Raw genomic sequence first — 57671 nt, forward strand, 5'->3', positions numbered from 1 at the left:
ATTTAAGCTTAAACCCCTTTAAAATTCCATTTCTAGCCTCTGGCGATTGATCGCAGTTACGCAGATTTTCATTAAAATGTTGCTTTATGACAAAATAAACACGATGTTATACGTAAAAATATACGTTTTTTTAGTCCATTTGTATTTCTTGTGACGAATGATGTTTCTGCCTTAAAAATTAGATATAAAATTATACGCCGCTTTATACGTGTTTGTGTTGTGTAAATGTATTTCTTACGACGGATGACTAAGCATATTCTTCTATAGTTAAATCCCTGATAGAGTAAGTTAAGATAAATTAAGAAAATGAACTAATGAGTTAAAATTTTTTAATTCAAGCCTAGCCAAGCCCGGTAAATTCATTTATGTTGATAATCAAACGACTCTACAGTGGTATTTGGTCAAAGTCCTTTCCCTCGGAAAGGCTAAGGAACAAAAATTTTTCTCATTTAACCGTTTACCAGTCGAAACCCAGTAACTTTCGGTTGGTGAACCATTCCTTAGCTATGGTGCAGGCTACATCTCTTTACTTGTTAAAGGTACACAAATTTCCGCAGTCCTGTACTAGTACAGTTTGGCTCAAATTAGCCACCCATTTTAAATGTCTAAAATCCTTAATTAACGGGAATTGCGAATTACGAAAAGTAGTATTAGTATATATTTAAAACATTTTTTCTACTTATAGATTGAGAATTTTCAACTCTTAGCTAATAAGGTATATTGACTAATCTAGATTTGATTTGTCTATCTTTTGCATTCCTCAAAATTTGTTTAAGTCAATAATAAATTTTAAATTAAATATTGAATTTTTTCAGGAAAAATTGGTTAAATTATTCCCTTTTTATTGGTATGATAAGTTTTGTTAAGTCCGTTAGTAATATTTTTAATTTACTAACTAATTTTATTTTTTAACTGCCTAACACTGCACCAGAGTTTTTAGTTAGTTATGACTATCAACTCACTAATGGCTATGGTGCTAATTAATTACCAGGAGCAAGTAGGGATATGAATTCTGGCGATTATAGATTAGCTAAATCAAACACTCAATGGCCACTACAGCCAGAAATAGAAATGAAGTTTGCTCACTTTCTAATAAATCAAGCTGTAGATGCTGCCTTTTGTTTAGGAGAAAACGCCCAATTTCTCTACGTCAACGATGCTACTTGCCAGATGACTGAGTATTCCCGTGAGGAATTACTTTCCATGAGGTTGCAAGATATAGACGTAGATTTTTCTCTACACAACTGGTCAAATATTTACTCAGAAGGTTCTCTTACCTTTAAATCTCGCTACCGCACAAAAGGAGGACGAATCTTTCTGGTAGAAATATCCATTAGCTATGTAAAACAACAAGATATAGAATTTGGCTGTGCTTTCGCTCGGGAAATAAGTGATGAAATAGTAGAATTGAGCGTGCAAAAGTGGACTGATGAATTAAGGGATGCCAAAGACAATTTGCAGCAGGAATTTTCTCAACTCAAATCAAAAGAAATAGAACTAGAAGCATCTCTTTCTTTGCTCCGTTCTACTCTCGAATCTACTGCCATTGGTATTGTTGCAGTTAACTTTGAGGGAGATATTCTGAGCTTGAATCAGAAATTTGCGGATATGTGGCAGATTCCGGAGTCCCTAATATTATCTAAGAAATGTCCTCGATGCAAAGCCTTTTTTGAGAATCAACTTAAAGATCCACAAGCCTTTAATCGACTAATTTGGGAAGTGTCTAGCCAATCTGATTTCGAGAGCTACGATATTTTGGAATTGAAAGATGGGAGAGTTTTTGCACACTACTCTAAGCCTCACTTGTTGGATGGCAAAATTATTGGTAGAGTCTGGAGTATTTGGGACATTACTGAATCGAAACAGACTGAAGAAGCATTGCGGCTAAATGCAGTTAGATTTCGGACTTTAGCCGAAACAACAGATACCAGCACTTTTCTGATTCAAGGCACACGGCTTTGCTACATAAATCCAGCAGTAGAGCAACTCACTGGTTACACAAAAGAGGAACTGTTAACGGGTTTTGATCTTCGGCGACTGATTAAGAGCAAAAGACGCAGGCAGGTACGTAAACAGAGTGAAGCAACTAACTTTGAATACCAGGAGATGAATATTCTGACAAAAAGCGGTACGGAGCGCTGGCTAGCTTGTGCGGTTGTAATGCTGGATGGAGTGCTAGATTTTGGTGGGAAACCAGTAGAAATGATTGCAGGTATTGATATTACCGATTACAAATATGCAGAATTAGGTCTTAACCAAGCTTTAGAACAAGCAAAACAACTTAGCGAACTTAGAGCGCGTTTTCTTTCTATGGTTTGCCATCAATTCCGTACACCGTTGAATATTGTTTCATTCTCTAATAGTTTATTAAAGGAAGAAGTAGACAAACGTACACAGAAGAAAATCCAACCACTGCTGGATCATATTCAAAAAGCTACAGAACAACTTGGTCAGATGTTAGATGATATTTTATTCTTCTCTAAGGCAGAAGCAGCAAAAATAAACTATGAGCCAAAGCCACTTGAGTTAGTTGATTTCTGTAATGACTTAGTTGCAGAAATGCAGATGAGCATTAGCAAAATTCCGATTAATTTTGTCACTCAAGAAAATTATCTAATAGCCTGCATAGACAAAAAACTGTTAGAGCCGATTTTAAAAAATTTGCTCGATAATGCAATAAAATATTCTCCCTCTGGTATGACAGTTGATTTGAGACTTTTTTGCGAAAATGAGCAATTAATTTTCCAGGTCGAAGATAGAGGTATTGGTATTTCAGCGCTAGATCAACAACGAATATTTGAACCATTTTACCGTGGAACTAATATCGATCACATACCTGGTACTGGACTAGGACTGTCAATTCTTAAAACCCTAGTAGACTTACATCATGGTCAAGTATCTGTGGAAAGTCAACTTGGTGTGGGCACTACGTTTACTGTAACGTTGGCATTAATCAAGTCAGAGTTTAGTAGTTCCGAGTTATGAATGTTGAAATCAAGATTAGTTATTAATTAACAACTTAACAATCACAACTCTCGGAACGAAGTAATTAAGCTTATGCCTATTTCCCTACTCCCAAAAAAGTTGAGTACAGCACGGCGTAAATCCAACTAAACTAGGCAAAATTCCGCCACGGTTTAATATTAACCAGCTTCTGCTAAAAGTTATGGTAATAAAAAATTATGTACGAATCATCAAATAAAATTCTCGTAATTGAAGATGATCATGTTACCCGCGATCTTTATTTAAAAGGTCTTAAGGCTAAAGGTTTTGATACAATCAGTGCTAACAACGGTCTTGCTGGTATCCAACAAGCACAAGAGTGTATACCCGACTTAGTGATTTGCGATATCACGATGCCCGATATGGATGGTTATAGCGTTTTAAATACGCTACGCCAAGATCCTCTTACGGCAATTATTCCTTTTATTTTTCTGACTGGGAGTAGTAACAAAGCAGATGTTCGCAAAGCTATGGAATTGGGAGCAGATGATTATCTTACCAAACCCTCGACACTAGACGAATTGCTCAGAGCGATCGCTATTCGACTCCAAAAGCAAGCTACCATGCAATACTGGTGTGCTATGAAATCTGAGAAAGCTCCAAAAGCAGTATTTGTAGATAATACTCTAGATGCGATCGCACCTGAAGAACCCACGATCCCTTCTAAGTCAATCTTTCCCTGTATTCCTCAATTAAAAGAAGTTTTCGACTTTATCGAAGCCCATTATCATCAAGGAATTACTTTGTGTGATGTGGCTGTTGCTGTTGGTTACTCACCTGCTTACTTAACTAACCGAGTCGCAAGGCAAACGGGAGAAACTGTAAACTGCTGGATTGTCAAACGCCGAATGGCAGGCGCTCGTTTTTTACTCCAAAATAATAATCAGACTATCGAGAAAATCGCCAAAGCATTAGGTTATCAAGATGTGTCTCATTTTTCTCGTCAGTTTCGCCAACATCATGGTTTACCTCCCCAAGCTTGGCGCAAACAGCATCAACTTGTATCTCAAAAACAGGTGAAACTTTGGTGAAACTAGAAATACAGCAATTTTCATTTAGACTACAACTGAGATGGGGAGTAAACAATAGTAGTCTGTCAATAAATAATTGATGGATAAATTAAGAGTAGAGACGACGATTTATCGCGTCTCTCTAACCGTCAAAATGAATTTGACAGACTAGTAGTACAGTTCAACCAGAAAAGCAGTATTTCTCCCGCCTCCTTTAAATAAATAGTTGCGTAAACTCATATATTAAATCCACCCTGCCCTTACGTAACATGGCTGGATCTAATCTTTCAGTAGTGTTACAAGTCATCAAGACAACTAATCGTTGTTGCATCTGGATACCAGACTCATCAATGACACTTTGATACAAAGTGCCATCCAGCAAACTGAGAATGTGTTCGGTTTTGTTATTGTATTGCGCTACCTCAGAAGCGCGGTTTTGCGCTAGATTATCAGCTTCGTTAATAACGATACAAATACGTTCTATGTAAGTTGGGGGGACAAAATTAGCGATCGCATCATGATCTAAAATAAAAATTACATACCCTAAAGGTACAAGAATTTCTTTTGCTACAGCTTGTGTCCAGACTGTTTTACCCGTACCTGGTTTACCATGTATAACAACCGCTAACTGGTTTTGATTCAGAATCGCTTGCTGTACAGCATCAGTAAACTGTTGGATATCTGCCGGAAATGTGCGAATGGGAAATTGGCTGTGAACTTTACCTACACGACTTTGGTATCCACTCAGCATAACTGCCAAGTCGTAAGTCGCCTTGTTAATTAATGGGGCAAGATTTCTCGCCATTAAACTATATTGTCGCCGCCCGCGATCGTAGGGATCAATTTGCAACCAAACGTCATGCTTTGCCCAGTAAGCATAAACAGTATTAATCACATCTAAGCGTTCCCAGCTAACAAATCTATCTATAGGAAAATAAAAATCTCTTTCTGAATAATACTGAGTAATAATGTCAGGATTACCCAACACACCCAAAACTCGCAGTACAGTAATTTCTTGCAGTCGGTTAAGAACATAATCAATGGGAATGCTACTACGACTGACAAATTGAACGATAGGCGTTTCCGTACTCAAAACATCTTTGTAGCGATGATCTGGTGATTGAGGATCTGGTGTAATGTAATTCCAAAATTTTTCAACTTCGTAGCGGGTATTATCAGATACAATATTTAATAAATTAGCCCACCAAGCATAATTATTTCGCCCCAAAATATCAGCAACATTACTCGCTAAATTCAAACTTTTTTGAGTTAATTCGCGGGAGTCACTATACAACAGTTGCCATAAAAAACCCCAATCTAACTCTCGGTTAAAGGGTCGCCACCCACTAGCAAGCAAGCTTTGACGGGTATTATTTGTAGGAGTGCCTTCATTGCTTCTAAAATAGTCAAAATCCATATTTGTTTAGTTATGCAGCGTTAATAGAGCTATTTGTGTTAAATATGAGATTTTAAAATTTTTCTTGTAATATCAACTACTTGTATACAAATGGTAATTTTATTTTCACCGTCATGTACTGGCTAGGAATTTTTTTTAATCTAACTCATTACTTGTGTAACATACTATATTACGCAGTAACTACCTGCGTCAACTTTTTTGACAAAGCAATTACCTCTTAATGTCCCTCCGCCATTTATCCATCTCTACGCTTCTGACTGATATCATGTCCGAAAGCACATAATCCCACTTTTGTCTGATGCCAAAGTTTCTCTCCCTGATGGCAAGGTGAGGTTCCGAATATTACCGATGAAGAAGGCAGCTATGCTGTGTTGCTGAGGCTTCAACCCCAGCTATTGCAAATTTGTGTAGTATCTATCAAAGCTATAGGACTCATATTTGATTTTTGAAAAAACTCCCTACAACTCAAAAAGCCTTCTTTCCTCTTTTTTATCCACGCGAACAAAAATAAAATCGAATTCCTATATGTAGAGACGCGTTAACGCAACAAGACATTAACGTAGCGGTTTGAAGCCCAGTGCAATTTCGCATCTCTTCTTGTTAATCAAGTTGAGTATTTGCCATTAATTTCTATATAACCCTCTGAAAGATCGCAACCCCATACAGTTGCAGAAGCTTCGCCAATATTGAGGCTAACATGAATATCTACTTTGTCTTTGGACATAATTTGCCGCAATTGTTCCAGATTTTCATTAGTTAAACTACTAGGATAAACTTTCACGTCATCAAAACTAATAACAACTCGTTCTGGATTGATCTGCTGTTCATTTTCACATTTACCTATAGCCATCGCAACTCGTCCCCAATTCGGATCTGCCCCATAGACGGCGGTTTTTACTAATGGTGAATTGACAATTGCTTTAGCTACTTTTTTCGCTTGTACATAGTTAATAGCTGAATCTACAGTCACCTCAATAATTTTGGTGGCACCTTCTGCATCTCTGGCAATTTTCAGCACCAATTCTTGTGCAACTTCTTGCAATGCACTGGCAAAATCTGCTTCTGAAACTTCACCGGCTATTCCATTAGCTAAAATCACAGCAGAGTCACTAGTAGAAGTGTCAGTGTCTACACTCAAGCAGTTAAAGGTTTTATCTATAGTAGAGCGAAAAATAGAACGAAGGCTATTTGCAGAAATTGCCGCATCAGTAAAAAAGAAAGTTAAGAGAGTAGCCATATTAGGCTCAATCATGCCAACACCTTTGGCAATTCCTACCAGCTTGGCATTTCCTATTTGTCGTGTAGCTAGTTTTGATACTGTATCGGTGGTCATAATACCACGGGCTGCGGCATTAAAATCAGCAGGAGTCAATTTTTTCCCCAATCCTAATAAACCTGCTCGAATTTTTTCAATTGGGTAACGCCTGCCAATTACGCCTGTAGAAGCTATCACCATATTATGTGCAGCAATTCCAGTTTCCGTTGCAACCAATTCTAAAACTTCTTGGGCATCAGCAATGCCAACAGCGCCATTAGCGACATTTGCATTTTTAGATATAACCACAATTCCTTGTACTTGTGAATCTTTTAAGTTGTCGCGGCTAATAGTAACGCTTGGCCCGGCGAAAAGACTTTGAGTGAAGACTCCGTCAGCAACACAAGGAATTTCTGATTTAATAAATACAAAATCATCAGTTGTATCGCGTATTCCTAAATTAGTAATAAATGCACTAAAACCTTGGGGTACAGAAGATATAGTTAATGCCATTTTTCTAGATTTAATAATTTTCTTTAATTATCTCATACCATTTGCAAAAATATTTATAACATCAGTTATTAGAGACGTATATCTATCCATACACCTCTAATAATTGATGTGTAGGATAAAAATTAGGAAATTTTAAGAGAACCTAAAGACCTATAAGAAATCAGTTAATGTAAGGGTAAATGTTGTCCATCCGTTACCGCTTTCTACTTGAATGTTTCCTTGCAATTGTTCGACTAATTTTTTTACTATAGCTAAACCTAATCCAGAACCACCTTGATTCCAGATATCTGCATTGGGGATGCGATAAAATTTTTCAAAGATTCGTGGTAACTCTGTTGCTGAAATTTCTGCGGAATTACTGGTAGTAATAATAGTTTTTGCAGGCGTTTCCAAGGAATTGTGACTTACACTTAGGATAATTTCACCACCCGCAGGTGTGTATTTACAGGCATTATTAAGCAATTCTATTAAGATTCGTTCTAAGCTTATACCATCTGAGAGCAGGGGCGGGAGATTTGAAGGCAGATTCAACTTTAGAGTTTGCTGGTGTTGTTGAACACGGATTTGAAATGGCTCAATTATCCAAGTTAAGAACTGCTGTAAGAGCAACGCATCTGGTGTGATAACTGGATAAGATGAGCTTTCTAGCCGTTGTAAGTCAAGTAGATCGTTAATTAATCCTAACTCGCGATCGCACTCGCCTTCCATCAGTTCTAGATAACGTTGAGCTTCATCTGTATCAGTAGATAATTGTATCATTTGTATCATTAGCTTCATATTACTCAGAGGCGATCGCAGTTCGTGAGAAACTAAATTTAGAAAGTCATTTTTGAGTTGATTTATCTCTTCCCATTGCAACACAAGTTTCTCTTGCTCAATTTGCCTTTGACGCGCCTCAATCGCTCGTTTGCGCTCAGTAATATCTCGAAAAACTAATACAGCACCCATAATATTATCTTGATCATCGTGAATTGGTGCAGCGCTGTCATCAATTGGTATTTCTCCACCCTCTCTAGTAATCAGAATAGTTTCTGCTGGGAGGCTGACAATAATGCCATCTTGAAGGACTTTTACGATCGGACTTTCAATAGAGTTATGAGTATCTGCATTAGCAATATTGAATACTTCTGATAAATTTCTGCCATAAGCTTCTTCCTGTTTCCATCCAGTCAGATTTTCAGCAACCGGATTCATGAAAGTTACCAATTCTTGCAAATCGCTAGCAATAACACCATCGCCTATACTTTTTAAAAGTGTATCCAGCCATTTTTTACTTACTTTTAATTGCCTTTCTAAACCATGTTTAGTGAGAGTTATTTCAATATTTGTTTGTAGTTCTCTTTCTTTAAAAGGTTTGAGTAGGTAGCCAAAGGGCTCAGTTATCTTGGCTCTTGCTAATGTTTTATCATCCACATAAGCCGTTAAGTAAATTACTGGAATATCCAAATGCTTATGGATTTCTTGGGCAGCTTCTATCCCATCCATTGACCCTTTTAATTTAATATCCATTAACACTAAATCTGGGGATATTTCTACTGCTTTGTTAATTGCTTCTTGTCCTGAAGAAGCAATTACAGGAACTGTATAACCAAATTTTATAAGTCGATATTGTAAATCTTTCGCAACAATAGCTTCATCTTCCACAACTAAGATTTTTGCAGATGTCATATTTTAGTTTGTTATATTAATGTAAATTTCACCTGACACTTCACACCCATATCACCTTGGATATTCATATTTCCTGAAAGTTGATTGGTTAAAGCATCTACTAACTGCCAGCCTAAAGAAGCTATTTTTTGGAAATTAAAATTTGGTGGTAAACCAATTCCGTCATCACTGACCACAAGTGTAACTTGCCGATCTTGATTTTGGTTAATTTCTATACAAATCGTACCATTCCTACCTACGGGAAATGCATATTTCAAGGAATTAGATACAAGCTCATGGATAATTAAGCTACAAGGAATTGCCGTATCCAATCCGAGAAGAACGTGTTTGTCTATAATTTAGTACCAGAGTGATCGCATCTTCATTGACTTCGTATGCAGTAAATAAACTTGCTACTAAATCTCGAATATATTCACCAAAATTAATCTTTGCTAAGTCTTGAGACTCATACAATTTTTCGTGAACTAGAGCCATTGATGCAATCCGTTGTTGGCTTTGTTGGAATATTACCAAATCGTGTTTGTCTTTAATATAAGCCGATTGCAAACTTAGCAGACTGGAAATAACCTGTAAATTATTTTTGACTCGATGATAAATTTCTTTTAATAACACCTCTTTTTCTAAGAGTGATGCTTGCATTTGCTCCTCCCACTGCTTGCGATCGCGTAGGGCAGCTTGCCGTTCGCTAATATCTTCCACTACAGAAATAAAATATCTTGGCTCCCCACTAGGTTCGCGCATTAAAGAGACGGTGAGATTAACCCAAACTAGGGAGCTATCTTTACAAAAATAGCGCTTTTCTATTGAGTAAGTTTGAATATCATCTGCTAAAATCTGGTAAAAATATTTTAGGTCGGCATTAATATCATCTGGGTGAGTAATATCTTGAAAAGTTAGCAACTGTAGTTCTTCGGGTGTGTAACCAAGAATATTGCAAAGCCTCTGATTAACTAACAACCACCTTCCATCTATTGCTACATGGGCGATGCCAACAGCAGCTTGGTGAAATGTAGCACGGAATCGTTCTTCACTTTCTCGTAATGCTTCTTCTATTCGCTGGCGCTCAGTAATTTCTGTCTGTAGTGATTGATTAATTCTTGTTAACTGTACTGTTCGTTCCTCCACCATATTTTCTAATTGATTAAGTAGACTACTTACTGCCTCCTCTGCTTGCTTACGCTCAGTAATATCGGTATGTGACCCTGCCATCCGCACTACATTACCATCTTCGTCCCACAGTGCTTGACCTCGATCCAAAATCCATTTGTAAGTGCCGTCTTTACATAAAACTCGATGCTCAGTAGTGTAAAACGGTGTTTTCTGAGAAAAGTGATCTTGGACTGCTTGTGTTACCCAATCCAGATCATCTGGATGTACTCGTTTCATCCTTTCATCTAAATGGTTAGAAATTTCGTGGTCTTCATAACCAAGCATTTCCTTCCAACGGGCCGAGAAGAATATTTCATTGGTTTTAACATTCCAGTCCCAAATTCCATCATTATTGCCGCGCAAAGCTAATTGCCAGCGTTGTTTACTTTCCCTCAACACCTCTTCAGTTAGTATGCGTTCAGCAATTTCCTTCTCTAGTTGAGCAGGACTTGGTAGGGCCAGTGCTTTGGGTATTAATGGCACAAGCTCTATAGCCGTCAATACAGAGACAAAAGCAGTAATAGCTTTGAGTAACCCTGATAGCCAATAGGTAGGATACCAAAGCGTCCACACATCCATCAAATGGGTTGTGCCACAAGCAACAATGAATGTGCCAAACATCAGAAATATCCAGCCGAAAGGCACATCTCGCCGTTTACGGACAAAATAAACCAACATTACTGGGATTGAATAATAAGCAAGTCCAGTTAGTACATCTGAAACCAGATGCAACCACACCAATTCTGGTTTCCAGAGGTAGCAATGTCCGTGGGGAATAAACTGGCTAGTAGAGAAAAAATTATTTAAAAATTCCATCATAATTTAGGGGTGCTATCGAAATTGATGACACTCCTAAGATTTTAGCTAAATAATAGTAATTCACCGAACTCAATACATCCTTATTGTATTACTTTGCCCAGAGAATAATCTATCCTATTTGCAGCATAGTAATTTTCACACAAACCTTTATTTAAACTATTTTTTTAGAAAATAAACGTTCAAATTCTCGCTCTAAAATGTTTCTTATTTTTATTTTTTCAAAGTAATTAAAAATGGATGGACTTATATAAGCATGGATTATATTTACCAGTTCTAGGCAGTTCCAATATTGATCTGATACCAATGAAACATTATCACAAATTTCCTTTGAGTAATTTGCTAATGATAGGCCCAGAGACTCCACTTTTTTTAAAGCTACTAAGGCTTTAGTTATGCTAGGCAAGTGCCGCCACTGAAAATACCAGCTAAAATTGCAAAACAGAACAGAAGAGAAGAAGTACGCAATAGAAGACGGATTAGGTTCATAATATATCTTTTGAGGATATATATTAAGAGTGTTTTTCACACTGATTAATAATCTCACCTAGTTGTGATTTATAAATATATTATGACAGTGAGATACTCAATCGCAACTCAAATGCAACTCATAGGCAACTTCATAAATACTTGAGTATTTTTTTTTACAAAACAATAATTCATCTGTATAAAAATGCTATAAATAACGCTTTAACATTTTTACACAGATGACCTAAGCTTATACCGATTATCTATGATGATGTTAGCTTTAATCAAATTTCGCTGTTTTTGGTTTATGCTATTTTTGTGTGAGTACAAAGTCTATATAAAGTAGGTTTTTGCCCCAAATATATTCCACAAATTTTGTATAAGTTTTTACTACCTAAAAAGGCATAGTCCATCACTATAAAAGGGCTGCTATATAGCAATCATATTTGATTTATGAAAATCTCAAGGCTCAAATCCCCGACTTCTCTAGGAAATAGGGGATCTTATTTATCACAAATAATTTAGGATTGCTATAGTAATTAGCACTGTTAAGTAGTGCTAATTAGAAGTCTATTTCACAATTTTAGATTCTGCATTCTTCTAGCTTCGACTTCAGAGAAGCAAAATGTTTTCCACCTAATTCAATTTGCCCATCTGCACACCCAGTTTTTAATCTTTCGACTAAATAATCCAAATCATGAGCTATAAAATTTGTACCATGATCTGGTTCTACTAAACTAACTAAAGATATGTTTCTTGCTTGTTGTTCAGCCAAACTAGAAATACCTAAAAAGTTGAATACACCAGATTCATAGGTTCCACAAGGTACTGAAGGATTATTTACTCCAACACAGTATTCATTTGGTTTAAACCAATCAAATGCTGGGTAGCCGTGGAAATGAACAATTGGCGCACCATCTTTAATTAATTCTGGCGTATACAAAGCCGCAGAAAGACTAATTGCAAGCATGACATAAATATCATAAGAAGGTTTCATATCTGCTAACTCCGAATGAATCACTTTAGGGAGTTGGAGATATAGCTTTTCTTTCAAACCAATTCTGATAATATCGTCAGCGATATTCAAGTCTGTTTTATTTGACCCTGAACGAGAACTGACAAGCCAAATATCAGGTATTTGCCTAAATACATATTTGTCTAGGAGTTTGATTTTGGCATAGCGTCTACCTTTTTCATTTTGACGAATTTCGTTACTACTAAATCCTCTAACAGGTAATAGACTTTCCCACTCATTTTTACTTACCTCTATATCTCCAAAATATTGTGGAGGTTCAGCATAAGCAACAAAGCCATAAGAGACACCTGTTCTACCATTTATGATGACGCTGACAATATCTCTATGTGATTTTCTTTTAATCACTTCATTCAATTTAAAACCAGGAGGGAATAAACCTGTTGATGCCAATTCCTGACCCAATTTCACTAATTTTGCAGCATAGATAGATTCTTGAGGATTATACTGTCCTAGCTCAAATCGGCTCAGTAAAAGCGGAGCGATTGGCACAAAAACTTTAGGAATTAGTGATTTTAAAACAAACCGTTCTATCTCATTTTTGGAGAAAATAGAGTCTGAAAGATTCATATTTAATATAGAAATTTTATCAGATGATACTCCAATAACAATTTCTGAAAACGTTCTGATTAAAGTGTTTAAGCCAATATTGATTTTTTGTTTATACGGAATCAGAGGGTTGATGAAATCATGGTCTATTTCAGTAAGTACAATTACTTGAGTTTTACTAGGATTGTCAACGTACTTAGCTGCATGATCCTCAGCCCAACTGCTCAATCGAGCCATTTTTATAACAGGTATTTTTCGACCATTTAAAACAAATTTAGAATAAAGTTGATAGAGAATCTCTGCTGTAAAAATACCAAGTTTTCTTAGAATAGAAGGAGGTATTTCTACATCAATAATTGCATTAACTTCTGATTTAACTCCTTTAAACTTGAATTTTTTATTTTTATTAATTATTGGAATTGTTAGGTCATAGTTAAATTCTGCGATCGCTTCCTCCCAAGATAAAACTTTGACCCCATAATCTCTCAACTTAACTTCCAATTCTTGGCGAAATTTCCGAATCTCTTGATTTTTGTAACTATTAGGCAAAGGTTTAAATGTAACTATCAGCTTTTGAGCCATAACTTTAGGATCGATAATTGGCGGCTTATACTCTACAGATGATTGCTCTGAAAATCCCCCAATTAGACGACCAATAGTCTGTAAATTGAGTCCTTGACTTAAAGGGACAGAATCTAAATCAGTAGCGACATCCATCTCGTGTAGAAATGCCACAATCTCCGCTTTGCAAGCAACTATTTCTGCTTGCATTTCTAATGTGATTATGCCCTTGGGTGAGCGAATCTTTAATTTGTCGTTATCAACCCACAAATGAACACCCTGTTGAGTAAGGTTTGCTATAATCTCTGATGCGTTCATAGTTTCAGAATCTCCTAATTGTTTCAAAGTCTTGATTTTTGAAAATATCAAATGAACGATAAATATGCCTATTTGTACGTTAAAGAAGAATCTAAATCCAAATTGCAAATCTCATGAATATAAGACATAACATTGTTCACAAGAAGTTTCATAGTGCTTTGGCTAATTGAGGGTTGAGAAAAAACAAAATTGAACAGCATTTTTCCTTGAAAAGTTGAGGCGTGGATAACAAAAACACCTGCATACAAAGCGTGGGAAGCAGCGAAACTGATTTCTTCTATTTCAAATTCACCGTAATATTTGGGTATATTTACTTTGCCAACATTAGAAACAGACACTGTGGCAGCTACTTGCTTGGGATAGATAAAACAAAAATCTATGAGATGCTTGGCAATCAAAATCATTTTAAAGAGATCACCGGATTTTTTACTAACTTCAAGTTTTTTTTTCACCTCACGGGCTAATTCCCAAAAGGACGTGTTTCTCCCTATAGTATGAAATCCCATAATAGAGGAGGCTAATACAGCCATCTGATCATCAGTGATTGCTGGTTCGAGATGTCTCCTCAAATCAAAATATGATAGGCAGTTTACTCGTGTATTTTTGCTATTTACTTTAATTATTTTTCTCCCTATTGTAAACATCAGTAAAGCACACAAAGCACTATGTACTGTTGTATTTTCTTGCCGACAATGATTTACAAATTTTTGGGTTAAGTCTTCGTCAAGTTGTCTGTGGATAATATTGCAACTACGCTTTGCAATAGATACGTACTTTTCAAAACCTAATGTTTGTGGTCGATTACAGATTTTTTGTAAGCCAAGCTGCAACAAGAAGATAATGCTATTCATCCTACCTCTAAATCCCTTAGTCCATTTGGGCATTAGTTCTTCGATAGGTGGAAGTGGAGTTAAGCTAATAACTGGATTAATTGGTTCGCCGGACACAATTTTTTGACAACAAGTCAATATTTCTGAGTGAAGTTGGATGGATGATAAACCATCTGCGATCGCATGGTGTATTGTTGTAATTAGGTAACTTACATGCTCATCACCTAAAAGATGAATAAGAACAACTCGTAGCAAACCTTTACTACTATCAATTCCGTTGTTCATCTCTTCATCAACTACTTCTTGCCACTGGTCGTTGTCTAACTTTTTTACAACGCGTAAAGCAATATTTGCTGTTTCTTGACTTTGAAAGATGAGACTATTTTTATCTCCAACAATTTTAGAATTTAGACGAGGGTGGCGACATTGAATCATGTCTAAAGCCTGTGTCAGAGTTTCTTCATAGATATAGCCCTTGATGCGACTAATAGTTACTATGTTCCAGGTTTTAGCACGGCTATTTAAGATTTCCATAGCTTGCTCAAGGTGTCCCAGCTTTCTGTTGTAAATCATATTTACTTTTGGTTCCCTCTAACTACTAAATTATTTGCAAGCTTATTTCTCGATTTAGGTTGTAATTATTGTTCGATAACCTGAACAACCTTTTGCTTAAGCTGTGCTAAAAACCTGGATATATTCATAGTTTCAAACTATCAAAATCTTTTTCTGTAAGCTGTTCAAATCTCAAAAATCTCTGACTGAGAAGCTTTAGATTCTTCGGCTAAACGCTGAGATAGCGTTTCAATAGTGGGGTAATGCCACAATAAAATTGGAGATAGCTCAAAACCAAACAGCTTCTCGGCTTTGCTAACAAGAAACATCGCCTGGGCTGACTCTAAACCGTAGCTGTCTAAAGGTTGACTGACATCTATATCCTTAGATTCAACTCCTAGCTGCTCTGCAATATGAGATACTAACCAAGCTTGAATTTCTTCTGCGGTATAAGACTGCTTTTTAGTTGTCTCAGGAATAGACTGACTCATTTACACACCTCTTAAGTAAAAAGAATTGGATATATAGCATTCTTAAATAGGATATGAACAAGCTATCTTTTTTGTTCATAGCCTAAATAGGATTGCTGTAGTGGCTAAAATTTTTGAAATGTCTAAGGTAGGAGATATTAGAAAAATTTTTAACTTTTGCGGCTGCTTAATATCCCCTAAATGTATATCGAGCTACGTGAAATTTGTCAATTAATTAGCGACTCGAATGCTAATATCACCCTGTACTACGCATTGACAGGCTAGGCGAACATTGGGATTATCTGGAGCCAACACATCAAGTAAAATCTGCTCCTCATCCATCACAGGAGTTAGATTTTCTATCCCACTCACAACTTCTATAAGACAGGTTCCGCAAGCAACACAACGACAACCAAATAAAATTGAACTAGGATATTCATCACAAATCTTAGTTAAGCGTTGGTTTGCTTCGACTTGAAGTGTTTTTTGATCATCTTCAAAATGAATAGATACTATCATTTCTAAACTCACTAGTGTCAAGAAAGAGGGTTAGCAGATTTAACAACCCTTAGGCTACTTCAACAACTTTTTGAATTTCCTTAATTGCCAAAGCATCCTTGTAACGCTCATAGCGATTACCTAGCTTACTTGTATTTAACTCCAATTCCAGTGCCTTTATCAGACGCTCTAGCTGCTGAGATTTGTATTGCCAACTCTTTTGTTCCATGTAACCAATTATATTGCGCCACTTTGAACTTACCTGTCTCCAAGAATTAACTAATTGATTTATATCTACTTGCTTATCAGCTAATTCAGGATGGTGCAGAGACATACTTAGTGAGTTCAGCCCAACTCTAATATCAGTTAGCATGATTCCTTGCACAGTGAGGTCTAACTTCTCCAAATAAGTAGTGTAACTGGCACTAATATAGTCTTCCACAATTAGCTGTATGAAATATCGAACGAAATCTTGAGCCTCTGGAGGAGCTACCCTATACAGTTCTACTCCTAAATCAAAAGATGTTGTGTAATGACGTGCTTCATCTGTTAAGTGGCCTTGATTCAATTCAAAAGCTAATGGTTCATAATCAAACTTTTCAGGGGAATCAAATAAATAGGCTTCGCTTTTTTTTAACTCCACGTTAGCCATGTACCGATACAGCAGAGTTAAGCTACCCAAGCCACTTTCTTGAACTTTTTCGGCCGGTAGCATCCTCATGGCATCCCCAATCATGAACCTTAAATTTCGGTATGTAAAATTTTGGCCTCGTTGCTGTGTCTGTTCTACAATCTTGTTAAGAAAGCTTTTCCCCTTTTGAAGATTCAACAGAGTTTCATTTAAATCTTCATCAAAAGTAAAACGGGTATCGAAACTGTCAAAATCTGATTGAGGTATTGCACCAACAGAACCATAGAAAAAACCAGGCTCATCAAAGGAGCTTTGAATTCCTATTTCTCGGCAGACCATACTATATACGGTTCTAAAAGACCAAATATGATCCATTTCTTCATTAGTTTCCTGGTGAAGAATCATAAATTCGTCCGAGTAGGAAGCAAAAACTTTTTCAGCAATACCCATATTGGACATGAGAGACTGATATTCGCTATTGGCAACATACTTGTAGAAGTTAGCAAAAAATGTCGCAGATAAAATTGACATTTGACGAGCATTAAAGGAAAGTAAATACTCACAAATCGGTACCGGTAAGGGAAGCATTCCCGGATGAGAGTAGAGTTTTTCTCCTTTAATTCCCTGCTTGCTCATGGCGATAGCAACAGGCTTTAATTCTAAAGAATGAGTATGTGCCTGCTCGAAAAGCTTATTTTGAATTTTGGGAATTCGGTTATCAATTTTAACAGTATTCATGTGATTTTCCTCCTTTAATTAAGATGTAGTTGGGCGATATTCGCTGTAATAAGCGGGCATTTGTAAGCCTTGAATTTTCAAACTTTGTATCCGGTATAAAAACGCCGCTCCGGTCATAATATGGTTAGCAACATCAACAACCTGACGATTATTTGAGTCAGATAAGTAAGAACCTCTAACCCAGTCATTGAAACTGCCCATAGCAGGGCCACACCAGATTTGATAATCCATTTCTCTGCCTTTTTCCCCAAAGTTAGACCAACGGGATGATAAACCCAGATACCAGCGAAAAATTAAAGCCATCTTCAGTTTGGGATTATTAACAGTCTTGGCCAATTTATCAGGATTGCGTTGAGATAAATAAGTAACTGTCTCTTGCCACACTGCATCCAAGCTCTTTTTCAAAACTTGTTTTTCTAATTTATCTCTTTCCACCAAGGGAATATCTTCAATTGAGTCATAGTTTTTATATAGTTCAAACATTTTTTGGGCTCGTAAAGGAAAGAGAGTTCCTCTTTTTAGCACTTGGAGTTTTACCCCCATTTCAAACATATCTGCTGCCGGAGCCATCATCACATCAGCCATCTCGGCTTGAGCCAATAATTGTTTAGTATGTTGAGAAGTTCCGGCTTCAATGCAAGACTGGTTAATCGAGCCTGTTACAACATAAGCAGCCCCCATCATAAAGGCAGCTAATGCTGATTGTGGCGTAGCAATTCCTCCTGCTACTCCAACTCGGACAGGTTTTTCATAAGAAAATTTTCTTTGAATTTCATCTCTCAATTCTAAGATGGAAGGTAAGAGACAAACCAGAGGACGATTATCTGTATGACCACCAGAATCTGCTTCGGCAGTAATATCGTCAGCTAAAGGAATTTTTTCAGCTAGGGTTGCTTGTAATTCACTGATAAGGCCTTGCTCAACTAATTGCTTCAAAATTTTTGTTGGAGCAGGTTGCAGAAATTTGATTGCAACTTCTCTCCGAGAAACTTTGGCAATAATTTTATTTTTGATTTCGATTTTATTGTCTACATTTAAACCAAGTCCAGCAGCGCGGTAGTAAACAATGTTGTCAGTCAAATCGAGAAATGCGGAAGCTTCTATTGTTCTCACCTGATATTTAAGATACAAATCAACAACACCGCGTTCAATAGCAGGTTCACTGGGACTGTGGAGTAAGTTAAATGCGTAAGGCCCTTCGGGTAAAGCTTGCTGAATACGCTTAATGGCTGCTTCGACGCGAGCAGGAGATAAGCCACCAGCACCAAATGAACTTAAGATTTTCTCTTTACCAAGGGCAATTACCAGTTCTTCAGAAGCAATCCCTTGAGCCATTGCGCCCGTGGCATAAGCGTATTTTACACCATGAAAGTTTATAAAATTTGGATCGCCTAATTGCCCAGTTGACAGAGGTGGAGTAGATACTAATATTTCTGCCTGTCCTGTTTTTTCTTGGTTGCAAGGATATAGATAACCTTCGTTAGTTGCGCCAACTTTTCCTTCAACTCTAATAATATAACAAGGTTTTTCTAAATTTAGAAGCTTAGATTTTATGCCTTTTTCGTTAAAAGATACAAAATCTAAAATACCTTGCCAAACTTGATTTTGGTGAGAAATATAGTCTGAAATTTTTAGGTAGTTACCATTGTTATTTAGTATATTATCTGCACCAATCATCTTTTTTAACCTCCAGTTACAGAAAATTGTTTACCAGATAATGTTTGAAGAATTTACAGCAGATTTTATACTGATTACCTGTGAGGTTGCTCTAGAACAAGGGGCTTAAGCCCCTTGTCTTACTAAACTTGATTTTGTACCAATTATTTATTCAAATAATCTGGGTACTTTGCTGCTTTAAATGATTATGATTCAAATAACTTTTGATAACAAGCTATTTGCAACTGAATAATGGTACTAATTTGCTTTAGTGACTCCTGTCGCGCTTGTAAAAAGACAGCATGAGCTTTGGTCATCCTGGAAGCATTCTCACTCAGTTTTTGATAGTAAGGACTGTGTGAATTGAGCAAATGGGGTTCGTCAACAACGATGGAAGTTTTCAAACTAGGGGTCAGAGCGAATTGATTCTTTTCCTGTTCTGTTACCAAATTTTCGTTAATTTGTAATTTTTCTACAGTTTCATTGCGTTCTTGTAGCAATAACTGAGTAGGTTCGCTGCCATTTTGAAAGTTAACTTGCTCTTGAAGAGTTTCTAGATTTTTAGAGGTGTTTTCAAGACTTTTGGTAGGATTGGGGAGCAAAGAAGAATTCATTTGTGCAAATTCCTTTAATTCTGATAGTTGATATTGCTGCTGATTAACAGTTTTGATGGGATCTCTAAAAGAGATATCTTGAAGGATTTCGTGATTTTTTTTATTCAAAGATGTGTAACTAATCTTGCTATTTTGCAAGGTTATAGTTCTCACGTTAGACTGGCTTTCATTAGAAACTTCTGGTTGTTGAGAATATAATGGTGATAAATCTAGTTCAACTCTATGGCTAAGGAGTTTTGCTAAGGCTTTGATAATAGAAGCATGATCGTCTACACCTCTTTTATTAAGAGATACTGTGATCTGTTCTTTTGCCTTGAGGGTTTTATCAATCCATCTGGAACAGTTACTACCAGCACCTACTTCGAGGAATATTTTGAAGCCATCTTCATAGACACGGTTAATTAGCTGAGGAAAATTGAGCTGTTGACAGATGTTTTGAGCAATATTGCGAGCTATTGAATGACTGTCGAGGTCAATTGGTTTATACTCGGCTGTGGAATAAAAAATAGTTTCTGATTTATTTTGGCTAGGGAATGTATTTAATCTCACAAGTTCATGGTATTCAGAGCGCATTGCCTCGCAATGGATGACATGGGTGAAGGGAGCAAGAAAAGCATCACAATTTAGATTGGCAATTACCCGCTTACAAGCTTCTATCTCACCAGCAATCACGACTTCTTCTGGAGTATTAATTAAAAGTAAATAGACGCGATCTTCATCTTGGATGGCTTCCTGAACACGAGATACTGGACACATAAGAATATAGTTGCGCCAAAAATCTCCGCTTTTATCATCCTCTCCTTGAGGTAATCCCCAATACTCGCGCACAGCATTTTTGGAACCAGATAGCCTTGTCTTAAACAGAGGAGATGAGTTAAAGCTCTTACTATTGTCTAGAAACTCAGTCCAGACACCTTGAGCCAACATCATGCTAATCTCGCCCAAGCTATAACCAAAAGCACATTGGGGCTTGATCTGAAAATAATTGCTCAGAGTAGCCGTCAAAAGTGTGGCAAAGAGCATTTCTAATTCAAGTATTGCTACTGAATCGTTAATCAATTCCTTTTCAAGGGCTTCCAGTTGTCTATTTGAAAATTTTTCTAAACTTCGAGGGTAGACAAGTTTTTCTACATTCGCGAGACGGTTGTAACCACTTTTGATGAGCAGCTGATCGTAAAGTTGAGGAAATAAACGAAATAGATTCCGACCTATTCCGAGATAAGCACTAAAGGCTGCTGGATAAACGAAAGCGATTTTACCTTTTTGCCCAAGTGGTTTTGCTGTAAAATAGCTACCTAGAGGAGTTTGCCAGTCTTTACCTGTCTTGAAGGCATCGGGAATACCTTTGAGGGAGTACTGAATTTCGCGCTGCAATTCATCTTGATTGTGTCCGAGAATTGCTACTGCATAAGTTGCCTGTTGATGCTGTTGAAAAGCCTTAAAAGTCAGCCTAGCAGCAGTAGATAGGGAAGAACAATCTTTAATGGTTTGTTGAAGATTGCAGATTTCTTCTAATAGAGTTGATTGCTCGTCAGATGCGATCGCAAACACATAGTAAGGCATTTGCTCTAAATACCTGCTGTTGTGATGTTGCTGATATACTTCCTCTGACAAAATTAAATGTGCATAACTTCCATCTATCTCCATCCCGTTAATCGCAGCTATTCTTCTAGTAGCTCCTTTTTCTAAAAACCAGGGTTTTGATTCAGAAGCGACATAAAAGGGACTATCTCGCCAAATCTCTGGCATTTTGGGGCCAGACCACTGGGGAACTGCGGGGATGTAACGGTGATATAGGCAAAGTGCTGTTTTAATCAGGCTAACTATCCCCGATGCAGCATAGGTATGACCTATATTTGCTTTAATACTCCCGATCGCACAAGTTAAATTTGGCTCAAATGTGCGATAAGCTGTGAGCAACCCTTGAATTTCTGACTCATCTTGCTGGGGAATTCCACTACCAACAACTTCCAAATAGTTGATATCTCTTGGCTTGATATCTGCAAGATGAAAAGCCTGTTGACAAGCCTGGGCTATCATTTCAGAATTTGGAACCGTGAGAGAGTGAATTTTAGATTTTGAATTTTCCACAAGACTAAGAGCGTCAATCGTTGCATATATGCGATTGTTCTCTCGTTTTGCTGTTTCGTGGAGCTTCAATACTACAGCCGCCGCACCCTCACCGACTATCCAGCCATTGGCTTTCTGGTCGTAACTGAGAGTATTCACACCTGTGTTAACTTTTGTTATTTCATTTCGTTGTAAAACACTAGCGCCATCCCCAGCAAGGTCAATCGCACCGACTAAAACAGCGTCTACTTCTCTGATTGCGAGTAGCTTTTGGGCAAGCTCCAAGGCTTTAAAAACAGAATTTTGTTTGGCAATTAATGTGAATGTCGGTCCAGCAAAATTCCACAGTTTGGAAATATAATTAGCTAGGCTGTTTTCAATGTAGTTGGTATATTCATTATCTTCAAGTTGCTCTTTTTGTTGATGCAGAATTAGGTCTTTAGTACTAGCAATTATTATTGCTATTCTCGTACTTTTACGAAGTGCCGCATCTTTTAGAGCATTATCGGCAACCTGAAGCATCAACAGTTCTTGAGGATTAAAATTGTCTACTTCTTCTGGTGGTATTTCTAAACTGAAAGCATCAATTTCAAAATCTTTAATGTATGCACCTAATGGTGCTACACCGTCGGGAAAACTGTAGTTTTTCAACAACTGTTGTTGTGCTTCTATTGCTTGCCATCGCTGAGGAGGTCTGGAAATAAAATGCTGAGTTCCCTCATAAATACTGCGTTCAAAGGTATCTAATCCCTTGCAGCCGCCACCTAAATAGCAATCCATCCCTACAATCGCTATTTTATGAATTTTATTTTGTGCAAATTCTTCCATCACCTACCTCCTCAAGCTGATGTATATATTTTGTAAGAATTCAGGAGTCAGGATAAAATTTGGTGAATCAATCATATTAGATTCCTTATAAGTCTGACTTCTGACTCTTTAGTGCTGAATTCTTATGACCTGTTTCAGTTGCCTATTTAAATTTCATCTAGTTGCTTGGGTAAAATAGTTCCCTTCGCACCAAGCATTCGATTATATATTTTCCCTTGCTGATTATGGGCGATGACATCAACAATTAAACTCGATTCTGTCTTTGATTTTATTTCACAAGAAACGTAAAAGATTTCATCAAATGGAACGGCAGCAAATTGTTCAAAAGTCTTGATTTCTGAAGGCAAACAAGCTACCTGATAAAAATGCTGCGCCCAAATCCAAAATGCATGAATCTGCACATCTGCAATGTAGGGATTGAATGTTTGGACTGGGAATTGTCCTTGTTGTCTTTCTCCAGGCTCTGGCAAGTAGCATTCTACGGTGATCTTGTCCAGAGTGGCATTTAAAACAGATTTTACACCTTGAAAGGTAAATCCGTGAAATAAGCTAGCTGCCCCATTTTGATAAAGTGATGAAGTCGTCGCGGTGATTTTATGATCCTGGCTTAAGTTCATAAATTCGTGTGTTGGGGCAATAAGAATTTCCCGCTTCAATTTCATCTGACTACTAAAATGATAACGGATTTTACCTTCTGGAGTTTTACTCCAGATTTTGGCATCAAAATCTATCTCATTGATATCATATTTAGCAATTTCTTGCAATTCTAAAGTATATTCAGTTGCTAAATTTTCATCAAATATTAGTCCCTTCAAAACTTTATAGTTTGTATAACTGAAGGCTTTATAACCAGGATAGATTTGTTCGCAAGTGTTAGCAATCCATAAGAGTCCACAAGTCGCGGGGAGAACTGGATAACCAGCAATTACATGATCTTGTAAAAATGGATTAGCTGCTAATGTTAGTTGCCTCTGAATCCGAAAAGTTCTCAACTCGCTTGGTAACTTTTCTGGGATATAAACTAAAGGGCTACCAATTACAACTTGCACAGTTTCTTGATTGGTGTTAGCTAATTCATCAACTAACATTTCTGTACCAATATCAACAGGGATAGTCTCGATATTCCGTTCAGCAAAAGCTTGCTTTAACTCAGGAGAAACCATACCACTATCCCAAGGGCCCCAATTAATCGCTACTACATGAGAATGGGGATGGTTGCGTTTGACAAGGTGGGCTGATTTGTTGAGAATTTCATTAGCGATCGCATAATCTGACTGTCCCACATTTCCGTAGAAACCAACTACAGAAGAAAACAGGACTAAATAATTCAGTTGGCTAGGTGTTACACAGCGCAACAGGTTTTCTAGACCTTTAACTTTGGCTGTGTAAACTGTTTCAAAATCTTGGACTGATTTTTTCTCAATCCGCTTATCAGCTAGATTTCCAGCCCCGTGAATAATTCCTGTTACCTGGCCAAAACGCTTGACAGCATTAGCAACTTGCTCCTGAAGTGCGATCGCATCAGTCACATCAACATTCAAATATTCAGCTTTTCCACCCGCCTGGTTGATAGCTTGTAAGGTTGTAGCAATTTCGCGACTAGATGAAATAGCGTTAAACTTTTTCTGCACCATTGCAGGTGTGGGTTTTTCGCCTTTGGCGAAGAAATCCTCCATAATCCGCTTTTTCAAATCTGCTTCGCTTAAGTAACCTTCAGTCCATACGGGTTCTGGATCGGCGGCGGAACGACCCACCAAGATAAATTTGCATTGATAACGCTGCGCTAGTTTAATCACACACTGAGCCGTTATCCCTTTCGCACCGCCACTTACGAGAAATACTTGGGATTCGGCATTAGGGATGGGGAAAACGTTGGAGGAAAAGGTGCTGGGTGCAAAGGGAATTGCACCGATTTCCTGCTCTCTATTTTTTTGTTCTTCCTGTTCACATACTAGGGTTACTCGCTCTTGTGAGTTATATCCCACTTCCACGACTAATAGATTTGGGTCGTGAAGTTCGGCGAAGATATGCTGTGCTGATGTTTCAGCATCTAAATCAGGACTGAGGTCGATCGCTCGACAAAATACAGATTCCCATTCTTGGTTCAAACTTTTGGTGAGTCCAAATAGTCCAGCGCCAATTGCACCAAAGTTAGTTTTTTGCCCTAGTCCGAATTCACCATCCAGACGAGCCACAGTTACAAAACTACTACGTCCTTGAAGTGCTGCTTGATTGAGTGGTTCTTTGAGATGTTTGGCGATGAGAAAGACATGGCGAAGGATGGCTTTTTCTGATTCTAGATAACGGACATGGTTGCTTATATCGTCGTGAGTGGAAGGATTCAGATGGATAAATGTAGCTATTTGTCCATAGTTAGTAGCGATCGCTCTTAACTGTTCTTGCAAATGCTCCTCACTCAAATCTGTAAGCACCACACGGCTAATGCCTTCAGGTAAAGGAGATTGTTTAGCAATGACGGTTGGAGGAAAAGTTAAGACAACGGTTTTCCAGCCGCGTTTGAACAGAGTCTCAGCTAGTTTTGCCGTAGTCAGAGAACCATCATCGGTAAGCAAGGCGATATGGTTATCGGGTAATGTGAAATCTAAAACATCAGGTTCGGGAAGATATTTGAGTCTGACAGGACTACGAAAAATTGAGGATTGGGGATTGGAAATTGGGGAAAACTCTTCTCCCCTGCTCCCTACTCCCGGCTCCCCGACTTCTTCCCCAGTCCCTAGTTCCTTTTCTATATGTGCAACAATTTGTCCAAGGGTACGTAATTGAGCCAATGCTTCTGAAGTCAGCTTGGGTAAATCGGGGTATAGTTCTAGCAACGCTTCGATAATTTCCACAAGTTTGACAGCATCAATTCCCAAATCTGTCTCAATATCCATCGACAAATCTAACATTGTCGTCGAATAGCCTGTCTTTTCACTAACGACATTGAACACAATGTTAGTAAGCTCTGGAGATGAGGGGGATGGCGGGGATGAGGAAGGTATTGCTGTTACTCCTCCATTTCCCTCATCTCCCTCATCTCCCTTATCTTCCCCATCTCCCCCATCTCCCTCTGCTCCCTGCTCCCTGCTCCCTGACTCATTTGGGGTGTTGACAAAGCCCACCGCAGGTATCGCACCAGAAATCTCAGATGCAATTTTCCCCATATATTCAGCTATTTGAGCCAGTGTGCGTAGTTGTCCTACTTCTTCGGGATTCGGCTTGGGCAAATCGGGATATAGTTCTAACAACGCTCCGAGAATTTCTACACGTTTGATCGAATCAATCCCCAAATCTGCCTCTATATCCATCGTTAGCTCTAACATCTCCGTTGGGTAGCCTGTTTTATCACTAACGACGTTAATCAGAGTTTGGCTCAGAGCGACTTGATCGATGATTACTGGCGGGGGTGGGGGTGCAATCTCTACAGGTGCAGTATTCTCCTTTAATGGAGTAATATCCAGAAATGCTTTTGCTTGATGATGTGCGCCATTACCATTACCATTTGTGCCGTTACCATTAGTTGAAACTGGCTCAGATTTAGTGGCAAATCCGTTACTCGGCAAAGCAACCGGTGCAGTCTCCCGAACAGGGTTATCTTCTTCGACTGGTGGAGCTACTGGACTTGGTTGATAATTGACTGGCGGTATCAGACTCTGTTGATTAGTATTGCTGGGCGACGGTTGATAATTTCGCTGAAGCAATTGGAAAAAGTTGTTAGTGTATTCTTGCTGATAGTTGAGATATTGCTCATGGATACGGAGACTATCAGTTTGATGCTCGTGAAACCGCATGATGCTGCGCTCTGAACTGGAGACTACCAGTTGCTGTGTTTCTGTATGTGGTTCGCTGAATTTACTATTTCCCCACAACGCATGTTGTTGCTCCATGAGTTGGAAGAAGGTTTTAGTATATTCTGTCTGATTGTTTAAAGATTGTTCATGAACCTGCAAGATTTCATGTTGATTACGACTGAAATCAATCAGGGAATATTCTAAGTTATCTATAGCTCTTAAATAACTTAGAGGAAGTTCTGAACTAGGTTGCAAAGACTTGATATCGAGTTGATCTGATTGCCCGTTCTGCACAGATTTCACTCCACCGTTGACTGTTACTTTATCTGCTGAATGAGAGGGGTTAGCTGTTACTGAGTGAGGTTTATTGCTATTTGCAAAGGTAGATTGACCGTTGACAGCTACCTTCTCTACGGAATGAGAGGGGTTAGGTTTATTGCCATTGCCAACAGTGGATTGACTGTTAACTGATACCTTCTCTGTGGATTGAGAAAAGTTTGGTTTATTACCGTTCGCAACGGTGGTTTTCACTTCATGCCCATTTTGCATAGCTTTTTCAAAGGACTGCTTGGTTTTATCCGATACAAAGTTGGTGCTATTTAAACGGACATTCAAGAGCTGATTTGGAGAAGCTTCTGGGATTTTATACTCCAGTTGATAGGGGTCTAAGTTTTGCAAAGGTAATCCAGCAACGCGCAACTGTAGAACAGCTTGGCGCAAAGTGCGATCGCTATCTTTGAGATGACTAGCATTTAAAGCTACAGCTAAATGAGGGCGATCGCACAGGATATCTTTGACCAAGTTGGTGAGAACACTTCGCGGCCCAAATTCAATAAAGCAGTAACCGCCTTCAGCATAAATATTTTCAATTTCTTGCTTAAACAGCACCTGATTCTTTAGGTGATCTTTGAGGATTTTTTGAATGACTGGCGGCTCATTTGGGTAACGCTTCCCGGTAACATTGGTATAAACCGGGATTTGTGGCTCATTAAAAGTGACTTTCTCAATTGCTCTGGCAAAGGGTTGCTGTGCATAAGCCACTAATGGAGTGTGAAAAGCTGCGGAAACTCCCAACAAAATGCTAGAGAACCCTTGAGTTTTCAGAGCCTCCTGTACATTAGCAATTTCAGCTTTCGTCCCTGCTAACACCATCTGATTTGGAGAATTCAAGTTAGCAATAGTGACTTGCGGGAAATTCTGAATTAGTTCTGTAACCTGATTTACATCCCCTTTCACCGCCAACATCGCTCCCGCATCCAATAGAGGATCTTTTGGTGCAGCCATCGCTTGACCTCTAGCTTTGACCAAGAACAGGTAATCTTTCTCACTCAAAACTCCCGCAGCCCACAAAGCAGTCAGTTCTCCAAAACTATGTCCAGCCACGAAATCTGGCTTAAACCCAGCTTGTTGCAATATCTTGTACAAACCAGCGCTAAAAGCTCCAATGGCTGGCTGTGCATATTCTGTTTGCTGCAACACCTTCATCTGGGCAGTCTTTTGATCTAGATCAAACACAGGATTCGGGAAAACAACCTCCGAAAGGGGTTGCAAACCGTCTTGGCGTAAAAGGCTATCAATTTGAGCATAAGTCTGCCCCAAGTCAGGGAAGTTAATTACGAGTTCCCGACCCATCTCTAAATATTGCGACCCTTGCCCAGAAAATAGGGCAACCACCTTCCCCTCTGTTGCTATGCCAGTTTTGCGATAGTAAATTCCTTGGGGATATTCCCATGATTCTGCTTGCAGTTTGCTTGTGAGCAAGTCAATACTTGTTTGCAGCAAGTCACAAGCTTGAGTCAGAGAATCAGCAACAAACCCAAGTCTGGCATTTGTAACCGGAATTTCTAAAGATTGAGAAGCCGCAATCAATTCTGTATAAAGCTGTTCTCCCGTATCAGATTGCAATTGCTGTTTAATTTCTTGACAGCGTGACAACAATTCTTCAGGCGTTGACGCAAATAGCAACATCGGCTGAGAAGGTTTGTGTAAACGATAGGGTTGTTGATGTTGACTTGTGTATTCTTCCAAAACGACGTGATAATTTGTGCCACCAAAGCCAAAAGAACTTACCCCTGCACGTCTTGGTTGGTCATCGCCGCTAATCCAAGGTCTTGTTTCCGTATTTAAGTAAAATGGAGAACTATCAATATCTAATTTAGGATGCGGTTTGGTGACATTAATCGTGGCTGGTAATACTTTGTGGTGTAAAGCCAAAGCCGTTTTGATCAAACTTGCCGCACCCGCAGCAGCTTTTGTATGTCCAATCTGCGATTTGACAGTTCCAAGGGCAATATGCTGTTTTTTGGGATTGTTCTCGCCAAAAACTTCTTTTATAGATGAGAATTCGGCGGGGTCTCCAGCCATAGTACCAGTGCCGTGTGCTTCAATCAAACCAACACTCGCAGGCGAAAATCCGGCATCTTCGTAAGCACGATGTAAGGCTCTCATTTGACCTTCTGGACGTGGCGCATAGATACTTTTGTAGCGACCATCGCTAGAAGTACCAATGCCTTTGATGACTGCATAGATCCGGTCATTATCCCGCTGGGCATCCTCAAGACGCTTCAGGACTAACATTCCGACACCTTCACCCAGCATCATCCCATCAGACTCTGCATCGAAAGGTTTAACATTCTCACCTTGGGAAACAGCAGGAGTTTTGCTGAAGCACATGTAGGCCATAATTGAGTTGTCGGTGTCAACTCCGCCAGTGATCATCATATCGGCTCGATGCTCAGTTAGCTCACTAATTGCCATTTTGAGGGCACCCAATGAACTAGCACAAGCGGCATCTACAACACAGTTAGTTCCGCCTAAATCTAGGCGGTTAGCAATTCTTCCTGTAACTACGTTTGCCAGCATACCGGGGAAGGCGTTCTCATCCCACTGCACATAAGCACTTTTGATTTTATCGATGATTTTTTGTGTATCTTCATCAGATAAGCCACTGCTTTTGAGAACTTTTTCCCAGATTGGGTACTGCATTCTCGCAGTCAGAGGAACCGCCAACTGCCTACCTAGTGCCACACCTAAAATTACACCAGTACGTTGGCGAAGGCGATCGTAGATATCGCAACTAAACTGTCGAGATTCGCCGTAACCTGCATCTTCCATCGCTGCTTTCGCAACAATCAAACCTAGCAATTGCGATATATCTGTAACTTCTAGGCTGTTGGGTGGCAGTCCAAATTCCATCGGATTGAAATTGACATCCGGGATAAATCCGCCTCTTTTACAATATGTTTTATCAGGTGTTCTGGGGTTAGGATCATAATAATCCTCTACACTCCAACGCGAAGGGGGAACATCAGTAATACAATCAACTTTATGAATTATTTTTTCCCAATATTCCTGTAAATTTTTTGATTGGGGAAAGATAGAAGCCATCCCGATAATTGCAATATCTGTTTTTTGCTGAGGTCTATTTATTTCGCTGGTTAGCGGTGCATTCTCAACCATAACTTTTTTCACCTGTATGAGCTTGAGTAGAGCCTGTTCACAATTGCTAACTTCTTCTTGCAACTGTGCTAAAACAGCTTCAATTCTAGAAGCAGTCATGACTTTTTCTTCACTATTAGATTTTTAAGATGTAAAGATGATAATAAAATTACCATCTCTACAAATAGAGAAAGACGCGATTATTTTTTAGGTAAGGCTAGGGGCTATTGATGGTAAGCGATATGCCTTTACTTGAGGTTCAGAAGCCATAAACAAGACTTCAATAGATTTTAGTGAGGATATCCTGAAGTCTAAATGTAGAATTCAGATTTCTTTTGGGCTAAAAAATTGCTCTAAATTGGAAATGGCTTCAACATTACAACATAAGTTGTTAATCAGATAGAAATTGGATGTTTTCATCCAGCTAACATCTTAACTTATCAATTGTAGTTAATATTAGGCTGTTTAATTCTCCATTACAATTGATATACAACTTATATACAACGGTATCGCTCTTGAAAGGTAAAATATTATTGGGCATAATTTATTAGTCCATTTCAATAACGGTACTAGTAGTCTGTCAGCTCGAACTCTTTTTTTCTCTCTGACTCTGTGTCGCGCCAGTTGCTACAAGTCGGGGAACCGCAAGGGCGCACTGGCTTCTCTGCGTCTCTGTGGTTCATCTCATTACATTTGCTGGGTAAATAAGTTTGTAGTTAGGCTTGTCTAAGCACTTTAATGATTAGTGCGAACCCTAAAAATCAGCTTACAAAACTGCATTTTCTGATTGCAATTGGGTAAATAGAACAGAACCTACATATAAACTTATACAGAATCATTCTCGGAATTAAAACTGTCATCTGTCTTATTACTTATCGCCTGGTTTTGAGCAGCAGCTAATATCTTTTGCTCAAGCCTACTAATACTAATTCCCAGCTCAGAAGCTTTTTTTGTTTTCCACTCTTCTAGCTCACAATCATGTTGATTGAGCCATTCACGCATGGCAACGCGGGCCATCTCAGCTTTGCGAAGAGTCTGGCGAGCTGCATGAAAAATCAGTCGCTGGTTATCAAAGCTTGGCAATGAGAGCATGAATCGCTGTAGTTTCATTTTATCTAGGGTCTTTGGGGGGCGATCGCTGTTACTCACATAACTATTAGAACTCTTTTCAATTAGTATGTCACATAACAAAAATACATTACTCGAATTGCATACAAATTGCATATATCTTCAATTTAGCAATCACAGCTTGCTCGAAAAAATACTGAGAAAAAGTATTAAAATATCAACAACATTACCCTCTTATTAATTTATTTGCTTATTGAAAAATATAGATGATAGCCAATTAAATAAGCTAAGTAACCGTGAGATAATGCTATAGTTTTTACATCTATCTAAAAGTCGATTTATTTTTTTTAAAGATTATGTATTAATCAATAAGATATTTTTTAAGGATTTTTATTCCTAAAGAATTAATTCTGTCTGCAATGTAACAATAACCACTAGTAACTATATCTAAAGAATGAAAAACACTAGCGGACAACAGACCCCTCATCAAGTAAAGAGTTATTTTGATATGCTGAGTAAGAGCGAGGACATAACAGTGTTAAAAAGTGATCAAAAATCGCAATTATTTCTCATGAATTTTATCGATGATATTGCTAGCTATTTCTATTCACAAATGTTGCATATAGATTGCAATTGAGTATCAATCAGTTTATCGTAAGTGATTAAATAATGTAATTCAATACTGTTTGCTTAAGAAGATGGAGAGATACATGAATAGGGAGAATTAAATATAAATTCACCTGATTGCTGGTCACTCTATACATTCATAAACGCACAGTATGACAATGTGATTTAATGCAATGATCCGTATTGTATGAAGCCTTCTGCATAATTAGACTGTCACGAAAATATAAGGGTTTGCTGGCATGAGACTATCTGAGCTAGATCCACTCATCCCGCTAATTGAGTTAAGAGAAGAACTCCTGAAGCTACCAAAAGGCTACTCATTTTATGAAGATGAACTGGTAGACTTTTTATCTCGACGAAGATGGCCTGAAAGTAATCGCCGCATTGATCGGACAACTTTCTGGCGGTGGAGAAATGACAACGGCATCGAACATCAAAAAGTATTTAGTCGATTGGATATCTTGAAACTCTGCCAAATTTGCGATCACTATCGCATAGATGGAACTCGCAACGAATATCTGGCGATCGTTAAAAGTAAAAAAGAGGCAGTTCTTAACAAATAAAGCTACCTCTGACTAGATACATAAAGTACCAAACGGCTTCATCCAGAGTTGATTTACTAACGGATTGATGGATAAATATGATTGATGTTAGTAATATCTAGCTTTGGAAGCTCCCCCGAACCCCCCTTCACGAGAGGGGGGCTTAATTCACTAATTCAAAATAGTTACTTTTACCCGCTTCAAGCTGAATTAGAGTGTTTATCTTGGCATGATATAAGGTCTAATTTTATCTCTGCTATTTCTGAATAATTTGGAAAGACCTTGTTCTCAGACATCGCTAATTTGGAATAGGTAATTATGGTACAAAAACAAAAACAGTCATTCATCAAACTATTCATTAAACCTGTAGTTTGGTGGCCAGTTATATTAGCAACTACTATGACTGTAGCTACTGGTGCGGCCTCTTTCTATACCTTTTCACGATTTCAGTTGTCCTCGAAAGTACAGCCTATAGCTACCCCACGTAGTTCTCCTAAAAGAACTACTATTGCAGCATTAGGACGTTTAGAACCTCAAGGAGAGGTTATTCGTCTATCGGCTCCAGAGTCCCAAGGGGGTGTTAGGGTAACAAAACTTATGGTAAACAAAGGAGACAAAGTGCGACAGGGGCAAGTAGTTGCAATGCTTGACAGTTACTTTCCTCGTCTTGCAGCTTTAGAAAAAGCTCAACAACAAGTCTTAGTTGCTCAAGCTAGTCTTAACCAGGTAAAAGCTGGTGCAAAAGCTGGAGATATATCTGCACAAAAAGCAACCATTGCTCGTTTAGAAGCTGAGTTGCGTGGAGAAACTTCTGCTCAAGAAGCAACGATCGCTCGCTTAGAGGCTGATTGGCGGAATGCTGAAAGCGAAAATCAGCGATATCAGCAGTTATATAAAGATGGTGCGATTTCAGCCTCCGACGCAGATACTAAACGTTTGCGAGTCGATACAGTTCAACAGCAACTCAATGAAGCTAAAGCTTCTCTCAAGCGCACTATAGAAACTCTTCAAAAGCAGTTAATCGAGGCCAAAGCCAGACTCAAGAGTATTGCTGAGGTTCGTCCTACCGATATAGCAGCAGCACAAGCTGATGTTGAAAGTGCATTAGCCTCAGTTAACCAGGCTAAGGCAGAGTGGGATTTAAGTATTGTGCGATCGCCCATAACCGGGCAAATCATGAAAATTAATACTTGGCCTGGAGAAATTATCGGCACTACAGGAATAGCTGATTTAGGTCGCACACAACAGATGTATGTGGTAGCAGAAGTCTATGAAACTGATATTAAAAAAGTCCGTATCGGTCAGTCGGCGATTATTACTAGCGATGCTTTACCAGGGAAATTACGAGGAAAAGTTACAGATATTGGTTTACAAGTTGGCAAACAAAATATCTTTAATAACAACCCTCAAGCAGACACAGATAACAAAATAGTTGATGTAAAAATTCGTATTGATAATCTTCAAGATAACCAGCGAGTTGCTGGTCTGACTGATTTACAGGTAGAGGTAATTATTGATATTTAGAACTTCTCAAGAAAGCTTTGGTAACTCATTGAACATCCTTAGCCTACCTAATACTAATTCGTAATTGGCTACGCTTTAACAGAAAATCTTTGATTTAAACAAAGCATTCTTTCTTAATTTAGTCTAATTTTCATCCTTGAGGTTTACTAAATGATTCTCAATATTCCCTTAGCTTGGTTACAACTAGCCAGACAAAAAATTCGCTTTCTTGTAGCTTTAGCTGGGATTGCTTTTGTTGCAGTTCTCATGTTTATGCAAATTGGTTTCCAAGCTGCTCTTTATGACAGTGCTACGCAGTTGCATAAGAATCTAGAAGGAGACTTATTTTTAATTAGTGCCCAATATAAATCTTTAACATCAAACCAGAGCTTTTTTCGTTCAAATTTATATCAAGTATTAGGTTTCGATGGTGTAGAATCAGTTAGCCCTTTATATGTACAATTTGCCAAATTTAAAAATCCCAACAATGGTTTAAAATTTCCATTGTATGTGCTGGGATTTGACCCAGTTAAATCAGTTTTTAAATTTCCAAATATTGAAGAAAAACTTGATTTAATTAGAACTCCTAATGTCGTTTTATTTGACCGCGATTCTCGTCCCGAATTTGGAGCGATCGCTAAAGATTTTCAAAAAGGCAAAATTATCAAAGTTGAAATATTTAGCTACAGTGGATTGGTCGGTTACAAAGTTAAAATTGGCGGCTTATTTAAGCTAGGCCCTTCCTTTGGAGTCGATGGAAATTTAATCGTTAGTTCTTCAACTTTCCTCCGAATATTTCAGGATCGTCCAGTACAAAAGATAGATATAGGATTAATCAAAATCAAACCTGATGCCAATCCCCAAAAAGTTTTGGCAGATTTATCAGCCAAGCTACCCAAAGACGTAAAAGTGATTACTCGCAAAGATTTTATTGCTTTAGAAAAATCCTATTGGTCTCTTAGAACACCCATTGGATTTGTGTTTAATCTGATGGTATTAATGGGGTTTGTTGTTGGTGTGATCGTTGTTTATCAAATTCTTTATAGTAATATTTCTAGTCATTTAACTGAATATGCAACCTTAAAAGCAATGGGATTCAAAAACAAATACTTATTAAGTGTAGTTTTTCAACAAGCTTTAATCTTAGCATCTCTAGGTTATATTCCAGGTTTGGCTATATCTATAGCCTTATATGATGTGTCAAGAAATGCTACTAAATTACCAGTTATTATGAGTACAGATAAAGCCATTATAGTATTGATATCAGCAACCTTAATGTGCTTAACTTCTGGATTCTTATCTACAAACAAACTTCGAAATGTAGATCCAGCAGATATTTTTTAATTTTACATAGCAGCCCGCTTTGATTTCTATTCGCGCAGCGCAATTGCGATAGGTAGGTAATAGATAATAAAGCTCTTTGAGTTGTACCTAGCTTTCCAAAAATCAAATATGATATATATCTGAGAAAATCATGAAAACAAAGTTTATTGTGAATATTAGCGATCTAAATCACTACTTCGGCGAGAAAAAAGTACGAAGTCAAATATTGTTTGATATTAATTTTAATATAAAATTTGGAGAAATTGTAATTATGACTGGGCCATCAGGTTCAGGAAAAACAACTTTATTAACTTTAATTGGTGGGTTAAGGTCTGTCCAAGAGGGAAGCCTTAAATTTTTAGGTCAAGAGCTTTCTGGAGCTAGTAACGAACAATTAGTTAAAGTACGCCGCCACATTGGATATATTTTCCAAGCTCATAACTTATTAGATTTCTTAACAGCCAGACAAAATGTTCAAATGTCGCTAGAATTACACAAAAATATTTCTGAATGGGAAGCTCGCAGTAAATCAGAAGCTATACTAAATGCCGTTAAATTGGAGAATAGAGTTAATTATTACCCATCTGATCTCTCTGGGGGACAAAAACAACGGGTAGCAATTGCTCGTGCTTTAGTAAGTCATCCAAAATTAGTTTTAGCTGATGAGCCTACAGCTGCTTTAGATAGTAAAACGGGCCGAGATGTTGTCACCCTAATGCAGAAACTAGCTAAAGAACAAAATTGTGCTATCTTAATGGTCACTCACGACAACAGAATTTTAGATATTGCCGATCGCATAATTCAGATGGAAGATGGTTATCTGGTCAAAGAGGTTTGTCATCTACCAAATGGATGATAACTAAATACCTGTAAAATCTGAATATGTCTTTAGGAATACTAATTTAGTTTAATTTTGGTACAATTATCCAGCAGAGAATTACAGGGTAAAGAATTTGTATCAGTTATTATAGTGAAACAATATTCCTTAAGTCTATAATAAGACACATCTAGAGTATGAAGTTATAAGTTCTCAGGTGAAATAATATTGTAGAGTATTTTTAAATATACTCTTATTTTTTGCGAGCATTTAGCTGTTTAACTTTAAAATTATCTAAAAATAACTAAAAAACAAATAAAAAGATAAATTCATCGAGAAATCCAAAAATCGTTGTACTTATTAGGATTGGCACAGAAATTTATGCTTAAAGATTTGATTTTTTGTCTGAAAGAAGCAGCTTTATACCTTCTATTCAAAAAATCTCGAACACCTCAAGATCCTTCTGAATGTTTTGTGAACCCTGCCTGTGGATGTGCTAATCCAGGGAAATATATCCAGTGTGAAGATTGTGATTATCTTGAGTCCTGCTTATCGGATTGTAAGCTGCAAAACGTTTCGTTCTTTTCATGTTCACAGACTAAATTTAATTAATGTAAAAGTAATGCCTACGATAGAAGTAGGTTTAGTCCCATGGTAGAAGTGCGAAAAAAAACTAGCTGTTATGTTAATTAGGAATGAGAAAACAATTCATAATAAGTAATTAAAAAGTAGAACGCAAGTGAATATAAATATTATTTTTACATCAGTAAGATTAATTTTTATTCCTTGCTTTTTTGTGAGCAAACGACTTTGCCCGTAGCTCCTTAATCATAAATAAGTAATTACTGATTATGAATTAGTTTGAATCTGACGAATATTTATGTGTTATGGGAGCTTCAAATGCTTTCAGTTTTTCCAACACAAACTAAGTGAAAAACTTCTGAATCTATCTTGGTTGTCAAAAGTTACCTAACTTAGCACTGGATTAAGTAGAAAATATCAGTTTTGAACATCAATCAACCACAGAAATCTAAAACATAAACGGAACTATGACCATGAAGCCTTTTGATTTATCTAAAACTGTTCTAGCTGCTGCCTTTGCCATCAGTTTCGCTTCTGTATCCTTACCTCCTTCTGTTTTTGCCCAAAGCGGAGGCTCAGGTAGTGGAGGTTCTAGTAGTGGCAGTAGTTCAGGTACTGGAACTACAGGTACTGGTTTAGGTTCTGGAACAACAGGTACTGGAACAACAGGTACTGGCTCAGGTACTGGAACAACAGGTACTGGCTCAGGTACTGGAACAACAGGTACTGGCTCAGGTACTGGTTTAGGTTCTGGAACTACAGGCACTGGCTCAGGTACTGGTTTAGGTTCTGGAACTACAGGCACTGGCTCAGGTACTGGTTTAGGTTCTGGAACTACAGGCACTGGCTCAAGTACTGATACCACAGGTACTGGAACAACAGGTACTGGCTCAAGGACTGATACCACAGGCGCTGGAACAACAGGTACTGGCTCAAGTACTGACACTACAGGTACTAACAGAAACGCAGGTGTTACAACTTCCCAAAGAACTGAAGATCGCGGTTTCGATTGGGGTTGGTTAGGTTTACTTGGTCTAGCCGGTTTAGCAGGTCTGGCTCGTAATCGTGATAAAGTACGGGCTTATAGCGATCCTAATGAAGTAACTGGTACTCGTTCTAGATAGTATTCACCACACTGTAGGAAGCGTAAAGCAGTTATTTTTGTCAACTTCAGATTAGACCAGTAGGGGCACAATATCAATATATTGTGCCCCTATAATTACATCCCAGTTTACTCAAGTCGAACTACTGCCTTGCCCAATGAAGATTACATTTGCCAAAACTTGTATTTTTGTTAGCGCCCGCACCAGACGTTGAGCTTGATGTTTATAAAGTGGTATTGGCAATACTCCAGGCAAATTGTTCATCCATTGCCTAGCAGTAGCTAAACTACATCCCGTAATCAAGACGATTTCTTCAGCGCCATACATAACAGCATTTGTAGTCAAAGCTTTCTCGATCTTCACCTGCCAAAGGCGAGGCAGCATTTCACCCCATTCGATTCGCTGTAAACTAGTGCTTGTAGCTAAAACAATCAAGCGATCGCCAGCATAAAGCTTAACATCATACCAGGGCATCAAGGAATAATTGTCTCGCCGATATTTATGGTAGAGAATCGGCACAACACTGTAGCCAGATGCGATTTCAGATAGAAGCAACCCATTGAGGGTATCACCTTCTTCAATCTTGTATTCCGTCACCATAACTATTTGCTCGCTCAAGTGAAACAAGCTCAGAACATTTTCCCCAAAGGCAGCACAAGCAAAAACTTCTGCCGACAAAGCCGCGCCACATAAAACTTGGGCATAGGGAAACAGAGGGGCGATATTATCACTAAAATGGCGATCTTGAGAGCGAATAATCAAGCTTGTGGCAGGGTTTATTGTATGAGCCATCAAACCAATTTCCAGATTTTCCATATTATCGTCCCCTACTAAAACGATGCTTTTAGCACGGGAGAGATTCACCTTAGCCAGTGCTTCGCTAGTATTGCCAATAATCAGGGGTATATCTGGTAAAGTGCCTGGGTCGAGAGTGGTAGTATGAATTCCTACTAACGGCTGATTGAGTTCTTGCAAAAGAGCAGCAACTTTCTGTCCCAAGCGATTTAAGCCAATAATCACTACATGGTTGCGTTGTGGTGTGGGAGGACGAGACTTGAAAAACTGGAATCTGGAAGTGACAAGAGCATCAGTTACCAGTGCATATAATACTCCCACGAAAGCTTGACCTGTCAATGTGAGTCCCAGGCTAAAGAACCGCAACCACCAAGGGATATGATCTGAAGGTTCAGATTGCGATCTAAACTCAACACCGCCAAATAAATCACCGTATCCTCCCAAGAGCAACACTGCTGTTGCATAGAAAGCTTCTTGCAGGGAGATGTCAGGATAATACAAGCGGTAAAGAATTATTCCAACGAACCACAGAATAAGTACGGTAATCCCATAAATTGTTGCAATTCGCCGAATTTGATTTTGGCTTTGGTAGTAAGATTGCCAAAATTGTAATATTTTTTGCTTAAGATTCTTCGCTGTGATGCTTTGAAGAAACTCTTGCCACTGCCAACTTTGGCCATGAGATTTATTTGTATATTGCTCAGAAAAAGCCAGTTCGTATGCAACATCAATGTAAACGAGTGTGTCTCCTAGCTGCACTTCTGCTTCTGGGTTCCATCCAAACAATTCTTTGAGGGGATCGGATGAAACGGTTGTGTGACTCAAAATGCGGCGAGTTGTGAGATTGAGTCTATGTACTGGCTTGCCATTGCACCAGCTATCCTTCGCTTGTACTTGGTGCTTGATTACTTGCAATAGTTGTCCTTCTATGGTGAAGTACCCGATTGCTTCAGAACCGAGAGATGCTAAAGCAAAGGCATGAGCAGAGAGATGGGTAGGCTCAAAGGCAACAAAATTACCTAAGTTTTCGGACAAGAGTTTGTTAAAGTTTTGTTTGTCAGAACGAACAATCAGGCGAACGTGCGGATTAAGTCGCCGTGCTGCAAACGCTGCTTCTATATTTATCCGCTCATTTCTTGTGACTAAAAGTATTGAGCGACATTTCCCTATACCTGCCTGCTCTAAAACACTTGGCTGGCGGCAGTCTCCGATGATTAATTTTTCTAACAAGCTTGGTACTTCTGGGACTTCCCAATGTTCGAGTTGTACATCGTCAATGGCGTTGACTTTAACATCATATTCCTTTAGGACTGCAACACAATGCTGCCCTAAACTTTGGAGTCCGCATACTAAGAAAAGGTCTTGGGGTTTTTTGGGATTGGTGGTAGGAGGGGGATGCACTTTCTGTTCATAGCAGCAGTCAATACTGCTAACAGTACGTGTTTGGTAGGATTATATCTTACCTTCGGGTCATGTATCCCTTCACTCGCAAAACTAAAAAGGTTTTCTGGCTATAGCAATCCTATTTTAGTTGTGAAAAATGTAGATTAGGAAACGAACCGCCAAGGATGCCAAGGACGCAAAGGGAGGAAAGAAGAAAGAGAGATGTAATTTTCACGAATGATTTAGGACTGCTATATGTAAGGGATTATTTCTCAATAATATCCTCCGAGAATTGAGAGAAGTTTAAGAAAGTAAACTAGCAGAATTTACGTCCAAAAATAATGTAGCTTGGGATTGTTGACGAAGAATAGAAGCCGGACAATCTGTAGTTATAGCTCCTTGCAACATTTTTTTTACCACATTTGCTTTACGTTTTTCTGGAGCCAGACAGATAATTTTTTTAGCTGAACAAATTGCCGAGATGGTGACAGTAAAAGCATATTGTGGGACAGTTTCTAGATTCGGAAACTGACCCGTACTTACTTGTTGCTGACGGTTCACTGTATCCAGCTTCACTAGTTTCATACTGTAAGGATCTTGAAAATTTGCTACTGCTGGATCGTTAAAAGCCAAATGTCCATTTTCGCCAATACCAAGACAGCATAAGTCTATTGGTTGCGCTTGCAATAGTTTGGTGTAGCGATCACACTCGTTTACTGGTTGCAGTGTATCACCTTCTATATAGTGAAATACTTTAGGAGCAACCCGCTTCTCTACACGTTCTCGCATATAGCGCCGGAAACTCGCAGAATGGTCAGCAGTAATTCCCAAATATTCATCTAAGTGGAACAGAATAATCCGTGACCAATCTACACCACCCAATGCAATCAAAGCATCGAGAAATTTGAGTTGGGAGTTACCTGTGGCTAACAATACAGCAGCTGTATCCTGTTGTTTGAGAACTTGCTGTAAATGCTTTTGGGCGATTTCGGCAACGTCTTCGGCCATTTCGACTTCAGAGTTATAAATCTGCACCAATAAATCATCAACGCGAAAAAAGTTTGTAGCGGCTAGCATTTGCTTACACAGAAGGTTTTCAATTATACGGCACTTTCTTGAGAAGCTCTACCTGTCTACCTTGATCGAAGAGGCAGAGAGAGGAGCAGGGAGTAAGGGGCAGGGGCAATACTTGTCGGTTAAGGGGAAAAGGGGAAGGGGAAAAGGGAAAGAAAAAACCTTTAACCCTTCCCCTTTAACCTTTTCCCCAAACCCAATTCTGAGTTCAAAATCCAAAACCCGAGTAGTATTGGGGGCAGGGGGAGAAAGAATTCTGGAATTTCCCAGCAATCAAGGGTTTAAAGCCCCTAAATTTATTTATGGGGTTCTCCTCCCCTGCTCCCTTTCCTCTTTGCTGATATGGCTTATCCGGTATAGATTTTAGAATTTAGCAGATTAATTTATCGCTTTTTGCGCTGTATAAGGGCAAAAAAACCATGTAAACTATTTAAATTAAGTTAACAATTATTTACATTTTACCAAAAAATCATGCTAGCTGCAATTCTCTTTGACCTCGACGGCACTATTGTCAATACTGACCCCATACACTACCGAGCTTGGCAGGAAATGCTGCTAAATTATGGCATAGAAATTGACGAAACATTTTATAAATCCCGAATTAGTGGACGCTTAAATCCAGAAATTGTTAAGGATATTTTGCCACAATTATCAATCGCAGAAGGGCAGAAATTTGCAGACGAAAAAGAGGCGTTTTTCCGCAAACTCGCCTCGAATCTTAAACCATTGGATGGATTTTCTGAGCTAATAGCATGGACGGAGACACATCAATTAAAGCGGGCATTAGTAACTAATGCACCTAGATTAAATGCAGAATTTATGCTAGAGGTATTGGGAATAAAAGAAGCTTTCCATACAGTTGTTTTAGCGGATGATTGTATTGCAGGTAAACCTGACCCTGCACCCTACCAAGCCGCCCTGAATAAGTTGGCGATTTCAGCAGAGGAAGCGATCGCATTAGAAGACTCTCCCTCTGGTATTCGGGCGGCAGTGGGCGCAGATATCCGCACTATTGGCATTGCTTCTACCCACGATTTGCTAGTTTTACAAGAAGTCGGCGCATTTATGGCAATTCCAGATTTTACTGATTTGCAGTTGTGGACATTGCTTAACTCACTCATTGAGCCAGATTTAAGTGCGATCGCTTCTAACCCGTAAACGCAAAATCTGAGAATATTAAGAGTAGAGAGGCAAAATTTGCCTCTCTACTTATTTTTGAGCCAAAATCGCGTAAATTTCCCGTTTAACTTGCTCTAAAAGCTCACGCACCCGATTTATTCGCTCCACATTGCCACTACGAGCAACCTGCACTACAACAGCAGCTAATTCTGTTGCAGCATTCCGCAATTCAATAAACTCTTGGGGCTTACCTGTCACGAAACTTTTGACGGTATCCCAAGGAGTATCAGAAGTTTCTTGTTGGGCACGTTCTGCCAATAATTTTCTACCTTCATCGGTAATCGTGTAAATCCGCTTGCCACCTTCCTGGGCGCTCTTGAGATAACCCCCTTCCTCCAGCAATTGGAGTGTTGGATACACTGAGCCAGGACTGAGGCGACGGAAACCACCATAACGAGTTTCCATCTCTTTAATCAGATCGTAACCATGACTAGGATGCTCGGATAACAATTCCAGTAGGATGAACTTGATGTCACCCCGACGAGTCCGATGTTCATCTCCCCAACCACGACCAAACATTTCATTACCAAAGTGTTTGTCACGATCTCTACCATGATGCCTGCCATGCCCAAACCAAGACCTAACAAGCAAGAAATCGTCTTCGTTAACTCCTGCCCATGCAGGTGTACCAAAGCTTGAGCGAAAGTGTCTAAACATAAATCAATCTCAAATCAACTTTCTCTAATATACGATATATCGGAATATATCACGATATATCGGAATAGAATTTTGATGAAGATTTATGAAGTAAGCAATTGTGCCAACGCAAAGCTCCCAAAGGGAGAGGCTAGCGCCAAGGGAAAAGACTCGCTGCTATCAATACAGTTCAGATAAGACCAAAACACTTGTAGAGACGGCGATTTATCGCGTCTCTTAGGCTGTGCGTAAACGTTCAATATCCCTGATCGGCGGCGCACCGAACATCCGGGAATATTCGCGGCTGAACTGTGAGGGGCTTTCATAACCGACCTGATAGGCAGCATTCGCCGCATCGGAGTTTTCGGCAAGCATCAGACGACGTGCTTCTAACAGTCTTAATTGCTTTTGATATTGAAGCGGACTCATCGATGTCACTTTCTTGAAATGGTGATGGAAAGATGAAGGAGACATACTTGCCTGCCCAGCTAGCTCTTCAACCCGCATCGGCTTTGTAAAATCAGCCTTGATGAGTTTTATCACCTCGGCGATGCGCTGCATATTGCTGCCAGATGTCGCTATTTGACGGACAGCTTCGCCTTGTTCACCCATTAAAAGGCGATAATAGATTTCGCGGATAATCATCGGTGCAAGGATCGGGATATCCTGGGGCGTATCCAAAAGCCGTGTTAGTCTCATAGCGCAATCGAGCAATGGTGCATCGACGGTGCTGACAAATAAGCCTCTGACAGAGTTATTCTTCTCCTCAATCACACTGGTTTGAGCAGTAATAATATCGCAGAGTTGACGTGGATCTAGATTCAGTTTGAATCCTAAATAGGGTTGCTCTGGGGTTGCCTCAACGATAAACGCACTTAATGGCAAATCAACCGAGACTACCAGATATTGAGCCGCGCTATAACGATAGGTTTCCTCACCCAGCAACGCTTCCTTTTTGCCCTGAACAAGGATGGCAAGGATAGGTTCGCAGACACCCTGTAGTGAGGTGGAAGCAGAAGATTCTCGCTGAAATTCCAGCTGCTCAATAGCTGTTTTATGAAAACCGTCCCCTTTGCCATCAGTGTGACGAGTGACTAGTGCTGCTAATTCTTGACATTGATGAGCGATCGCACTTTGGTTTATGACTTGGTTGATGATTTTGATCGTCACAATATTCTTCGATTAATTTAATCATACTCTTGTAGGCATTTTAGAACATCGATTTGGAGAATTAGGCAATAAAGCGCGAGGTCTGTGTATTTCAAACCTTTGCACTTACTCATACGATGAACACATCCAAAATTTAAATAAACCTCAACAGAGGGAAAAATAACCATGTTAAACGTAGAAAATAAAGTCATTGCGATCACTGGAGCCAGTAGCGGTATTGGTGAAGCCACCGCTAAGTTACTCGCTAAAAATGGTGCAAAAGTCGTTTTAGGGGCACGGCGCACCCAAAAGCTAGAAAAGATTATCGAGGAGATCCGTAACCAGGGTTACATAGCGGAATTCAAAGCGGTGGATGTTGCGAATCGTGAGGATATGAAAGCGTTCATTCACTTCGCCAAAGATAAGTTTGGTCGTGTCGATGTCATCTTCAACAATGCAGGCGTGATGCCCCTGTCGCCAATGAATGCCTTGAAAGTCGAGGAATGGGACAACATGATTAATGTGAATATCCACGGCGTATTGAATGGTATTGCTGCTGGTTTACCAATCATGGAAGCGCAAGGCGGTGGACAGTTTATCAATACCGCCTCCATCGCCGCACACATGGTGGGGCCTACCAGCGCGGTTTATTCCGCAACAAAATTTGCTGTTTGGGCCATATCCGATGGATTACGTCAAGAATCGAGAAATATTCGCGTCACAATAATATCCCCTGGCGTGGTTGAAACTGAACTCGGCTCTGATATCACAGACGAATCAGCAACAGGCTTCTTGAAAGAACTCCGCAAAACTGCGCTCACTCCTGATGCGATCGCTAGAGCCGTCTTATATGCCGTATCCCAACCGGATGATGTTGATATCAATGAAGTGATTGTCCGTCCGACGGCAAGCGCATTCTAACTCTGGGGGCGCATTGAAGAGGTATTGGGTATTGAAAATAGGCAGAGGGGAAAACTCTTCTCCCCTACTCCCTTTTTTGGTAACAGCGATCGCTGCAATTATCCCAGCCCAGAGTAGCAGTTATAAAATACTTGTATCATAAATTGCTGCTTATTCACTTTTATGCCCTATTTCGTTTAGAGATAAAGTATATATTGTAACAATAATTATACTAGTGTTGGCAGCCATAGCATTTTTAAGTCTAGATTTCAATTCTTATTAAAAAATTTACGAAAATCAAATATCTAGTAAAAATACGTATGCCATTTTAAGTCTTCTCACTATATGAATAGTAGAATTAGCCCATAGAGGAGAAGACAGTGACGCTCTTAAACCAAGCTCAAGTAGAGCAGCTAAAGGAAATAACTACACATTTACGACAAGTAAGACAAGAAAAATCCATACGCATAGAAGAAATTGCTGCTCAAACACTGATTAGAGCAGGCGTTTTGCACGCTTTAGAAGAAGAAAGATTTGAAGAATTACCTGAGGCTATTTTTCTTCAAGGTTTCATCCGTCGCTATGCAGATGCTTTAGGACTGGATGGAAATGCTTTATCACATACTCTTATAAGCAATCCAGTAGTCCGCCAAGACCCCAAGAACGATCATAAAAATTCTGACAACAAACCAAATACATACATACCTCTTGTCGTTACCTACATTCTGTTATTGGTCGCTGCATCTGCTGGTCTTTTACATATACTTAATCCACCACAAATCACATCTGAATCTCTGACTCCAGAAGTCAATAATCAACAGTCAATAGTCAGCAATACTAACAAATTGACAGAAAAGTAGAGTAGGTAGCAAGTAAAGGAAAAGAATTAATCACCAATGACTAATGACCAATGACAAATGACAAATTCAAGATATTTGTGGTTTACGCAGATGCCAAGTAGTAGCTTGTTCATAAGCGTAAGCTACCTGAAACAATTGGTCTTCTCGGAGTACATTGCCAATTAGCTGTAATCCTATTGGTAAACCCTGGTCATCAAAACCACATGGCAAACTTAAACTAGGTAAACCAGCAAGATTCACAGGAATAGTCATCAAGTCAGTTAAATACATACTCAAGGGATCAGTAGTTTTTTCCCCTGCTTTAAATGCTGTAGTGGGAGATGTGGGACAAACTAACACATCAACCAAGCGAAAAGCCTTTTCAAAGTCTTCCTTAATTAGGGTGCGGACTTTTTGCGCTTTCAGGTAATAAGCATCGTAATAGCCAGCAGAAAGGGCATAAGTGCCGATCATAATCCGGCGTTTGACTTCTGTACCAAAACCAGTGGCACGGGTACGAGTATACATTGATAGTAGATTATCGGCATCAGGAGCGCGGTAGCCGTATTTAACGCCATCGTAACGAGCCAAGTTTGCTGACGCTTCAGACGGGGCGATGATGTAGTAGGTGGGTAAGCCATAGCGAAAGCGGGGACAGGAAATTATATGAATCTCTGCTCCCAAACTTTGTAATACATCTACTGCTTTGGTAACAGCTTGTTCCACTACAGAATCTAAACCTTCACCAAAAGTTTCTTTAACGATCCCAATTCTTAGCTGACCTCTGGGTTTGAAGTCTGGTTTTAAGCTGGCGGCGTAGTTGGGAATCGCAACTTTGAGGCTGGTAGAGTCTTTGGGATCGTGACCTGCGATCGCACTTAATAATATTGCCGCATCTTCTACTGTGTTTGCAAATGGCCCAATTTGATCCAAAGACGAAGCGTAAGCCACTAAACCATAACGAGAAACCAAACCATAAGTTGGTTTCATCCCCACCACACCGCAGAAAGATGCAGGTTGACGAATTGAACCACCAGTATCAGAACCGAGAGCAACTACACATTCTTGGGACGACACCGCCGCCGCCGAACCCCCCGAAGAACCACCTGGAACTCGTGACAAATCCCAAGGATTAGCCGTGACTTGGTAGGCAGAGTTTTCTGTGGAACTACCCATTGCAAACTCATCTAAGTTGGTTTTGCCTACCATTACCGCCCCAGCATCTGCGAGCTTTTGCGTCGCCGTTGATTCATAAGGCGGCACAAAATTCTCTAAAATTCGGGAGGCGCAAGTGGTAGGAATTCCCTTAGTACATAAATTGTCCTTAATCCCAACAGGAATGCCTGCTAGTAGCCCGATTTCTTCCCCGGCAGCAATTTTGGCATCCACAGTACTGGCCTGCTCTAATGCCCGTTCTGCGGTAACACATAAAAAGCTGTGCAATTTCGGCTCTAACGCTTCAATGCGCTTTAAAGCTTCTTGGGTAATTTCAACGGCAGAACGTTCTTTCTTAACCAGCTGTTGGTGCAACTCGCGGATGGATGCCATGATTGCTCTCTTTGTGACTCAAGTCATTGATTTTAGTACATATTGACTGAGATTGGGAATTGGGAATGGGGAATTGGGCATGGGGCATTGGGCATGGGGAATTGGGCACTGGGGGCAAGGGGGAGAATTAAAAGTTACTTCTTTCCCCTTTGCTACCTTATTCTCTAACTCTCCACCGTTAATAAATAAGACTGATACCTCTAAAGAAATAAGTAATTGTGGGGTTGGAAAAATTGCGAGGCTTAAACAAAATAATATAAGGAATTTAACATCATCCGTAAATAGAGGGACTACAATCAAAACGGACAAATGTTTCATGCTCCAACAAGAGAGGATTACAAAGCTATGTCCGACTTAAATCGAGGAATTATGAAGTTTGAGGGTGCAGATTCCCCAAAAGTAGTCACTATCTCTACCGTGTTGCTTCTGGGATCGATCGCTGCTCTCATCATCTGGGCGCTGCAAGCTGCCTATGCGCTAAACTAAAACCATTAGTAGTCTAGAAGGACACTTGTCTTAAACGGTTTCCGTCTTAGCCAAGTGTCCATTCCATGACTAAATAAATAAAAGCGCCCTAATTACCATCAAAAATTTCAGAAAAACTTTAGATTTTAGATTTGAGGTTTTAGATGGAAAATTTAAATCTAAAATCCAAAATCCAGAATGTTTGAACCTTGGGGTGTTTTAGTTATTTTAATTATCTGCCCCCTCTTGGGCGGATTACCCCTGATTGCATGGATAGTTTATGCCCTTACGGGTAAGCAATTATCACAAGTTGGTACACGAAACATTAGTGTATCAGCTGCCTTTTATCATGGCGGTAAGTTTGTCGGAATTCTGGCAGTCTTGTCAGAAGCTTTTAAAGGAATTGCAGCAGTTTTCCTCACCCGTCTTTTCTTCCCAGAGGGATCGTTTTGGGAATTAATTGCCCTGATCGCTCTGGTAATTGGTAGATATTGGATAGGCAGAGGAGCAGGTACAACAAATGTCGTCTGGGGATTTGTCGTACACGATCCCCTGGTGGCAATATTTGTCTCTTTCTTTGCAGGTATTAGCTTTACAGTTCTGCAATCAAAACAGGCAGTTAAATATGGGGTTTTGCTTCTATTTCCACTGTTTGTAGCAATTTTGCATCTAAGCGATATCCCCAGAATGCTTGCTGCTGCGGCTTTAGCTGGTTTAATGGCCTGGATTTATGCAAAAATTCCAGATGATATGAACTTACCAGTTCAAGAGGCACAAACAGAATCGCAAGCGATGTTGGAATTTTTACGGGGCGATCGCGCGATGATTTCTTTAGATGAAGAATTGGATGCTGCTATTGTCGGAGAAAAGGCGGCTACATTATCCCAAATTAAGCGTTGGGGCTATCCAGTCCCGAAAGGGTGGGTACTAGCGCCAATCGACGATCCAAAAGTGTTGACAGAATTTCTCCAGCCATCAGAATTATCCCCCTTGGTGGTGCGTTCCTCTGCCATTGGCGAAGACTCAGAACAAGCTTCTGCGGCTGGACAATATGAAACAGTTTTAAATGTTACTAGCCCAGAGGCATTACAGCAAGCGATCGCTCAAGTTCAAGCTTCTTACAATCATCCATCTGCTGTACAGTATCGGCGCGATCGCGGCTCAAGTGATACAGCAATGGCTGTGTTGATTCAACAACAAGTCCAAAGTGTATATTCTGGCGTTGCTTTCAGCCGCGATCCTATTACTCAGCAAGGTGATGCAATCATCATTGAAGCCCTTCCAGGCAGCCCAACGCAAATCGTTTCGGGAAAAGTCACGCCAGAACAATATCGCGCTTTTGTCGTTGAAACAGAAAAATCTTCCTCTGTGCAATTAGAGGGTGAAGGACGAGTTCCCCAGGCATTAATTAAGCAAGTTGCATACTTAGCTTACCGACTCGAAAAACGTTATCATGGCACTCCTCAAGATATTGAATGGAGTTACGACGGTCAAACGCTGTGGGTGTTGCAATCTCGACCAATCACCACTTTACTACCAATTTGGACACGCAAAATCGCTGCTGAAGTGATTCCTGGAGTAATTCACCCCTTAACATGGTCAATTAATCGTCCCTTAACTTGTGGAGTTTGGGGAGAATTTTTTACACTAGTTTTGGGCGATCGCGCTTTGGGTTTAGATTTTAATGAAACAGCAACTCTGCACTATTCCAGAGCCTATTTTAACGCGTCCCTCTTAGGAAATATCTTTCTGCGTATGGGATTGCCGCCGGAAAGTCTGGAATTTTTAACCAGAGGAGCTAAATTAAGTAAACCTTCCTTGCAGTCAACCTGGGAGAATTTGCCAGGACTAGGGAGGTTGCTGAAGCGGGAATTAAATTTAGAAAAAGACTTCAAACAGGATTATCACCAACGGTTTATTCCTGGGTTGTCGCAGTTGGCGCAAGAAAATGTAGAGAATTTGGAACCAGCCAAGTTGCTAATCAGAATTGACTTTATTTTAGAGTTGCTGCGCCACGGGACATATTACAGCATTTTAGCTCCTTTAAGTGCCGCCCTCCGACAGGCGATTTTTCGGGTGAAGGATGGCCAAATTGATAATAGCGTGACTCCAGAGGTGGCGGCATTGCGATCGCTCAGTGCAATAGCCACAGATGCCAAGCAAGTATTGCTTGAGTTTGAACCACAGCAGGTATTTGAGCAGTTAAAGCAAACCCCAGAGGGAGAGAAAATCCTGCAAGAATTTGACGAATTACTTCAGGATTACGGCTATTTAAGTGAAGTGGGAACTGATATCTCCGTTCCCACTTGGCGGGAGAATCCCCAGATGATTAAGCAGATGTTTGTGCAGTTAATGCAGGGGAACGAACCACAAGCAGGCGCTAAAGACGCGATTAATAGCATCTTTGCTGGTAAACGCAAACGTTCTTTTGTCCAACGGCGTGTAGATATTAAAGGGCGAGTTACCGAAGTTTATTCACGGTTATTAGCTGAATTGCGTTGGAGTTTTGTAGCTTTAGAGAAGATTTGGTTAAAATCCGGCTTACTCCAGAAAACAGGAGATATCTTTTTTCTCAACTTTGATGAAGTGCGGCGTTTAGTCGAGGGTGACGATTCTAGGCTGATTGAAGAGTTAGATAAGTTAGTGGAATCGAGGCGATCGCAATTCTTTCAAGATAGCGAGTTCATTCAAGTGCCACTTTTAGTTTACGGCAATACACCTCCCCACCCCTTAGCTCCTTCTGCGCTCTACTCTGACCAAATTTTACAAGGGATTGGAGCCAGTCACGGGCAAGCTGAAGGCAGGGTAAAGGTGTTGCGAAATTTACAAGATGTGCCAGAGATTGATCGAGATACGATTCTGGTAGTGCCTTACACAGATTCCGGCTGGGCCCCTTTGTTATTAAGGGCTGGAGGATTAATTGCCGAAGTTGGTGGACGGCTTTCTCACGGTGCGATCGTGGCTCGTGAGTACGGTATTCCTGCTGTAATGGATGTTCGGGGTGCTACATGGCTTTTGCAAGATGGTCAACGGGTAAGGATTGATGGGTCTAGGGGTATTGTGGAATTATCTAACGATTTAAGACCCGAATGATTACCAATTCTCTGAAAGACTTGCCAGAAGAGTCTGTCTCTCACAATCCCGAAATCAAGAAAAAGGTGATGTTACGCTTCGGCGATTTGCCTCACCTAACTAACTTCTCTCAAGCGCGTTTTGCTCCCGGACAAACCGCACCAGCACACGCGCATCAAGATATGTGCGAAGTATTCTTTGTGGAAGCTGGTTCAGGAGTAATTCATATTGATGGTACAGAATACCCCCTGCTTCCAGGGAATTGCGTAGCGATAGAAGTTGGAGAGGTACATGAAGTTGTCAATAGTGGCTCAACTGAGCTTGTTTTGACCTACTTTGGTTTGCGTGTGGAAAAATCAGCGTAATTATTGGAATATCAAAAGCTTCAGTGAGGGCTCAACAATGTTGTGTCCTCACTAAAGCTTGTGGATGTTGCTTAAAACAAAGATAAATGTGTAGTATCCTAATATACTAAAGGTGTTGCGCCACGCATCTGACGTAAAGAATTTATACAAGCAGCACAGTCGCAACCAAATAAGTCGATTGCCATATCGCTTTCTTCGTTATTGAACTCCAACATGGGAGCATCTTCTTTAGAAAACTCTATTTCACGCTGATAGTTAGGAATTTGAGCCAATACAGAAGCCCTGGCACATACTAAACCCACTTTATGTTTATTGCGGATACAAGATAGACGGTCTGTGGTTTGGGTTGCTGATTGTGGCTCTATAGCTTGTGCTTGATTCAGCATTACTCCCATAGAGAGAATGGAGCTAATCAGCACAGGAGAAGAAAGCAAACTCAGTAGGAATTTGTTCATTGATTTTCTTAGAAAACAATTGCGATCGCTCAGGTTATCCGATTAAATCTTACAGTGCAAGTAAAGTCTATCAGGAATATCACTAAGATATCAGCACTGGGGAAGTTCATCTGGATATCATTTGCGGTAAATAGTTGCCAGCGAACCATGTGCTTTTTCCGATCTCCGTCTTCTGTTAATCAACGAAAAACTTTAGAGGATGTTTGAAAAGTTCTTAGTGATGTATGAAATCCTTTTAGATCCCCCTAAATCCACGCCACATGCTCCACTTGGGGAGACCCCAAGACCGCAGTGGCTCCCCTTATAAAGGGGGACTTTGATTCCATTTCCCCCCTTTTTAAGGGGGGTTAGGGGGGATCAATAAGTGCCTAAAATCACAGCCAACTACTTTTCAAACAACCTCTTATATCTATTTATATCTATATATTGAAAGGGCTTTTCTTAACTACAGCAATTCTAGTACATTTAACAAGTTTTTCAGGTAGGGGCAATTCATGAATTGCCCCTACCTGAAAACCCAAAAATTTCCCCTTCAAAACTTTTTAGTTTGAAGGAGAAATACCAGTTTAAATGCCTTAATCTATAGGGGCTTATCTCAATACTTTTGGGATAAACCCAACAATTAAAGGGTAAAGGTAAATTCAAACCCTTTCCCCCAAAACCCGAAAAGTATTGAGGCTTATCTGCTAGCTAAAAAAATCTTTGTGAGCAGCAACCAGCATTTGAGCCTGTCTCAAAACGTTTCCGAATAAATAAATAGGAATCTGCCAAGCTGCAACAGTCACTTCTTTAACTATATCCTGTACACTAATTGCTATTAATTCATGCTCTGGCGGCTCTCCCTCAACTGCTCCAGACCAAGTAAAAGCTAATAAAAAATCTTCATCTCCAGGCAAGGATGCAATTAAGCATTCTTCTGGTGTTGGCTGGCAAATAATCCCATATTCGTTTGCAAGTTCTACAAGTCTTTGAAAGTTGTTTACGTTCGTCATTTGTCCTTTGGATGTAATTGAATTTCAGTTTTAGAAAAAATCATATTTTTATCTCCATAACTCAACTTAGTTGCTCTATAGCATAAATTAAAAATTACGAATTATTAAGGAGTTATTGGAGTTGGATCGGGCTTAAGTCCAAAATCTTACCGCGATCGCTTGGTTGCATCAGCAACAATTGCTACTGTTTTAAAAAAATCTGAACTACCTACTTTTTCAGTTAACCTGATTTATATACACCTCCTTTCGTTACCATTTAAATATTGATGCCCTAACCTGACTCAGGCTGACGGAGTGCATTGAGCATTGCCATCGCTTTTGGCGGAACGGCTGTAAACCGAAGCAGAAAAAGATGCTTGTCAACATTAGACTGTTGGATCACCTTGGCATAGATATATTCTTCTTCTGTAGCCATTTCTGCTTCAATCAATAGCTTGAGTTTGAGATTACTCAATATTTCTAAAGAATCTAACGATCGCAATTGCGCCTTTTTTTCTGAGAGGCTAATTAATGCTCCCAAAAATACTGTTCCCACTGCATGTTTTCCCTGCAAAATGGTGTATTCCACAGGCACTTCTTGATTGAGAATGATTATTTTATCATCATCATCAGGCAAGAATAAATTATATTTACCACCAATGCCACGAATTTCACAAATTGTCACAGGGTGTTTTATTCCCTTGGGTTCTATTTTTAGTTGTCCAGCAATTTGAAGGTCAATATTGGCATCTTTACAAGTATTTTCAGAAATTAAAATCTGTCCTCCTACGGTATAAGACTCAATTCGAGCAGCCAAATTAACATGACTGCCAATAACTGTATATTGAGCGCGTTTTTGAGAACCAACATTTCCTGCTACAGCCTCGCCTGTATTCATCCCAATTCCCATTTCGAGAATGGGAAAATTCATTTGCCGATTTTGTTCGTTTACTTGCTGCATTGCCAATTGCATAGCAATAGCACAAGCGATCGCTCTTTGAGAATCATCTATGCGGCTAATTGGCGCACCAAATATCACAAAAATGCCATCACCCATAAACTCATTAATCGTGCCTTTATACTGATTAATCACATCTGTCATTGTTCCTAAATAAAGATTCAAAATCTTTACTACTTCTTCAGGCGGTAATTGTTCGGAAATAGCCGAAAATCCTCTTAAATCAGACACAAGAACCGTAACTTTTCTTCGTTCTCCCCCTAGCTTTAACCCAGAAGGAGTTTCTAGGATATTGGCGACGATTTCATCAGTTAGATAGCGACCGAGAGTTTTTCGCATCTCGGTAGCGCTTTGAGCAATATATTGAGTAAGTGCGATCGCAGAACCAGCGAATGCCAGCATTGAAGGGAGAACGGGAATCCACCAACCAGCCAAAAACGCTAGAAAACTACCACCAATTAAACCGCCACCTGCTAGCAAAACACTAACAGCCATAAGGGTTTTCTGGTTGCTACTGTGGCGTTGTAGCCAACACAAGCTAGCACCAATAATTGACCAAATTAAAATTGATAGCCATTCTAGCGGCTCAGGTAAGCACTTAATCAACGGACGACCATCCATTGCCGCACTTAAAATTTGACTAATCAAATTAGCATGAATTGTTATACCCGCCATTCGTTCTGTGTTAGTCAAGACATTACTGCTGTAAGGCGTATAGAATAGATCCTTCAAACTCTCAGCAGTAGCACCAATTAACACCACCTTGTCCCGCATTAAGTCTGGTGGGATGGGTTTATCTTGTACTTCGCCCAGAGAAACTTTAGTAAACTGCTGTATCCGTCCTCGATAGTTCAACAGCACTTGGTAACTTCCCGCATCTGCTCGGACATAACCCCCATCATTAGCTTCAAAAATCGGGAAAACGCCACGATTTAACTGCAAATAATTAGAGTTAGTTGCTGATGACTTGGCGGTAATGCCTTCAGGTTTCAAGTACAACAATGCCAGCTTTAACCCAAAGCTTTCCAGAATCTGATCATTATTTAAATTTACGTATAATAGCGATCGCCGAATTTTGCCATCCCCATCTATGGGTAAATCATTTGACCCAATTTGATCGAGTCGCTTTAGTTCTGGAGACGAATCAACTGCCGAACTATCAACAGTATCAGAGACTTTTTGGACTCCAATCAAATTTGGAGTAGATTTAAACACCTTAAGTAAAGCTTCATAACCAGGATTGACGGGTAAATCACGATAAATATCTAAACCAATCGCTCTGGGTTGTTGCTGTTTGATTTTCTCTAACAAACTGGCAAGTTTTCCATCAGACATAGGCCACTGGCCCTGCTTACGGATATCTGCCTCATTAATTTCAACTATGACGATGCGGGTATCAGGCGATTCTTGTGGACGAAGGAGAAAAAATTGATCTAGTGCTGCCAATTCCAACAATTGCAGTAATCCAGTCAACCGTAGTGCAATCACCAAGGCTGTAATATTAGGGACAGCAAGTAAAACACCACGCCATTGCCAGATTTGCGATTTCAGCTTTGCCCACATAAGATTTAGTGCTGAGTGCTGAGTGCTGAGTTAGGAGTTGGGAGTTAGGAGTTAGGAGTAGAGACGTGATTAATCGCGTCTGTAGAAGAGTTGTGAGTTGGGAATTCTGCTTTAGCCCCATGCCCCATGCCCAATGCCCCATGCCCTTCTTTCTTAGATGTGCAACAATCGATCAATGGTTCTGAAGCGATCGCACTCAAACCTACAGACTTGAAAAATTGTCTCCAATCTAGCTTCGCTTTAAAATTATTCGGCTCAGTTCGGCGTAGCTGCACCAAACTAGTCAGCGCTTCATGCCAAATCCCCGCTTCTGCATAGATGGTGGGTAACTTGTACACATTTGCCTTTGCTAACGCCTCCGACAACGATGAGCCTGGTTGAGTGCGTTCCACCCAACCTTCTACAGTCGGATTGTCGCTGGAGTCTTGAGTATTACAAACAATTGTTAGATACCAGTGATAAGTTTTACCTACAGTAAGTCCGGGGGAACTCTCAGGAAGTTTGAAGCTAATAATTCCAGGTTTAGCAGGAAGCTTAAAAGACGTTTCATAAAATACACTCTGGTCTTCAGCTAGCAGCACAAACTTAGCTGTTTTAACTTGAAATGGAGGTACATACCAGAAAAATGTTGGATGTTGAGCAAATGTCAGCCCTAATTTATCTGGAGGCATTAAGGGAGTTATTAGTTTTTTCCCTATTAGGCAAGAGCCGCCACGGGTAGAACCACCAGCACTTGCAGGAGGTTTTCCTCGCTGTGGTGGCTTAAATGCCTGACTAATTTGCCAAGTTTTGTTGGGATGGTACGACTGAGCGTGTACCTCTGCTGTCAAAGCAGAAAGCAAACCCAATGGTAAGGAAAAGGTTAGAAAATATAAGAATGGTTTAATCCGTTTCATATTGATAATGCCTAAGTTATAAATTACTCAAGTGAATAAATTAAGTATTCCCAAAAGCAAGATCAAATTTTTCACTCAACTACAAACTATTGGGCATTGGGCATGGGGCATTGAACATGAAGAAGAGACAAGGGAGACAAGAGAGAGACTTGTTCAATAATTCCCCCTTGTCCCCCTTGTCTTCTTGCCTCCCCTGCTCCCCCTGCCTCCCTGCCCCCTACCTCTTCCCGCCCCTCCCCCTTTTGGTCACAATATGGGAATATATAAAGTTGTAGCTAACCGCCTACGTAGAGGTTTAACGTGGATACCATTGCAATTCCTGCTCTAAATCGGCCAGTGGATGCCACGATAGAAATTCCTGGTTCTAAAAGTCTTACCAATCGGGCGTTGCTTGTGGCTGCTTTGGCACAAGGTAACTCTATTTTAGAAAATGCCTTATTTAGTGAAGACAGCGAGTATTTTGTCAAATGCGTAGAGCAATTAGGTATTCCCATTACGTTAAATCCTAATTTGGCTCAGATTCAGGTTGCAGGAAGAGGAGGCGACATCCCAGCTAAACAGGCAGATTTATTTGTGGGTTTGGCAGGTACAGCAGCACGGTTTATCTCGGCGTTGGTGGCACTGGGTAACGGTGAATATCGTCTAGATGGCGTTCCCCGAATGCGAGAACGACCGATGGGTGATATGCTGACGGTGCTGCAAACAGGTGGAGCAACCGTTAACTTTGAGGGAAACTCTGGGTTTATGCCCTACACCGTCTATAGCCAAGGATTCGCTGGCGGAAATTTTCGTTTAAAAGCTAACCAAACAAGTCAGCAACTTTCGGCATTGCTGATGATTGCGCCTTATGCCCAACAGGATACGAGCATTGAGGTTGAGGGGACATTAGTTTCTCAATCTTACGTCAAAATGACCTGTCGTCTGATGGCAGATTTTGGCGTGGAGGTGAATCAAATCGGCGATAATCAATTTCAGATTAAAGCGGGTCAACGTTACCAAGGTCGACATTACACAGTAGAACCCGATGCGTCAAATGCTTCTTACTTTTTTGCCGCCGCCGCCGTCACAGGGGGACGGGTGCGCGTCAAACATTTGACCAAACAATCGTGTCAGGGTGATATTCTCTGGCTAGATGTTTTAGAACAGATGGGTTGCGAAGTTAAAGCTTCGGATGATTACACCGAAGTGACAGGGCCGAAGCAATTGCAAGGCATAGATATTGATATGAATGATATATCGGATTTAGTGCAAACATTAGGTGCGATCGCGCCTTTTGCTAGTTCACCGATTACCATTCGTAACGTGGAACATATTCGCTATAAGGAAACCGACCGAATTCGAGCAGTAGTAACAGAGTTGCGTCGGCTAGGGGTTCAGGTTGAAGAATTTCCAGATAGACTAAAAATTGAGCCTGGCCCCATTACCCCGGCGGAGATTGAAACCTATCACGATCATCGAATGGCGATGGCTTTTGCTGTCACTGGTTTGAAGGTTCCAGGAATTGTAATTAAAGATCCTGGCTGTACAGCAAAAACTTTTCCAGATTACTTTACTCGATTCTTCAAAATGTTAGAAGAATAATTGAGTAGTATTCTATAGCGACTGTCTTCATTTCGTGTTTGATTTTAGTTGTAGGTTATGACTCATAATAAGTAGTCTGTATTGGGGACTTAAGTCCCCAAAGCTAGGATTTTATTCCTGAATACGAACGAAGATTTTTATTTGAAAAGGTTTTTGGTGAATTCAATAATCTTTATAGGACTTAGGGACTTCCAAGAAATAAATTATCCAAATAAACGTAGACGCGGAGCGGCTTGCCGCAGGATACCACAGAGACGCAGAGAACACAGAGGAAGAAGAAATAGAGAGTATTTTTGCGTCAGTTTTGGGATATTTTTTTATTTGGAATTCCCTCACAGAAAACTACAGGATGTAGACGCAAAAGGGATTCCCGCAGAGTCGGAGAAGCCCTATATATTGCA

General features: G+C 39.7%; 37 protein-coding genes. 14 read left to right on the top strand and 23 right to left on the bottom strand.

All coding sequences use genetic code 11. The features are described 5' to 3' along the window. Positions 1-1005 precede the first annotated feature (1005 nt). The gene (locus tag H6G86_RS05115; RefSeq protein WP_190933419.1) at positions 1006-2985 is read left to right on the top strand and encodes a scytonemin biosynthesis sensor histidine kinase; all 1980 of its coding nucleotides are present in this window, start codon (positions 1006-1008) and stop codon (positions 2983-2985) included. A 197-nt stretch (positions 2986-3182) separates the two neighbouring features. Further along, entirely contained in the window at positions 3183-4034 is an 852-nt protein-coding gene (locus tag H6G86_RS05120; RefSeq protein ID WP_190933420.1) for a response regulator transcription factor, read from the top strand. A 193-nt stretch (positions 4035-4227) separates the two neighbouring features. On the opposite strand, the gene H6G86_RS05125 is transcribed toward H6G86_RS05120, so the two are convergent. The 14 genes from H6G86_RS05125 to H6G86_RS05190 all read right to left on the bottom strand — a co-directional run bounded on the left by H6G86_RS05125 (position 4228) and on the right by H6G86_RS05190 (position 30968). Continuing rightward, the gene (locus tag H6G86_RS05125; RefSeq protein WP_190933421.1) at positions 4228-5430 is read right to left on the bottom strand and encodes an AAA family ATPase; all 1203 of its coding nucleotides are present in this window, start codon (positions 5428-5430) and stop codon (positions 4228-4230) included. A 604-nt stretch (positions 5431-6034) separates the two neighbouring features. Beyond that, positions 6035-7198, bottom strand: coding sequence for a bifunctional glutamate N-acetyltransferase/amino-acid acetyltransferase ArgJ (gene argJ / locus H6G86_RS05130; protein ID WP_190933422.1), 1164 nt, complete (start codon positions 7196-7198; stop codon positions 6035-6037). Positions 7199-7348: 150 nt separating this feature from the next. After that, positions 7349-8866 (bottom strand): hybrid sensor histidine kinase/response regulator, encoded by a 1518-nt coding sequence (locus H6G86_RS05135; protein ID WP_190933423.1) that lies wholly within the window; start codon positions 8864-8866, stop codon positions 7349-7351. A gap of 11 nt (positions 8867-8877) precedes the next feature. Beyond that, positions 8878-9177: a sensor histidine kinase gene (locus tag H6G86_RS05140; protein ID WP_206758425.1), complete on the bottom strand. Its 300-nt coding sequence runs from the start codon at positions 9175-9177 to the stop codon at positions 8878-8880. Continuing rightward, complete coding sequence (locus tag H6G86_RS05145) at positions 9155-10834, bottom strand: PAS domain S-box protein (protein WP_190933425.1); 1680 nt, start codon at positions 10832-10834, stop codon at positions 9155-9157. The genes H6G86_RS05140 and H6G86_RS05145 overlap by 23 nt, the downstream gene beginning before the upstream one ends. Before the next feature lie 1048 nt (positions 10835-11882). Next, on the bottom strand, positions 11883-13760 hold the full coding sequence (locus tag H6G86_RS05150; protein ID WP_190933520.1) for a TubC N-terminal docking domain-related protein: 1878 nt from the start codon (positions 13758-13760) through the stop codon (positions 11883-11885). Between the two features lie 68 nt (positions 13761-13828). Then, positions 13829-15163 (bottom strand): phthiocerol/phthiodiolone dimycocerosyl transferase family protein, encoded by a 1335-nt coding sequence (locus H6G86_RS05155; protein WP_190933426.1) that lies wholly within the window; start codon positions 15161-15163, stop codon positions 13829-13831. 164 nt (positions 15164-15327) lie between these two features. Further along, complete coding sequence (locus tag H6G86_RS05160) at positions 15328-15633, bottom strand: phosphopantetheine-binding protein (protein ID WP_190933427.1); 306 nt, start codon at positions 15631-15633, stop codon at positions 15328-15330. Positions 15634-15843: 210 nt separating this feature from the next. After that, entirely contained in the window at positions 15844-16131 is a 288-nt protein-coding gene (locus tag H6G86_RS05165; protein ID WP_190933428.1) for a 2Fe-2S iron-sulfur cluster-binding protein, read from the bottom strand. 49 nt (positions 16132-16180) lie between these two features. Beyond that, positions 16181-17479 carry a hypothetical protein gene (locus H6G86_RS05170; protein WP_190933429.1) on the bottom strand — a complete coding sequence of 433 codons (1299 nt, stop codon included), beginning with the start codon at positions 17477-17479 and terminating at the stop codon, positions 16181-16183. A gap of 18 nt (positions 17480-17497) precedes the next feature. Further along, the gene (locus H6G86_RS05175; RefSeq protein ID WP_190933430.1) at positions 17498-19156 is read right to left on the bottom strand and encodes a PfaD family polyunsaturated fatty acid/polyketide biosynthesis protein; all 1659 of its coding nucleotides are present in this window, start codon (positions 19154-19156) and stop codon (positions 17498-17500) included. A 185-nt stretch (positions 19157-19341) separates the two neighbouring features. Beyond that, positions 19342-22647 carry a PfaB family protein gene (locus H6G86_RS05180; protein ID WP_190933431.1) on the bottom strand — a complete coding sequence of 1102 codons (3306 nt, stop codon included), beginning with the start codon at positions 22645-22647 and terminating at the stop codon, positions 19342-19344. A 146-nt stretch (positions 22648-22793) separates the two neighbouring features. After that, positions 22794-29996: a type I polyketide synthase gene (locus tag H6G86_RS05185; RefSeq protein WP_190933432.1), complete on the bottom strand. Its 7203-nt coding sequence runs from the start codon at positions 29994-29996 to the stop codon at positions 22794-22796. 705 nt (positions 29997-30701) lie between these two features. Next, the gene (locus H6G86_RS05190; protein ID WP_190933521.1) at positions 30702-30968 is read right to left on the bottom strand and encodes a hypothetical protein; all 267 of its coding nucleotides are present in this window, start codon (positions 30966-30968) and stop codon (positions 30702-30704) included. 842 nt (positions 30969-31810) lie between these two features. Here H6G86_RS05190 and H6G86_RS05195 point away from each other — a divergent pair. The 5 genes from H6G86_RS05195 (at position 31811) to H6G86_RS40125 (ending at position 37462) form a co-directional block, all read left to right on the top strand. After that, positions 31811-32134: a hypothetical protein gene (locus tag H6G86_RS05195; protein WP_114080674.1), complete on the top strand. Its 324-nt coding sequence runs from the start codon at positions 31811-31813 to the stop codon at positions 32132-32134. A 297-nt stretch (positions 32135-32431) separates the two neighbouring features. Then, positions 32432-33637: an ABC exporter membrane fusion protein gene (locus H6G86_RS05200; RefSeq protein ID WP_190933433.1), complete on the top strand. Its 1206-nt coding sequence runs from the start codon at positions 32432-32434 to the stop codon at positions 33635-33637. Positions 33638-33787: 150 nt separating this feature from the next. Then, positions 33788-34960, top strand: coding sequence for an ABC transporter permease DevC (gene devC, locus H6G86_RS05205; protein WP_190933434.1), 1173 nt, complete (start codon positions 33788-33790; stop codon positions 34958-34960). A 130-nt stretch (positions 34961-35090) separates the two neighbouring features. Beyond that, complete coding sequence (locus H6G86_RS05210; RefSeq protein WP_179075255.1) at positions 35091-35795, top strand: DevA family ABC transporter ATP-binding protein; 705 nt, start codon at positions 35091-35093, stop codon at positions 35793-35795. Positions 35796-36805: 1010 nt separating this feature from the next. Then, positions 36806-37462 carry a WGxxGxxG-CTERM domain-containing protein gene (locus tag H6G86_RS40125; RefSeq protein WP_524538506.1) on the top strand — a complete coding sequence of 219 codons (657 nt, stop codon included), beginning with the start codon at positions 36806-36808 and terminating at the stop codon, positions 37460-37462. Between the two features lie 111 nt (positions 37463-37573). On the opposite strand, the gene H6G86_RS05220 is transcribed toward H6G86_RS40125, so the two are convergent. Together H6G86_RS05220 and H6G86_RS05225 are read right to left on the bottom strand one after the other, a co-directional pair. Continuing rightward, positions 37574-39637, bottom strand: a complete 2064-nt coding sequence (locus H6G86_RS05220) for a potassium channel family protein (RefSeq protein WP_190933436.1) — start codon at positions 39635-39637, stop codon at positions 37574-37576. Positions 39638-39922: 285 nt separating this feature from the next. Beyond that, complete coding sequence (locus H6G86_RS05225; RefSeq protein ID WP_190933437.1) at positions 39923-40696, bottom strand: glucosamine-6-phosphate deaminase; 774 nt, start codon at positions 40694-40696, stop codon at positions 39923-39925. A gap of 468 nt (positions 40697-41164) precedes the next feature. On the opposite strand from H6G86_RS05225, the gene H6G86_RS05230 reads away from it, so the two are divergent. Next, complete coding sequence (locus H6G86_RS05230) at positions 41165-41851, top strand: HAD family hydrolase (RefSeq protein WP_190933438.1); 687 nt, start codon at positions 41165-41167, stop codon at positions 41849-41851. A 51-nt stretch (positions 41852-41902) separates the two neighbouring features. On the opposite strand, the gene H6G86_RS05235 is transcribed toward H6G86_RS05230, so the two are convergent. Together H6G86_RS05235 and H6G86_RS05240 are read right to left on the bottom strand one after the other, a co-directional pair. Next, entirely contained in the window at positions 41903-42529 is a 627-nt protein-coding gene (locus H6G86_RS05235; RefSeq protein ID WP_190933439.1) for a PadR family transcriptional regulator, read from the bottom strand. A 216-nt stretch (positions 42530-42745) separates the two neighbouring features. Then, entirely contained in the window at positions 42746-43681 is a 936-nt protein-coding gene (locus tag H6G86_RS05240) for an AraC family transcriptional regulator (RefSeq protein WP_190933522.1), read from the bottom strand. Between the two features lie 162 nt (positions 43682-43843). Between H6G86_RS05240 and H6G86_RS05245 the strand changes: the two genes are divergently transcribed. Next, positions 43844-44578, top strand: a complete 735-nt coding sequence (locus tag H6G86_RS05245) for an SDR family oxidoreductase (protein ID WP_190933440.1) — start codon at positions 43844-43846, stop codon at positions 44576-44578. A gap of 359 nt (positions 44579-44937) precedes the next feature. After that, positions 44938-45417: a helix-turn-helix domain-containing protein gene (locus tag H6G86_RS05250; RefSeq protein ID WP_190933441.1), complete on the top strand. Its 480-nt coding sequence runs from the start codon at positions 44938-44940 to the stop codon at positions 45415-45417. Positions 45418-45483: 66 nt separating this feature from the next. Here H6G86_RS05250 and gatA read toward each other — a convergent pair whose 3' ends face one another. Beyond that, positions 45484-46944 (bottom strand): Asp-tRNA(Asn)/Glu-tRNA(Gln) amidotransferase subunit GatA, encoded by a 1461-nt coding sequence (gatA, locus tag H6G86_RS05255; protein WP_190933442.1) that lies wholly within the window; start codon positions 46942-46944, stop codon positions 45484-45486. Positions 46945-47253: 309 nt separating this feature from the next. Between gatA and H6G86_RS05260 the strand changes: the two genes are divergently transcribed. The 3 genes from H6G86_RS05260 to H6G86_RS05270 all read left to right on the top strand — a co-directional run bounded on the left by H6G86_RS05260 (position 47254) and on the right by H6G86_RS05270 (position 50846). Then, a complete protein-coding gene (locus tag H6G86_RS05260) occupies positions 47254-47430 on the top strand; it encodes a hypothetical protein (protein ID WP_159402606.1) in 177 nt (58 codons plus the stop codon). A gap of 177 nt (positions 47431-47607) precedes the next feature. Further along, positions 47608-50502 (top strand): glycerol-3-phosphate acyltransferase, encoded by a 2895-nt coding sequence (locus H6G86_RS05265; RefSeq protein ID WP_190933443.1) that lies wholly within the window; start codon positions 47608-47610, stop codon positions 50500-50502. Then, positions 50499-50846 carry a cupin domain-containing protein gene (locus H6G86_RS05270; protein WP_114080689.1) on the top strand — a complete coding sequence of 116 codons (348 nt, stop codon included), beginning with the start codon at positions 50499-50501 and terminating at the stop codon, positions 50844-50846. Before H6G86_RS05265 ends, H6G86_RS05270 begins: the two co-directional genes overlap by 4 nt. Before the next feature lie 98 nt (positions 50847-50944). Here the strand turns inward: H6G86_RS05270 and H6G86_RS05275 are convergent, their stop codons facing one another. The 4 genes from H6G86_RS05275 to H6G86_RS05290 form a co-directional block, all read right to left on the bottom strand. Then, positions 50945-51301, bottom strand: coding sequence for a hypothetical protein (locus H6G86_RS05275; RefSeq protein ID WP_174710026.1), 357 nt, complete (start codon positions 51299-51301; stop codon positions 50945-50947). 686 nt (positions 51302-51987) lie between these two features. Further along, complete coding sequence (locus tag H6G86_RS05280) at positions 51988-52293, bottom strand: hypothetical protein (protein WP_174710027.1); 306 nt, start codon at positions 52291-52293, stop codon at positions 51988-51990. A 271-nt stretch (positions 52294-52564) separates the two neighbouring features. Then, positions 52565-54793, bottom strand: coding sequence for a CHASE2 domain-containing protein (locus tag H6G86_RS05285; RefSeq protein WP_190933444.1), 2229 nt, complete (start codon positions 54791-54793; stop codon positions 52565-52567). 44 nt (positions 54794-54837) lie between these two features. Continuing rightward, positions 54838-55689 carry a DUF928 domain-containing protein gene (locus tag H6G86_RS05290; RefSeq protein WP_190933445.1) on the bottom strand — a complete coding sequence of 284 codons (852 nt, stop codon included), beginning with the start codon at positions 55687-55689 and terminating at the stop codon, positions 54838-54840. Between the two features lie 300 nt (positions 55690-55989). Here H6G86_RS05290 and aroA point away from each other — a divergent pair, with 300 nt between their 5' ends. Then, entirely contained in the window at positions 55990-57270 is a 1281-nt protein-coding gene (aroA, locus tag H6G86_RS05295; RefSeq protein ID WP_190933446.1) for a 3-phosphoshikimate 1-carboxyvinyltransferase, read from the top strand. Positions 57271-57671: the final 401 nt, after the last annotated feature.

Origin of the sequence: Nostoc sp. FACHB-133 (genome assembly GCF_014698055.1) — a bacterium.
Classification (GTDB): domain Bacteria; phylum Cyanobacteriota; class Cyanobacteriia; order Cyanobacteriales; family Nostocaceae; genus Nostoc.

Bases quoted from the DNA above. Each gene is read 5' to 3' on its own strand.
- H6G86_RS05275 (WP_174710026.1), bottom strand. From the start codon at position 51,301: ATGAACAAATTCCTACTGAGTTTGCTTTCTTCTCCTGTGCTGATTAGC.
- H6G86_RS05280 (WP_174710027.1), bottom strand. From the start codon at position 52,293: ATGACGAACGTAAACAACTTTCAAAGACTTGTAGAACTTGCAAACGAA.
- H6G86_RS05160 (WP_190933427.1), bottom strand. From the start codon at position 15,633: ATGAGTCAGTCTATTCCTGAGACAACTAAAAAGCAGTCTTATACCGCA.
- H6G86_RS05230 (WP_190933438.1), top strand. From the start codon at position 41,165: ATGCTAGCTGCAATTCTCTTTGACCTCGACGGCACTATTGTCAATACT.
- H6G86_RS05150 (WP_190933520.1), bottom strand. From the start codon at position 13,760: ATGAACGCATCAGAGATTATAGCAAACCTTACTCAACAGGGTGTTCAT.
- H6G86_RS05135 (WP_190933423.1), bottom strand. From the start codon at position 8,866: ATGACATCTGCAAAAATCTTAGTTGTGGAAGATGAAGCTATTGTTGCG.
- H6G86_RS05260 (WP_159402606.1), top strand. From the start codon at position 47,254: ATGTTTCATGCTCCAACAAGAGAGGATTACAAAGCTATGTCCGACTTA.
- gatA (WP_190933442.1), bottom strand. From the start codon at position 46,944: ATGGCATCCATCCGCGAGTTGCACCAACAGCTGGTTAAGAAAGAACGT.
- H6G86_RS05175 (WP_190933430.1), bottom strand. From the start codon at position 19,156: ATGATTGGTGCAGATAATATACTAAATAACAATGGTAACTACCTAAAA.
- H6G86_RS05290 (WP_190933445.1), bottom strand. From the start codon at position 55,689: ATGAAACGGATTAAACCATTCTTATATTTTCTAACCTTTTCCTTACCA.
- H6G86_RS05270 (WP_114080689.1), top strand. From the start codon at position 50,499: ATGATTACCAATTCTCTGAAAGACTTGCCAGAAGAGTCTGTCTCTCAC.
- H6G86_RS05115 (WP_190933419.1), top strand. From the start codon at position 1,006: ATGAATTCTGGCGATTATAGATTAGCTAAATCAAACACTCAATGGCCA.
- H6G86_RS05165 (WP_190933428.1), bottom strand. From the start codon at position 16,131: ATGATAGTATCTATTCATTTTGAAGATGATCAAAAAACACTTCAAGTC.
- H6G86_RS05285 (WP_190933444.1), bottom strand. From the start codon at position 54,793: ATGTGGGCAAAGCTGAAATCGCAAATCTGGCAATGGCGTGGTGTTTTA.
- H6G86_RS05120 (WP_190933420.1), top strand. From the start codon at position 3,183: ATGTACGAATCATCAAATAAAATTCTCGTAATTGAAGATGATCATGTT.
- H6G86_RS05245 (WP_190933440.1), top strand. From the start codon at position 43,844: ATGTTAAACGTAGAAAATAAAGTCATTGCGATCACTGGAGCCAGTAGC.
- H6G86_RS05200 (WP_190933433.1), top strand. From the start codon at position 32,432: ATGGTACAAAAACAAAAACAGTCATTCATCAAACTATTCATTAAACCT.
- H6G86_RS05195 (WP_114080674.1), top strand. From the start codon at position 31,811: ATGAGACTATCTGAGCTAGATCCACTCATCCCGCTAATTGAGTTAAGA.
- H6G86_RS05155 (WP_190933426.1), bottom strand. From the start codon at position 15,163: ATGATTTACAACAGAAAGCTGGGACACCTTGAGCAAGCTATGGAAATC.
- H6G86_RS05180 (WP_190933431.1), bottom strand. From the start codon at position 22,647: ATGGAAGAATTTGCACAAAATAAAATTCATAAAATAGCGATTGTAGGG.
- devC (WP_190933434.1), top strand. From the start codon at position 33,788: ATGATTCTCAATATTCCCTTAGCTTGGTTACAACTAGCCAGACAAAAA.
- H6G86_RS05265 (WP_190933443.1), top strand. From the start codon at position 47,608: ATGTTTGAACCTTGGGGTGTTTTAGTTATTTTAATTATCTGCCCCCTC.
- H6G86_RS40125 (WP_524538506.1), top strand. From the start codon at position 36,806: ATGACCATGAAGCCTTTTGATTTATCTAAAACTGTTCTAGCTGCTGCC.
- H6G86_RS05170 (WP_190933429.1), bottom strand. From the start codon at position 17,479: ATGAATACTGTTAAAATTGATAACCGAATTCCCAAAATTCAAAATAAG.
- H6G86_RS05235 (WP_190933439.1), bottom strand. From the start codon at position 42,529: ATGTTTAGACACTTTCGCTCAAGCTTTGGTACACCTGCATGGGCAGGA.
- H6G86_RS05125 (WP_190933421.1), bottom strand. From the start codon at position 5,430: ATGGATTTTGACTATTTTAGAAGCAATGAAGGCACTCCTACAAATAAT.
- H6G86_RS05190 (WP_190933521.1), bottom strand. From the start codon at position 30,968: ATGCTCTCATTGCCAAGCTTTGATAACCAGCGACTGATTTTTCATGCA.
- H6G86_RS05145 (WP_190933425.1), bottom strand. From the start codon at position 10,834: ATGATGGAATTTTTAAATAATTTTTTCTCTACTAGCCAGTTTATTCCC.
- H6G86_RS05210 (WP_179075255.1), top strand. From the start codon at position 35,091: ATGAAAACAAAGTTTATTGTGAATATTAGCGATCTAAATCACTACTTC.
- argJ (WP_190933422.1), bottom strand. From the start codon at position 7,198: ATGGCATTAACTATATCTTCTGTACCCCAAGGTTTTAGTGCATTTATT.
- H6G86_RS05225 (WP_190933437.1), bottom strand. From the start codon at position 40,696: ATGCTAGCCGCTACAAACTTTTTTCGCGTTGATGATTTATTGGTGCAG.
- H6G86_RS05185 (WP_190933432.1), bottom strand. From the start codon at position 29,996: ATGACTGCTTCTAGAATTGAAGCTGTTTTAGCACAGTTGCAAGAAGAA.